Genomic DNA, 57671 nt, shown 5'->3' on the forward strand with positions numbered 1-57671 from the left:
GAACCTTTTGCAGCGTTCTTCACGCGGTTGGGTGAAGAATTCTTTTGCCGGTGCATACTCAACAATCTGCCCTTGATCCATGAATACCATGGTGTCAGCTACTTCGCGGGCAAAACCCATTTCGTGGGTAACGCAGATCATGGTCATGCCTTGGTCTGCAAGTTCGCGCAGTACGTCGAGAACTTCTTTGATCATTTCAGGATCAAGTGCGGATGTCGGTTCGTCAAAAAGCATGATTTTCGGTTGCATGGCAAGCGCGCGAGCGATTGCAACGCGTTGTTGCTGTCCACCGGAAAGCTGCCCGGGGAATTTGAGTGCCTGTTCGCCGATACCTACGCGCTCAAGGAATGTGTATGCTATTTCTTCTGCTTGCTTACGAGGGATCTTGCGTACCCATATCGGGCCGATAGTGACGTTGTCGAGAATAGACAGGTGCGGGAACAGGTTGAACTGTTGGAAAACCATACCCACTTCACGGCGAATCAGTTCAATATTTTTTGTATCGTTTGTCAGGGTAGTTCCATCAATAATGATATTGCCTTCCTGATGTTCCTCAAGACGGTTTAATGTTCTGATGAGGGTGGATTTTCCCGAACCGGAAGGCCCGCAAATAACTACTTTTTCCTGTTGACGAACTTGGAGGTTGATATCTTTTAATACATGGAACAGACCGTACCATTTGTTTACGCCGTCCATCTCAATAATGACTGGGGTATTGGCAAGATTGGGTGCTGTATATATCTGACTCATAATTATTCCTTGCTAATCAACTTGGGCGCATATTCTTTTCGAGGAGTAGACTGTTCGGGACAGTGATTAGAAAAGAGACCAGTCTTAGAGCGTTACAACTACGCATGCTTCTTTCAATGTATATTTCCTAGCGGAAAGGTGGCGCGTAAATGAGACCGCCATTGTTCCACTGGTTGTTGTAGCCGCGTTCGAGACGAAGCGGAGTGTTCTTGCCAAGGTTACGATCAAAGATGTTGCCGTAATTTCCGACCATTTTGATGACGCGGATTGGTGCGTTGTTATCAAGACCAAGGTTTTTCCAGAGGGTACCGGTAACGCCCAGCATTCGCTGAACTTCAGGATCTTTGGTTTCTGTTGCTACCTTATCTATGTTTTCAGCTGTGATGCCCTTTTCTTCAGCAGCCATGGTAAGCCAGATTGTCCAGCGCACAATGTCTGCCCACTGGTTGTCACCTTGGCGTACGACAGGCGCAAGTGGTTCTTTGGATAGAAGCTCTGGAAGAATGATGTGATCTTCTGGTTTTTTCATAAGAGAACGTTGCGCTGCAAGGCTGGAAACGTCGGTGGTATGTACGTCACAGCGACCAGCCTCGTATGCAGTACGCACGGCTGGCTGTTTGTCGAAAGCAACTGGAGTAAATTCCATATTGTGCTTACGGAAGTAGTCAGCAACATTGAGTTCAAAGATAGAACCGGTCTGAAGACAGACAGTTGCACCGTCGAGTTCGCTTGCTTTGGTTATGCCGAGCTTTTTACGAACCATAAATCCCTGACCGTTGTACAGCGTTACAACAGTAAAATCGAGACCGAGGTTAGTGTCTCGGCTCATGGTCTGGGTCATGGTGCGGGAGAGCAAGTCAATTTCACCGGACTGCAAAGCGGGAAGGCTTTCTTTGGAAGTAAGTGGTGTGTATTTTACCTCAACGTTAATAGCCGCACCGACAGCGCGGCAGAAATCAACATCAAAGCCAATACGGTTGCCAGAGTTGTCCACTGTCGAGAAGCCCGGAGCAGCAATGTGCGTGCCGCACTTAAGATAGCCACGCGTTACTACGTCTTCAAGAGTAGACGCAAAAGCGCATGAGGCAGAAAGAACAAAAGCAAGAGCGAACATAAGAGTGCGTGCTGTGCGCATAATAAAACCTTCCATGAGAAAATCAGAGCTGACCTGATGGGCACTGTTGAACTAAAACGTGGCAGCTGACCAAAGACTGTGTGAAAGTCTGTGTCTGTAGCCATCATTATACAACCGAACTGCTTGAAGCAGAAGAGACTACCGTAGAGAATCATATTGAAGATTGAAAAGAAAAAACGCTCTTCATGGCATGTTACATAGTTACAGAAACAATATGATTTGTTTGCTGTCTAATTTGAAACAGGCTGGTTTGCAAGAAAAGGCATGGTGTCTTTGTTTAGGAGTACGGGCTATGTGTAAATCATTTTCAGCAGATATAAGTCATGTATGCTGGATGGGCAGACATGGAGGCTGAAGATGATGCGTGATGTAATGTGGGCAGTTGCGACAGTTTTTTTTCTTGTAACTGTTTTTTTTGCAGGACTTGTTGCTTTATGGCTTTTACCCTTTGTGTTGATATTTATGCTAATGACGCGTCGCTTTTAAAGCGCGAAAAGCCACAGTGTTTACTGTGGCTTTTATTTATTTAACATTGCAACTGGTGATTACTTTATTGAATGTGAATTTGGTTTTTTGCGTGTATGTGTGTTCGGGGAGAAGTACTGTTGGAGGAAAATCAGGACGGTTGGGAGAGTTTGGGAAGTGCTGTGTTTCAAAAGTAATAGCCCCGTGTCTTGGAACGATTATGTCATTCCTATACTGTGTCGTACCATCAAGATTATTTGCTGTGTATATTTGAATGCCGGGTTCAGATGTTGCGATGCTGATACTGCGCCCGGAATCAGGGTGAGTGAGCATAGCTGCCAGCCGCACTATGTTATCGTGATCTTTTGAAAGGACATAAGTGTGGTCAAATCCACCTGCAAAAACGAGCTGTGGATCTTTCTTGTTTATTTTATCTCCGATGACAGTAGGAATAGTCAGATCCATAACCGTGCCTACAACGGACTGTGGAGCATTGGCAGTAGGGATGCATTCTTCATTAATAGGAAGATAGTCTTCAGCGTGGACAGTAAGTATATGATCTGAAATGCTTGAACCGATTTTACCGGATAGATTGAAATAGGTGTGATTGGTTAAGTTAAGAACAGTTGGTGCGTCTGTGAATGCTGAATAATCAATGGTTAAGGTGTCCTGTTTGTCCAAGGTGTATGCAATCTGTACAGAAAGTGTACCTGGAAAGCCCATATCACCATCGGGTGAAATGTGTTGCATAATAACAGAAGCGCTTTCTTCATGTTCAACCATGTGTGCGTTCCACACATATTTATCAAAACCCTGTGAGCCGCCATGGATATGGTGGCTGCCGTTATTTTTGTCTAAATGATAAGTCGTCCCGCCCAACCGGAACGTTGCACCTTCAATTCTGTTTGCGTATCTACCAACAATAGAACCGAAGTGATGGTTCTTTGTCAGATAATCTTCCAAGGTATCAAACCCTATGGTTATATCACCTACATTACCCCCACAGTCTGGTGTTGCTATCTTTAAGATGGTGGCACCGTACGTCATTAACTCAACAGTTATCCCTCTGTCGTTATTAAGAGTATAACGCTCTATGACTTCTCCAGAGGGAGTAATCCCAAAAGAATCAATTGCTACCTTCATACTTCCTCCAAAAAGTACTGTCGGACTATGACTAAGAGCGTAACCAAGCTTTTGCCTACGTGTAAGGATTTTTCTCACAGAGACTAACAGAGCAGTCTGTTACATTAATTAAAACAAATTTGTGATTTTTGTAACAAAGCTTTCAGACTCTTGTCGGATAAGTAGATTATGAGGATTGACCAAAATTTTGTTTGCACTTCACTGTTTGTGAATAAAAGAACATTCAACGCGACCGTCACCTTTTTTTTTCAGTGTAAAAAGGTTCGTACTGTGAGTAAAAAAAAAAATTTGTGAGTAAAGACTCTCGTGTGTATTTATAAACTACGACACGGGTTATCTACTTCGCGGTGCGCGAAGGTAATAACAATTTTTCATACACTGATACTTTCTACGGAGATGTCTAATGGCTGTACGTGAAGAAGTGAATGGATTTTTTATTCCTAGTGTTACTTTGATAGGAATTGGTGCTCATAAAGAAATCCCAGCAAAAATTCGTGCCTTGGGTGGTAAAAAGCCTCTCTTGGTTACAGATAAAGGGATTACTGCAGTTGGTATTACTAAGCAGATCGTTGATTTGCTTGCATCAGAAAACATGGAATGCGTTGTTTATGATGAAACTATTCCTAACCCAACAGACACAAATGTTCATGACGGCGTTGATGTGTATCGTAAAGAAGGTTGTGATTCACTGATTACCCTTGGTGGTGGTAGCTCTCATGACTGTGGTAAAGGTGTCGGCCTTGTTGTTGCTAATGGCGGAAAAATTCATGATTACGAAGGGGTAGATAAGTCTACTAATCCAATGCCTCCATACGTTGCTGTTAACACAACTGCTGGTACAGCATCAGAAATGACTCGCTTCTGCATTATTACAGACACTTCCCGCAAAGTTAAAATGGCTATCGTTGACTGGCGTGTAACCCCGACTATCGCATTGGATGATCCAATGCTTATGGTAGGTATGCCTCCAGCACTTACTGCTGCAACAGGTATGGATGCTTTGACTCACGCTGTTGAAGCATACGTTTCTACTATAGCAACTCCGCTTACTGATGCATGTGCTGAAAAAGCTATCAGACTTATTGCCAAGCATCTTCGTGCCGCTGTTGCAAATGGTAAGGACCTCGAAGCCCGAAACGGCATGTGCTACGCTCAGTATCTGGCTGGTATGGCATTTAACAACGCAAGTCTTGGTCACGTTCATGCAATGGCTCACCAGCTTGGTGGCTTCTACGATCTTCCACATGGCGAATGTAATGCTATCCTTCTGCCACACGTTGAAAAATTCAACATGATTGCTAAGATGGATCGTTTTGCTGACATGGCAGTTTGGCTGGGTGAAAACATTGATGGTCTAAGCACTCGTGAAGCAGCTGAAAAATGTCTGAAAGCTATCCGTGAACTTTCCCACGACGTAGGTATTCCTAAGGGCTTGAAAGCTCTTGGCGAACGTTACGGTAAGAAAGTAAGCGTTGATGATATTGCAACCATGACTGCAAACGCACAGAAAGATGCCTGTGGTCTCACAAACCCTCGCTGTCCTACTGATCAGGATGTAATGGAAATTTACGAAGCAGCTATGTAATTAGCACGCACTATAATTCAAATGTAAAGCGGAGGGGAAACTCTCCGCTTTTTTTTTATATGACTAACGTATACATGCGCCTATAGTGAAGGCTTGTACGAAGTGTGCATCCATTATATAATTTATGTAAATCTGTGATGGCATGCAAATGCGCTAGGGAAAGGTTTTGCGAGCAGATCGGAATACAATATCCGGAGGCATTATGAAATTTGTAGCTGGAGACGTTATTCAGTTAAAGTCCGGCGGGCCGGAGATGACTGTGATCGAATTTGATGCCGCTACAGGATGGGTAAGCTGCAGCTGGTTTGTAGGCAGCGAGTTGAAGACAGCATCATTTCCTGTAGAAGCCGTAGGTGAATGTAAACTGTTCGTAGATGGTGCATATTAAAGGGAAAAGCCTTGTCGTTAGACAAGGCTTTTTGTTTAATCAGGTATAACATTAAAAACATGTGTACGTTGCCACACTGAAGAGAATAGAACACGCAAGAATTATAAGCACAATGTAACGTTCCATAAGGTTTTCTCCTTGTTGCGTTTTCGCTCATTTTATTCTTACTAGCGACTATATCATAATAATATTAGATTGTTATTATGAATTCTTACTAGGCATAAATAAGCTCTTACCGCGTTAATCAGTAAGAGCTTGGTCGTCAAAAAAGATAACTTCAGTCAATTTGAAGGAGGCAGGGGATTGTCTTTGAAAATGAAACGGGTGTAGAACCAGCTAAGCCCTAATAGGCAGAGTCCTAATCCTAAGAAGGAGAATACCCGGTACAAGCCGGTCAGTTCAGAAGCATCATACAGGAACACCTTCCCGACCGTTACAATCATGACTACAAGGGAGGTATATCGCAGCAGTTTGGCTTTTGAAATAACGCCTGCAAGCAGTAAGGTAATAGCAAGAATAAGCCATGCAACAGAGTAGGTGTAGATTTCTGTATTTGTAGTGATTCCGACCCCCAGATATTCCCCGTGGAAAAAATAGCGGACGTTCATATTGATCAAAACAAAGAGTAAGAGAAGGGCGAATCCACGAGTGGCGTTGGACCACAGTTTTCTATTTTCGAGAGGGAGTATGCTTTCAGCAATCAGTGTCCAAAGTATGGGGAGCCCATAAGGTAGTAGTAAATTGTTGCACACAAGCCATCCTTCAATTTTTTGGTGTGTCCAGAGTGGATTGTAGAATAAAAAATCATAAAATATGATTCGAAAAATGCCAATTGCGCATAAGCCTACGCCGCCTAACGTCAACGCAAATCGATCAAAGTAGTTACCGAAGAATAGCCATACGAAGCCAATTATGAATAGAATGTTAGTGAAGATGCCTCGCTGCAAAAAATCCGCTTTAGCAAAGAGTATATCGTTCAGTTCAACATAGAACGCATGGCGCGTCAGGTAATATCCCATTACAGCAGTCAAGATGATTGCTGCCAGCTCTAAAATCTGTACCCAAATGTCATCGTGATCCCGTCTCAGAAAGTAACTTGCACCAATAAACATCGCTGCTGGAACACCAAGTTGGAAGACTGGCCATTGAATAATCGGGAGGCTTACTCCTTCTACTATGCTTTGTTTCACTCCCCCTATTTTTGATATCATCAGGAGGGTCCCCAATATGTGTAGTTGGGGAAGTAACAGAATGACGAAAGCTAGTGCTAGTGCCATGCAGATAGGACGTAATGCTTTGATAGGGATCCGGCTATAGATCCATGCAATGGCAAACATTTCTGCTGTGAATGCAACGGGCAGGAAGTCGCGTTGTAATTCAATAGTGAGTGCGATGGAAATAAATGCTGCACTCGTTGCTGCAAATAATGCCAGCAAGTGATCTTGTTTTGGATGATCACGGTAGTATACTCGTATTTTATGCACTGTGTAGACAGCTATCCCTGCAAGCGTGATAGCTGTGACGCTCCAGAAAGATGGAATAGAATCGACCAGTTCAGTATGTCGTAGCTTGAAGTAAGCCAGTAGGTAAAAAGCAATACTGGTTGCTCCCGTTAATCCTGCCCAAAGTAGCGGGATCTTGGTGCGCCACAGACAAAAATATCCGGCTCCTGCAAAAGCTAATGCAAAGGCCGTAAGTATAAAAGCATACGTGGATACCTCTGCTGTATCCCACGCAATGAGCATTCCTATTGTTACGGTTACGGATACCAAAGGTACAAATCCGTATAACCGATCATTAAGGTACGCCAGACAAATGCCTCCAGCTGCTAACAAGCCAAATAACGACCATTCGAAAATGTCGAATCCGGCTTTTCCTGTGATAATTCCCAGCAGTATTAGGGCACCACTAAGCCCGATATAATTTAAGATGGACGTAAAATACGATGTCTGATTTTTATCAGTGCTTTCTTGTTCATAAGAATTTTTTGAACAGATAACGATGGTGGCACTGACTGCAATTAAAAATAATCCAAGCCAAAGTGCATCACTTTGGGCAAATACGCTGGTTGTCCAGAATACGACCCAGAAAAATGCACCAAGCAAGGTGGGGAAGGATAGTATCCACCAGTTCTTACGGCTGATGACAAGCAGCAGGCCGAAGAACAGCAGGTAAAGATAAACAAAGAATGTTAGAGAGTGTGGAGGAGTGGGGCCTAGCAAGGCAGGGGTGCAAAAACCGCCTATAAGACCAAGCAACGCAATGGGAGGGCCGTGCATTAATGAGAGAGCAACCGCCGTTGCGGTAACAATAGCCATGCCTGAGAAGCCCAGAGGATATGAGATAAGCTGATATAAATTGGTTGCAGCGAAGAGAGAGGCGTAAAGTACTGCTATTCCTGCTCCGGATAGGGATTGCGCGATACGGACACCGTTTTGAAAGTGCGTTTTTTTTCGTACCCATTCAGCACTATAAAGCAATGTTCCACCCAGTAATCCCCCTAAAACTACGCGTACTGCAGGAGTGAGCAGATTAATATCAATCGAATATTTAACTAGAAAAACTCCAGCAAGCGTAAGGGCTATACCGCCTATCCAAACAGGGAGTCGTACGCCAAATTGTTGTTCAAATCCAATATGTTTTTTTGATGCTGGTGTAGCTTCACTTGATTTTGAAGCCGGTTCTTCTTTTTCAAATGTGAATTCTGGTTCCTCATTATCCGTAACCTTGTTTTGTGATATGACTTCAGGAGCATCTTGGGGGGGCGCATGGTGTAAGGCTTTTTCGCTCTTGAGCGTTTTTGGGGGATAACTTCCTTCTATTTCAAAAATGGTCGTTAATTCTTGAACGATAGAACGAAATTGGTCTGATTCATTCTGTAATTTGTTGATAATGTGCCTATTTATCAAACAAAATATCCCAAGTCCTCCGCAAATAATGGTTACTATCGAAATGTGCAGTTGGAATAATGCTACAGAAATAAGGAAGATAACGACGCACAAAATCATCAGTTGTGTATGGAAGGGGTGCTTAATGTTATCGGCAATAGTATCAGGCGCTGTTGCACATGTCTTGAGGATAGCCTCTTTCATTTCAGGATGCTCTTTCCATTTTAGAATAACTTCGAGTTTTTTAGTAACAGTAGTCAGCTGTTCAGTTTCTGTATGCAGTTTCTTGATGCTGCTGCGATTTATCCATGGCAAAATTAAGCAGCATAACCAACCCGTTAATCCAATGAAGGCCTCCATTACCTTTCCAAGTAGTATAAATCCTGCAAACAGAAGGAGAATGCTGCCGCCCAAAACTTGCGTCTGGACTCCAAAGAGGGTTTCAGTATTGGGCTTTGTATTGTCTTCTGCTTCCGAGTTTTTTTCGGGGTGTGGTTGAGATTCAGAAGAAGCCTGTTCATTCTTAAGGTTTATGAGAACATCATTTTCGTTTTTTTCAAAAAGGAAACGCATATCCTTTATGTTAGTGGCAAGCTGAACATGCTTTATTCGTAGTTTGTTAATTCGGCTGCGGTTTATCAATGGCATGACGAGTGCTGAAATTAAGAAGAATATCCCGCTGCAGAGAATTACAATTCCAATTATGCCCATGAATACTCCCATAAAATAGGGTGCGTCCGCCATGTAGGGCATTTCCATCATTTTTTTTCCTTTTAGGTTGGGGCTGGTTTATTCAGATCATACCGTATTCTTGTCAGTGTGCACTGCATATAGATGTTGTTCGATGATAAGCAGCCGAGGGAAGTTTGATACAACTAATTTTATTGGTCGTATTTCTAGAAGGAGCTAAAATTGTTGAAGGCTGGTATCTGGTGGGGTAGTTTTGTTTTAAATTGTATAATTACATAGACATAGGGCAAGAAGAAACAGATGCCAGCAGCCACGAGTTCGATCCTTAAACTGGAAATCGAATTGGCAATTTGTTTTTCTTCTTAGCTTTCACAACCTTTTCGAGTAGGCATTTTCGGTACAGTCTGGTTGTGTTAAGTGCTTGCCGTAATCTGATATCAAGGTGGAAAAATGAATATTACACATGGAACAAAACATGATTACGAAGTTATTATTAATGTCTGGGAAGCTTCAGTAAGAGCGACCCATGCTTTTGTGCGAGAAGAGTATCTTCAGGAACTGAGGGTGCTGATATTAGATTCTGCTCTGCCTGTCGTTGATATTTATCTGATTAAAGATGAAATAGGCAATGTTATGGGATTCATGGGAATTTCTGGTGAAATGTTAGAAATGCTGTTTGTTGCTCCTGAACACTTCCGCAAAGGACTTGGCAAAGCTTTAGCTACATACGCTGTTGAAGAGTGTGGTGTTACTAAGGTTGATGTGAATGAGCAGAATCCAGAGGCACACAAATTTTATCTTGCTCAGGGATTTAAGGTTGTAAGACGGTCGGCTACAGATGGCATGGGTAAACCTTATCCAATACTTCATATGGAGCTAGATAAGGTTTGCTAACAATGCTTAAGCCAAAAGGGTAGAAAGATAGAAACAAAAAAAGCTCTAATCCTTTGAAAGGATTAGAGCTTTGTTACCTCATGGTGGAGGCGGCGAGAATCGAACTCGCGTCCGAGAATGGTCCACTCGAAGCATCTACAGGTTTAGTTCCGGATTAATTTATCTCACGTTACGCTTTGCCCCAGAACAGGCGACGTAAGGCCAGTTCGCTGTATAAGTTTCGCTCCAGCTGCAGCAAACGCCTACTGAAACTAGTCGGATGGTGTTTTGTCATTCTCTAAGTCTATCTGACGTCAACAAAGAGAACGTGGCGGTCAATTAAGCTGCCATTGCGTATTCGTAATCGTTTGCAATTACTTTAGTGCCGCTTTTTACGAGGCCAGCGGCGCCTCGACCTGCAACTCCGGTTTCTTCTATCCCCGTCGAAACCAGTGCGCCCCCAATTGGGAGTATCTGTTTGCCAGAAAAAATGGGAACTGACATCAGATGGTTTAGTATGCGTTGTAATGGTCTATTCTGCAAGCAGAATGCATTTACGCAGGCGAAAGTAACTACGCTTTTTTATATTTCCCTGCAAGCAGAAAAAGATAGTGTTTTAGTGATAGTTTTCCTTTCACACCAAATATTATAATGCGGAAAATTCACTTGTCCAGATGGCAACGCGTTTATTTCGATAAATCTTCGATAATAAGTTTTGCAGCACGGTTCGCAGCGCCGGGGGCACCTACTTTGGTGCGGAGTGTCTCTAGGTCTTTACGGATAGCCGCGAGTTTTCCGGGAGTGTTGAGCCATGCAAGCGCACGTTGCGCAACCACATCTCCGTTAGCATCTTCCTGCAAAAGTTCTGGAAATACTTCACGCCCCATGATGAGGTTTGGCAATCCCACGTATGGAACTTTGACGAACTTGGTTCCCAGAAAAAATGTCAGTTTGGAAAGCTGGTAGGTAATTAATGTCGGCGTGCCGACAAGGGCGGACTCCAGCGTTACGGTACCGGATGCCGCAATGAGCATGGTACAGCCGCGCATGAATTCGTATCTGTTTTCTGGGCTGTGAATTGTGAGAGGGACCGAGCATGTCCATAGGGCTCGTAGTTGGTCCTGCGAAATCCCCGGAGCTTGGATGCAGTGGAACTCCAGTTCGGGATTTGTTTTTGCCATAATTGAAGCAGCAAGTGCAAATTGAGGCATGAGTGCTTCAATTTCTTTTTTGCGGCTTCCTGGCAAAATACCAATGCGGTTTTTTTTGGGCTGAATATGGTCAATGGAAGGCCAATTAATTACATCAACAAGCGGGTTTCCAATGTAATCGATGTCCATGTTGAACTGCTTATAGAACTCAACTTCAAACGGTAGAATAGAAAAAAGACGGGTCACGTGCTTGGCAATAAACTTGGCTCTGCCTGTACGCCACGCCCAGAGTTTAGGGGATATGTAGTAGTAGACAGGTATACCAAGGTTATAAGCATATTTTGCTACACGGAAGTTGAACTCCGGTGCATCAATAAGAATGACTGCATCTGGGCGACGTCGCGTAAGTTCATTTTTGATCTGCTTCAGCATCTTGAAAATTTCGAACAGGTTACCAAGAACTTCCGTGAAGCCCATGACGGAAAGATCTTCGACACGCAGGACTGTATCAAGACCTTTGAAACGCATTTCCGGTCCGCCCATTCCACAGAACGTGGTGGCTGGTGCGATGGAAGAAATGGCTTCCATGAGTTTTCCACCATGTAGATCTCCGGAGGTTTCTCCGGCGTTGATCCATATATTTTTACCCATCAAAAATCCTTGTTAATCCAAATCGTTGACTGCTATGGCTGGCTCGTTTGAGTAAAAGCGCATCATGACTCCAACAAAAATTATTGCAAAAAGAAGGCGAGTCCAGAGAGTGCCGCTGATATGTGCACCAATAAGCATCATTAATAATGTGTCTTCAATTAGTGCGTGAGCGAGCCCCATAAGTGTTAATGATGCAAAGACATCACGCTTGGATAATGATCCTGATTTTATTTCATGAATAATCAAACCGCTACCATATGTAATACCTAAGGATAGACCTAGTACGGTAAGGGTTGCAGCGTCTTTGCCTATGCCGATGGCTTGAAGAATTGGCCTGAGCAGCTCGTTAAGTTTTTCTGTTATGCCATAATATGTGAGTAAACGCATTAAGGCAAAAAGGGCAAGGATGATAACGAAAATGTATGCAAGGTTATTAGCTTCGTTCAAAGCCCATGGGATAAGGCCGGGTTCAGGCAGTTGGGGTTCCAGAAGGATTTTGCTTGGTTCTGCAAAGATGCCTGTTTTTGAAAAAACAAGATGCATAAAAAAGCCGACAAAAAATGCTGAGAGTATGCGGACAATGAGTTGGCCCATCATGGAGATACCACATTTTTGTGCAACCTTGCATTCAACGGGGAGAGAGTGAGCAATGAGCATCATGGTCGCGAGCGTTGTTATTTGAGCAACACTAAGCGGTGCCATTGTCGGAACCATTGAGATATAAACGATTAATCCACTGTATAGATTGACGATCATTGACGTCGCCCAAACCAGCCCCATTTCTGCAGGAAGTCCTGCAATACCCATAATAGGTTTAAGTGGTACTGCTAAATATTGGATAAGATCCAGTTCCTGAAGCAACTTAACGATAATGATGACAGGAATCATCACTTTGTATAGATCGAAGCTGGCGGAGGCCGCATCTTTTATGAGTGTCTTACATGCATTAACGAGCTTCACAGACGTATCCTTTCAACTGTTCAGTGATGTGGTGAGTTTCTTTTTTGATTGATAAAAAGAGGGAGGTTGCGTTTTGTTACTAGCCCATGTTTGAAAAATAGAATGCTCTGGTAACGTATTTTATGGCAGCGACGCTCTTTCTCTAATATTAATCAGGCCATATGTTATGATTCGGTGTTGAGCAGTATGTAATTACTGAGTGAGTAAATACTCTTATGGTAATGCGTCAAGAGAGAATCAAACAAAGAGAAGAAGCTACTATACTGCCGAGTTGGTATGGTGGCTTGTAGAAAAGTTGCGTGAGTGGCCGGATAGAATAAGTACGCCACTGAAATTGTGCAAATGCTCATTTTCAGTGGCGGTTAGATACTAGGATGTAAGATGGAGTCTAACTATTTCCATACCATTTTTTCATAAATTCAAGGTAGGCACCTGACTGGACATCTTTTAGCCAGTCAGTATTTTTTTTGTACCAGTTCAGAGTTTCTTTAATTCCGCGTTCAAAGGAGTACTCTGGTTCATATCCAAGTTCTTTCTGGGCAAGAGAGTAATTCATTGCGTATCTACGGTCATGCCCCGGGCGGTCTTGTACAAACGTGATTAAGTCTTCTGATTTGTCAAGATCATGTAAAATAGTGCGGATAACTTCAAGGTTGGTACGTTCTGCATTACCGCCAAAGTTGTATGCTTTACCGGCTTTCCCTTTCATCAACGTCAGATGCACTCCTTTGCAGTGGTCAGATACGTGGATCCAGTCACGGATATTCATGCCGGTTCCATATACAGGTAATGGTTTATCGGCAGATGCAAGTGTGAAGATCAAAGGAATGAGCTTTTCAGGGAATTGGTATGGTCCGTAGTTATTGGAACAACGGGTGATGGAAACGTTATAGCCGTAGGTGCGGTAAAATGCGTATGCAAGCATATCCGCGGAAGCTTTAGACGCAGAGTACGGGCTACTTGGATGAAGTGGCGTTTCTTCCGTAAATGCCGGATCATCAAGAGATAGATCTCCGTAAACTTCATCAGTGGAAACATGCACAAAACGTTCAATCTTTGCATTGCGGGCCGCTGTAAGCAAGACTTGTGTGCCCATAACATTAGTAGTGATGAACGGTGACGGATCGTTAATGGAACGGTCAACATGCGATTCAGCTGCGAAGTTAACAACAGCATCGATGTCGTATTTTTCGAAGATGGAATTTACTGCGTCGGCATTCGCTATGTCAGCGTGTTCGAAAAAGTAACGTGTTCCACCGTATTTTTTTTCAATGGCCTGTAAGTTTAAAAGGTTACCCGCGTAGGTGAGCTTGTCTATATTGATGACTGTAATGTCGCTGAATGTATTGAAAATATAGTGGATATAGTTTGAGCCGATAAAACCGCAACCACCCGTAACGAGTAAATTCATAAGAAGACCTCTAGAAAGAAAAATTTGTGCTGTTGTAACGGTAGATAGAAACAAGGTCAAACAGGAAGGGCTGGGGTAAAAAATAGTAAAATATTCAGCAGATAATATGTTATTGTTCTTTGTGTTGTATAATAACAAATGTGACAGCATTCGATTTTAGAAGGAGTGTAACACATTTTGTATAGTACTCACAGAGTTGAAGAAGGAGTAATTAGGGATAACCTTGCTAATTTTGCATAGATTAGCTAATTTATTTTGTTCAAATTTACTGATTTCACTTCGTGCAGCTAGCTTCTGACAACGGCTTCCGGCTTTCATGCCCTCTATTCACCACCAGACTTATTCCAGCGTGTGTATATGAAGAAAGGTATTTTACTTGTAGCATTTGGCGCTAATAATTTGCAGGCCCATCAAACGCTCAGGCTTCTTGATGAGCGGGTGCGTATGCGTTTTGATGGAGTGAACGTGCGATTAGCGTTTACTTCTGAACTTATTCGTGACCGTCTTGCTGCACAGCGTGTCAAACGCGATTCTGTTGTTAAGGCGCTGGAAAAAATGGCTTTTGAAAAATATACGCATATTGCTGTGCAATCTTTGCATATTATTCCCGGAGTAGAGTATGAGGATCTATGTGCTCATGCACAGGCTCTTGTAACTTCGGGGCGTTTGCAGAACGTACGTGTCGGGGCGCCGTTATTGGATTCAGCAGAAGATATTGCGCAGGTCGTTTCGGCAATTGTCCGGCATATTCCTCCCGGCCGCAACTCAGAGGAAGCAGTGGTTTTCATGGGGCATGGATCATCTCATGAAGGTGATAGTTGTTATGATGCTGTATACCAAAAGCTGCAAGAAGTTGATCCGAATATTTTTCTTGGCACGATGGACGGTAATCACACGCTTGAACATATTTTGCCGGAACTTCTAAAGAGAGAGACTAAGCACGTCTGGCTGATGCCGTTTTTATCTGTGGTGGGGCGCCATGCCCGGAATGACATGGCAGGTAGCGATGCCGGTTCCTGGAAATCGCAGATCGAAGCAGCTGGCTTACGCTGCACACCTATGGTGCTCGGTCTTGCTGAGTATTCCGGTTTTGTAGATATTTGGTTGGATCATTTGGATGCTACGTTGAAGCTTTTGTAATGTGGTAGTAATTGAGAGGGTGACATGGTGAGTAAAAGAATGCTGGCAAGTGTATGTATGGCAGCATTGTTAATAGGAACTCAGGCCGCAGCAGAAAATGCGGGGGTAGATTCTGTTGCAGATAATGTTTCAAGCACGACAGCAACATCTGCTGTTAAAATGGGAAGCACGGAAGCAACGCAGATTCAACTTATTGAGCAGGCAATACGTGAAGTGGAAGCGGAGGTTCAGCATGATAAGAAGAAGATGCATGAAGCTTCCGGTAATTCTCCCGTTACGTTGAGTAAAGAAGCTTCAACGCTTCAGTATGAGGCGCAGCAGCCTGTACAGACTGCTCGAAATGAGCAGTCCACTGGAGGACATGTCGTTTCTGCCGTACCGCCGTTGTATCAAGGTGGAACTGAAATTTCAGCAGAAGTGCCGAACTCACCGTTATTTCCGAAAGATGATTTAGAACTGGAGAAGGTTACTCCATACGAACCTGGCTATATTCAGGAATACGAACATGGTGTAATCAATTGGCTTACAGGTACTGTGACAGCCAAGGGCGAAAGCCTTTTCTCAGGACTTGCGGTAAGTAGTCGTCAGGCACGTTTAAAAACAGTGCGTGCAGCGACCATTGAAGCTCGTAAAAATTTGCTTGAAATTTTGAGCAAAATTCCAGTGACAGAGAATGTTCGCGTACAAAATATTTTGCATGCAGATGAAGATGTTATGCAATTTGTGCGTGGGGATATGCAGAACTCGCGTATAACTTCAGCAACCTTCACTACAGATGGCGTTGCGACCGTTACCGTAAGTATTACGCTGCGCGGCATGTTCCTTGAGAAGCTTCTCGGTAACCATGTGCTATTTCATAGAGTAAGTGACAATCCGTATTCAGCTGCCAATGCAGTTGCAGAATCTATTGAAAAAGCTGTGTTGTCTAAGTCTCAGGATGAGGCTCCAGAGGTAGACGCTGCTTTACCGACTGCATATACCGGATTACTTATTGATGCGCGAGAACTCGGGATCAGCCCTGCGATCACGTTTACTGTTGCGGATGAAGAAGGGCATATCCTGTACAGCCCTCGCGTAGTAAACCGCGATGTAGCATTAAAAAACGGTATGGTGGAATACGCAGGTACATGGGAAGAAGCTATTGCGTCAAAGCGGACTTCCTCTAATCCGTTGGTTCTTAAGGCTGTCAGTGTTCAGGGTAAAATGCACAGTAATATTGTGATCTCTGATGAACAGGCGTTGTTGTTGAAGCAAATCAACAACGCACATAAGTTCCTCGAAGAAGGACGCGTGGTGGTGGTTTGTAAGTAGATTGGTTGCCAGTTGTGATGTGACATTAAGCGAGGGAGTGTCGTGTTCATTCGCGATCGAAAGTGCGTTTCTTGTCGCGTGCAAGCAAGAAGCCGACATGCCTGTCGGAGACAAAAAAAAATTAGAAAAAGATAGTAAAAAAGGGGTGAATCCATCGGATTCACCCCTTTTCATATTTATACTCAGATCGCTACGGAGCTACGCGAAGGATGTATGCTTTATCTACGTTAAGATATTTTTTAGCAATTTCCTGAACATCTTTCGGAGTCAGTTTTTGTACTTGTTCCACAATGTCTTTGTTGTAGCTAAGCGGCAACTGTGCTGTTGCCAGTCCTGCTGCTTCTGCACTGCGGCTGCCGAGGCTCTGGTGACCACGGTAGTACTGACCTCGCATTAAGTTCTGTCCACGTTTGATCTGTTCTTCGGAAAGCGGTTTGTCCTGAATCTCTTTAATGATTCTACGGAAACCATCCATAGCGGCTTCTTCTTTATCCGGTTCAGTACCAATATAGAAGTATGTAAAGCCGGTAATGGTGGACTGCCAGCTGGATGCTGTCACGGTGTAACCGAGGCCGTGTTTATCACGCAGGTCATTGAAGAGTAATCCACTCTGCCCAGCAAGGATTGTCTGCATAAGCTCAAGGCCTGCTGTATCCTTGTTCGTAAGCGGCACTGTTTTAAAGATCATGAAAAGATGAGCCTGATTACGATCTTTGAGGGCGATGGACTTGATGCGGTCTTTGTTCCATGTAGGCTCAAAATTTTCAGGACGTTTTTCTGTTGGCGTTGGCAGTTGTTTTGCAAATTCGATGATTGCATCACGGTCAAATTCGCCGGCAACAGATATTGTCCACGGCATTGCTTTCTGCTTTTTCCAGAAACCAGCAACGTCATCCTGAGTGAAGTTGGCAACATGTGCCGGAATACCTGCATGATAATAACTGTAGATAGAATCTGTGAACAGGAACGGGAACAGGTTGCGTGTTGCCAAGCCGAGCGGCTGGTCTTCGCGCAGTTTAATTCCTGCTACCTGATCAACTTTTTCACGATCAACTTCTTCATCAGCTATTGTAGGGGACTGTACCATCTGGGAGAAGAGTTTGAGAATATCATCTGAGAAGCGGGCAGGGTAGCGTGCACTCAGAGAGAATGTTCTTCTACTTGCAGATGCTGCAATAGATGCAGCGCGGTCAGCAAGATATTCTTCGATTGCAGGAGCATTCATTGAACCTGTGCCCTTTGTTAGGACACGAGCTGCAAGAACGGAAAGACCTTCCTGACCTTTTGTAATGAGGGAGTCACCACCCATAAAATCCATATCGATTGCAACATATGGCAATGTGTTGTCAGGAATCAGAATCAGCTGGCGACCGTTTCCGAGATCAACAACTTCTTTTTTACCGATGGCGTTTTCAGCAGTAGTCTGTTTTTTTACTGCATCCTTTGATTCCCAATTGTTGACGATTCGTGCTGTAAGTGTAGTTTCGCTTACAGAAGCTTCTTGCGGGGCAAGAACTGTCGCCTGCAGACGCTCAGGTTTAATGTAGGTATCAATGAGGTTCTGAAGCTGTTCGCGATTTACGTTTTCAACTTCATCGAGGTAGTTTTTTTCGCCCTGTTCTCCGCCAAAGAAGAACCCGAACATGCCGATCTTAGAAGTAAGACCGGAAAGCGTTTCCTTTGCACGGAAAAGAGAGTCCTCAAGGTTTAAGCGAACGCGGGCAATGTCTTCATCTTTGAATTCAGACGCCTTGAGGTTGCTTAAATCTTTCATTAATTCCGGCCAGAATTCGTCCAGCTTATCTGCATCAAGTACTGCAGTAATGTAGATAAGACCTGCGCGCTCAAAAGCGTATGCTGATGCAGAAATGGAATCAACAAGCTGTTTTTCATACTGATATTTGCGATAGAATGGGGATGTTTTATCGCCACCCATGAGCTGTGCCAGCATGTCGATACCTGTGGTGTTAACATCTTCAAATCCCGGGATAGGGAAAGAAATACCAAGGTATACTTTGTTCCACTTGCCTTTCACTACCTGAACGTTAGGGCCGGACATGTCTAACTTGTCAATGTTGACAACAGAAGGTGGAGTAACGTTAGAAGTGTTTTCTAAGCCACCGTAAAGTTTTTCTGCTTCCGCAAGTACTGTTTTTTCATCCACATCACCGCACACAACCAGCAGCATTTGCTGCGGTTGATAATGCTTTTTAATGTAGTTGGTAATATCTTCGCGTGTGAAAGAGTTGATAGTATCGCGGTAGCCGATAATAGGCCATGCGTAGGTAGTTCCTTTCATTGTCTGCTGTTGCAGTTTTTTGAAAAGAAGGCCGTACGGACTGTCTTCACCGCGTTCCAGTTCGGAAATAATAACTTTTTTTTCTGACTCAAGTTCTTTTGGATCAATGTTAGCAAAAAATGCCTGATCACGTAAAACTTTCAAGCCAGTTTTCCATGCATCCGCAGGAAGATCTGCAATATATACTGTATAATCAAAACTGGTAGCAGCGTTGAGGTAGCCACCTAATTCTTCGATACTTGCAGCGATCTGGCCTTTTGCATAGTTTTTTGTACCTTTAAAAACCATATGTTCAAGCACATGGCTGATGCCAGCTTCCCTCGGCTCTTCATAGCCGGAACCAGCATGTACATACAGTCTTGTTGAGACAAGCGGAAAGCGCTTGTCTTCATGAATCAAAACCGTAAGACCATTTTTGAGTTTAGTCACCGTTGCCGCAGATGCTGCGGTTGCAGTGCTCATCATAAGAACTCCACAAAAAAGAATAAAAAGTCGTTTGAACATTCCATGCCTCCTGTTGCCTAAGCAAACAACATGTTCAAAAGGTAGTGTACGCAATGGTTACAATTTGGCAAGGAGAACCATCGGTTGTGACATACAGGTTATAGTGGTACTTCGCAAGCTGTGTGTACATTGGACTCATAACAGGGTATGGTGCTGCAACGTATTGCATGCCAAGGGAATTTCCCCATACGGAGTGATGTTTGAATGCTGGATTCGCTTGTTGGAACAATTCTGACAGACGTACGAACTGTACTTGAAGACTTGGATCCATTCCTTTTGGAACTGGAAGTGTCTGCTGAGCGCGCAGATGCAGCTCTGCTTTCTACAATATATAATACAACCCCGTTGCTTTCTAACTGTTTTAATTTACTTGGGCTGACTGATGCAGTGGCTCTGGTTGATTTGTTGCAGCTTGTGACCGGAGCGTTCCGGAAACATGTATTATCACTTTCGTATGTACATATTCGGGAAGTTATACGTGGTTTCAGTGCATTGGTGGCGTTTCTTGAAAATGCCGATGCTGAAAAAATTTCTATTGCAATTGATGCATTGAAACAGTTGGTTGAAGAGGCTTGGCCAGCTGAGTCAAAAACAATGCTTGCAGCACATTCGTTGCGTGATCCTCTAGGTCACGTTGCTTTTTCTATTCTCGGGTATGTCTTGCAGGATGACTTCATGCATGAGTGCACATGTTTTGTGCTTGAACTGGATGACAGTGGTGTTCTTGCAGGAACTCAGTTTACTCCATTTTCCTTATTACAATTCCTTTATAAAAGTGGGCAGGTGCTGGACGTGCAGTTTGCTCCTCCAGAATCTGAAGCATACTTGCAAGTTCTGTTTGCGACTGTACTTGATGAAGAGCAGTTACAGATGGTGCTCGATATTCCTGCAGATGCTATCCATGTTGTTTCCACTTCTTCATTTGGTTCAAAGAGTCCTGCATGGGACGTTACAGCCTGGACGGATGCCTTTAGTGGCGCCGATGGTATGCACCACAACGCTATAGAAGAAGTTGATAAATCCAGTGTTGGTGCAGGGACTTCAGAGGTCGGTGATTCGGTTGATGGCTGTTTGTACGAAGATGCTAAGGGGCAAAATGTACCTGCTTCTTGTGGAGTAGTTGAAGACTCATATCAGCAGAGTGAATATGCACCACATGCTTTTTCTTCCAATTCGTCAGCAGCTGATAAATTTGCGTTGCTCGAAGCAGAGTTGGAAGGAGAATTGTTTGAGGAAGCGCTTTCGGCAGGTATTGCAGCTCAATCGTTTGATAAAGCAAAACAGGAAGTAGCGGAAAAGGCAGAAGCAACACCTTCTTGTCGTAGCGAAATTTCGTCAGATGAAAAGCAGACTCCAGCCAGAATTCCTGATGACCTTCATAGTGAGATAAGGCAGGAACCGGTTCGACAGACAAAAGAACTGCACGGCTTTGTTTATGAAAGTGATCATAACAATGTTAGTTTGTATGTCTCCAAAGTTGAGAATGCTGTGGAAGCAGAGCAATTGCGAGCAGCATTGCTTGAGTTGTTGTCATCCCACGCGGATGTTGAACTGGTGTTACGTACCCCGATTCGGGGAAATTTAGAATTGCTGCAATTGCTGTTGGCAGCGGCGATGACAGCAGGGTTACGTCGCCAGAACTTTCGAGTTTCCGGCGAAGGAAGAGAAAGTGTTGCCGAGTTGCTTGCAAGTTGCGGCATAACGTTTGATGTGCTGAAAGCGCAAGGTATTGCTGACTTCTTAGGCTAGTATATAGCGAAATAAAAAAAGGACTGCCGTTATACGTTCTGCGTCCCCCGCCGATCACGTATGTGGCAGCCCTCGGAGTGGTGTAAAAATTATGGAACGTTGCACTCACTACCTTCGCTGCAGTAATTGAAAATAAACTGCCCTATCTGTGTACCCAGATAGACGCATTCAATACCATCAATGCAGTCCTGTGCTTCTTTTTTTTCAATGTATGTCATTAATTCATGCTGGTGCTTTGAAAGTTGCGCAACCCATGCTTTTTTTTCGTCATCAAAGTGAATAGACAATTCAATGTTGTTTTTCTCTATTTCCGGATAAAACGATAATATTTTAGTACGAAGGTTTTCTGGCGTAATGATCATGTGTCAGCTCCTTTGCTTCCTGTAAGCATAGTGGACAGGGCAGGGCTGTACAACATTTGGAACACAGAATATCAAGTGCTTAACTATGAGATAGAGCGTTATCCTCTTCTAATTGTAAGTTATTTGGTGTCTCTGGGCAGGATAAAAAATAACGAAAAAAGCCGTGACCATATGGTCACGGCTTTTTCTGTTAACAGAAAGGAGTGTTCTACTTATTGGTAGATGAGAATTCATTTCGCAGAGAGTCAATAAGCTTTCTAACAGGAATGATTTCTTTAATACGGTGCACGTTCGTGCCTGAGAATGCGAATCCTCGGGAAAGGTTGCCTTTTTTAGCGTTAAGCAGTGCTGCAGCGATGCAGTACGGACTTTGTTCGTGTGCGCAATTGTGAATACACTCAAATGGGCATTTGAACGGCTTTTTAAGGCCCTTGCGGGAGTCTTCAACGAATTTGTTTTTAAGAGCGCGACCAGGAAGCCCGACAGGGCTTTTGATGACAGTTACGTCTTCTTCTGTTGCTTCAACATACGCTTGTTTAAAGCGGTCGTCAGCATCACACTCATCTGTGGCAACAAATCTGGTTCCCATCTGTACCCCTGCTGCACCCATTTCGATGAATTTTTTAATATCTTCACCGGTGTAGATGCCCCCTGCAGCGATAACAGGAATGGTTTTTCCTGATTTGGCTTCAAACTCTTTAACCGCATCGATGACTTCACTTACAACTTTTTCAAGTGCGAAGTCAGGGTCTTCGAGCTGTTCAGCTTTAAATCCAAGATGGCCGCCTGCTTTGGGTCCCTCAACCACAAAAGCGTCCGGCAGGTAATCATACTTGGATGCCCATTTTTTACAAAGAATCTTAGCAGCGCGAGCTGATGAGACGATAGGCACAAGCTTAGTGTGAGCCTTTTCCTTGTGTTCTTCGTAGTATTCTTTCAAGTACGCAGGTAAATCTAAAGGAAGTCCTGCTCCAGAGAATATTACGTCGATTTTTTCATCAAGAGATGTTTTTACGAGGTCGGCAAAGTTTGTAAGAGCAACCATAATGTTTACTCCGAGTACGCCTTTGGTCATCTCTTTTGCTTTACGAATTTCTTTACGCATTGCACGGATGTTTGCTTCCAAAGGATTTTTGCCTACGTCAGGTTCACTCATTCCGATCATAGCTCCAGCGATAACTCCGATGCCTCCCTCATTGGCAACGGCACTAGCAAGCTTGGAAAGAGAAATTCCAACGCCCATACCTCCCTGAATAATAGGAGTATTGGCAATAATGTCGCCAATCTTCAAGGTAGGAAATGACATGATTCAGTCCTCCAAATGCGGCGCTTCAATTCCGCATTGTGATTATATGTACTGCGCGGTGTCTCGCAGTCAGAGTACAACAGTTGATTTAGACATACTGTACCCTATTATTTACTTCGTTCTACTCATTACATAGAACAGCCCGCAGTGCAAGTGCACCATTGGCAATGGCGACCCTTTCGAGGTCGAATTATGGGTGATTTTTCGATGTGTCTGAGTATGAACTGGAGAATAAGCGGGATGTGCACAGTGATAATTTCATCGTGGAGTTCGTCATCAATTTTTTCAAAGAAAAGATGTTCCTTACCGTCCTTTTTTAATTCAACCCATCCGGCGTCACAAGATGATGTGAGCTTAGGATTGTGCATCATGTACAAGTAGGCAGGCAACTGCAGGTTAAGAATTTTCTCTGCTAATTGGTCAAGCGGGTCTTCAACGCCGCCATCCCATGTACGGATTTGTGCCATCAGGAACTCATCCTGCCATAGCCCGTTGTCAGGTTTATGTATGTTGCCTGTCTTGTAGTCCAGAATAACCCGCGTATTGTCCCTGATGTCGATACGGTCAGCTATTCCTGTTATGGAGCGTTCTTTGTTGTCGACTCCAATAGTTTTAATAAGTCTTTTTTCCAGAGAGTCAATTTTTGCCATGGGCTGATTTTTTAGAAAACGGCGTAAGCGTTCTTTGCCTGCTGTTTCTAACATAACAAAGGAGTCGTAAGGCACTTCCTGCTTGATATTGGATTCATGAAGCATTTGTACAAATAGACGTTGCAGTGGCTCTGGATCAAGTTTGCTGAACTCGGTTTCTTTGTGCAGATATCCAGTAAAAAACTTTTCTAAAACTTTATGGAATAAGTCTCCGATGGCGGCAAAATCTTCGGCTTCATTAACCTCGTCTACCGGGCGCAAATTACCTATGCGTTCCAGATAAAATTGCATTGGGCAATTCAAATACGTGTTCAGTGCGGAAGGTGACACGGGCTTAGCTAAAAAGTCTTCAATCCTGCCATTGATGGTTGAAGTTCTTTGGATGACATGATCATCTTTTTTTATGGTGGAAACGGGGTAGCTGATGCTATGCAATGGGGCGTCTCCAGCTTTTAGCAGCTTGCCTTGTTTGCACTCTTCTTTCCACAGAAGTTCTTCTACAAAGCGTGAGCGGATGTGCTTTTCTTCAAAGATACCGCTTCGTTCTGATCCTGTCTGATAGAGCACATGGATATTCGTTGCTCCGTGAATTAGACGGTAGAAGTTGTATGCTGCGACACTCTCACGGTGGCGGGCATCCGGTAAGCCTAGCATGGAGCGCAGACTGTCCGGTAGCAATGGGTCATTTCCCGGTAAGCCCGGAAGCTTGTTTTCTGTGGCATCCAGAACGTAAACGTTTTTAAAATGCAGCAGACGGGATTCCAACATGCCAAGAACCTGTAAACCCGTAAGCGGGTCAGCTTCAAACGGAACACGTTCTCCGCGGATTATTTCTCGCAAAATGGTGAACAGCACGCTTTGTGAAAATTCTTCATGGGCAAGAGAGCATTCGCGTAAGGATGGAATAACCTTGCGCATGATGCGGTACATTGATTCGGCATCAATCGGGAATCGTTCCCACAGGTTGCCGCCATGTTCCAGAAGTACTGTACATAAGTCGGCAAGAGTATTGGCAAGCTGTGACGGAGTAGAGATTTCTTCCCATGCGGTGATGGCGTATGAGAGAACTCTGTGCAGCAGTTCCTGCATTTCTTCTTCAGATGCTGTAGCGTTATCATCACGGGTGAATGGAATAGTGAACGGGGTATTATAGCTCTTACCCCTACGCAGTTCTTTTTCCATATTATGCAGGGTTACACCGAACGGACGTTCTTCTCCGATTGTCAGCATTTTGATGTAGGGATGGCGGATAAGGGAAATAATGTCTTTCCAATAATAGCCGTCCGCACGTTTGTTTTCTTGCAGATGTAGAACTACTTCTAACAACTGGAATAAGTTGGAACGCCATAGCGGATAGCCCATGGATATGTTCACGTCTTTTCGTGGTAGATGATGGAGCACTGGCATCATCAGTCCTGTGTCCGGCAGAACCACGGCGGTGTCGCTAATGGATTCCTGTTGCAGGAGCTTTTGTTCCATTGCATCCAGCTGGGAGTGCAGGTCGAATCCTTCGTAGAGTTGCAAATCCTGTTCGCGCTCTTGTGGCGTTTCGCATAGCTCCATGCCGGCAGCCCATTCTGAAATCCATTTACGATGTTCTCGGCATGCCCAGTGAGTGTGGCCTCCCGTGGTCAGCTCCGCATCAGAATGAATCATAATGGTTGCACCATACTCTGTGTGCAAAATACGGAAGAGTTCTTTTTCTACCCCTGTGAGACCATAGAAACCTGCAATATAAATTTTCTTGTGAGAAAGGCTCATGACGGGTGTTGAGCTTTCTTTGAGTAATTGCAGAACACGGAATGCGTCATATCCCGGGGTGGTCCAGCCGCGATTTTCCAGTTTTTCTGTGTAGGCATCATGGATGCGTCCGAGTTGTCCGAGAAGGATTGCGGCAAACGGAACAACCTGACCTTCCATATGATAGTAATCTTCCGGTGTTTGGTTCTGATTGAAGAAATCTTCCAGCAATGAGTTAAGACGCATACCCCATGGGAAAAAGCGCTGCGGATCGTTAAGCGGCAAAGATTGAAGAGGACCTGAGGTGAACGTGTCCTTTTTATTAATATCCTGAATACACTCCATCAACAGACCTACGCGGTCGAGCACTTCGATCACGTGAGGCGGAGTTGGTTCCAGTTCGCTACGGAGCATTTGGAAAACATCGCTTACCTGAAAGATTTGGGGCATAAGAAACGGCTTCGGCAGTCCTTCATTAAAGCGTAGGCTGTCAGAGAGGTATTTGCGCGGGCGGGAGTGCGGGAAGATAATCAGCGCATCGCCTGGATTGTTATTTGTGTCTGCAAGCATCCGTTTCATTAGACCGGAGATAAAATCGTTCTGCCAAGGGATAATGACAAATGGTTGAGTATGCATGATTAGGCTCCGGTGGAAAGGGTAACGTCTACGGTTTCGCGTGAATCAAGGTAAATAATGGTGCCCAGCAGTGTGCAGTTGTCATATGCCGGCATGGCATTCAGTAAATTAAGGTAACGGCGCACCTGCTGTTTATGTGCAGGGTCGTGGCCGCCTGTTTTGTATTCAATAATAGTAATGGCGTCCGGTTCGCGCACCAGTAAGTCGGCTCTGTGCTGATTACCGTGTTCGTCCATAATGCCTTGTTCCGGTCTGCCGAAGTGTTGCCATTTGGTAAAGTCAGGCAGGGTGGTGAGCCAGAGCAGCATGTCCGTCAGTTCTTCTTCTACTTCGGCTCTGTTTTCCATTGGTAGCGGATATTCACGCATACCATGTTGAATGGCACGATGAATGTCTTCCTGTGGGGTATCTAGAACGCGTAGGTGTTCTAGACATGTATGGACGAGGATACCGCGACGGCGTTCGTCAAAGATAATTTCTTCCAGCGGGTTACGGAAAATTTTTAAACGCGGCAGCCAATGCATCGGTTTCCATGCGAGGACATCTTCGTGCTCCGGTAGCAGTTTAGTTTGCTCTGCGGTTTCAACCTGTTTTTCCGCAAGGGTGCTTTCAGGAGCTTCACCAATGGTGATGCATCCTTTTTCGTCCATCTTGTCCTGATAGTCAGCAAGCAATACGCGTAAGCTTTTAAGGAGCGGAGAAGTGCGCTCGTGTGTTGGAGTCGATGTGATGGCTGCGTGTAACTCTTCAACAGGGCGTGTCCATGCAACGTAAAGCAGGTGCAGTTGTTCGCGGCAATCTTTACCCACAGCACGGTAGTAGTCGTCCCCTAGTTCTTTACACAGAGGGACAAGAATTTCTTCTCCGTTGAATGTGAAAGTCTCCTGCCCGGAAGGACGTTGCTGCATTTGATGATGGAATGGGATGACAACTACAGGAAACTCAAGTCCCTTTGATTTATGCATGGTAAGAATGCGGATAGCGTCCAGATTTTCCGGCATAGGAACTTTTTCTTCTACACCGCCTTCCTGCCAGAAGGTGAGGAAGGCTGAAAGGGAACGTAGCCCGTTTGTTTCTGCTGTGTGTACAATCTCTAAGAAACGGCGCAGGAAAATTTCATCCTGCGGGAAACGTTTGAATACGTCGAAATGTTCGAAAGCTTCACGTACAGTGTCATAGGCACTCATTAAGCCTGCCTGAGAATAGAATGGAGCAATCCATTGTTCCCATATTTGTGGATAGTCGGCCTTAAATGCGTTGAAAAGTGTTCCCTTGCGCGGAGTAGCGAGCCAGTCATCGAGTGCAGTCCTGTCTATTCCTGCCAGATCTCCGAATAGTTCTGAACCGCTGATCACTGACCAGAACGCAACATCGTGAAGTGGATAATCAAGAAAAGTAAGCAGGTTGACCACTTGTTGAACAACTGGATGGTCTGCAATGCAGAGGCTGTTCTCAGTAATAACTGGAAAGCCCCATTCCACAAGCCAATTCGCCAGTATGTTTGCTTCACCGTTAGTGCGAACCAGCATTGCAATATCTCTTAGTTTCCGTCGGTGCTGTAAGTCATCCACAAAAAGTGTTTTTAGTTTTTTGTGAACCGACTCAAACAAGGCTTCAGTGTTCTCTGCTTCAATGTCATACAATTTTACAAGGCCGCCACTACCTTCTTTGTGTGGTGGAACTTTCTGTGCTGCACCGGAAAAGCCCGCCATAATTTCAGCCGCAAGCTCGTCCACAACCTCTGCGGAAGCTTTGCCGATCAGGTCATTGGCAATACGCTTTGCAGTGTCTTCGTCCTCAAGACGTGAGAAGATGTCGTTGTTGAAGAGAACTACATTTTCACTACTGCGCCAGTTGTTATCAAGTGTTGTTCGTTCCGGATCTTCGGCAACGGCCTGAATAGCATCCTCATTCAAAATGCCGTCAAAAAGGTCGGAATCCCCACCGCGCCAACCGTAGATAGCCTGTTTTACATCACCAACGTAAACAACAGTACCTTCTTTTGCGAGACACTCAACAGCGAGAGGCTCAATAGCTTTCCATTGTGTTTTGGATGTGTCCTGAAATTCATCAATAAGCAGGTGAGTAAGACGTGTACCCATTCGGCAGAAAGCTTCAGATGCTGCATGTTCTCCGCTAAGCACTTTTTGCGCATAGATAGGCCATTGGGAAGCAGGAATAACACCTTTTTCCCGTTGCAATGTTTCCACCTCAGCGGCGAGTGGTTCTGCAATATTGATAAACGGAACAAGCTCTAAGGCTTTGCGGAGAATAGCGCCTTGTACTTCCAGCATGGCAAAGGTGTCACACAGATCTGCATATGCTTTATGCAAGTCAGCAGATGCTTTGCCTTTAGAAGCTTTCAGCACGCAGTCATCAATTGAAGGCTTTTTCGCATACGTGGCAGAAGGCAGTTTGGATGAGAATATAGAGAGAGCAAGGCATTTATCTAAAAACTTCGTAAAGTTTGCAGCAGGTTTTATGCCTTCTTCTGCGAGAAATTTTTGTACAGCTGTTGTGCTGTGGGTAAGCTCTTCGTGAAGCAGAACAAGCCAGCTGCGTAGTGCATCCCCGTCAACATCCGGTAATGCTCCGTGCTCCAGACGGTGTTTCATCAGGGCATGAATTTTTTCACGCAGCCTGTCACCTGTTACAAATCCATTCATGTCAGTATGAAAGAGCAAAGACTCGCATGCGTCTTTCAGCAGCGCGCTTTCTTTTCCGCCCTGTGATGCCCGGACAAGCATCTGGTCATAGAGAGGATCAAAGAGGATTGTGTCGTCAAAAATTGGTTCAAAATCTGGTGGCAAGGACAGATCAAGGGCACCAAGGCGTACCAGCATGTTCAGCAGACTGTCGATGGTGCGGATATTGAGCGAAGAGTAGCGCTGTAGCAGTCTGTTTACCCAGCGGTGGGCATCGCGGGGATCCCATCCCTGTGCAGGATTAGTCGGGTCGAGTTGTAGAGCACACTCCTTAAGAGAATGGATAACACGCTCACGCATTTCTGTTGCAGCTTTGTTGGTGAAGGTAACGGCAAGAATTTCATACCAATTGAACGTTCCGTCAGTGGTTGCAATGGCACAGGCAGAATTTTTTTCTTTTTGTTCATCCTGTGCTGCTCCGGCGAGGAGTGCTAAAAATTGGCGTGTGAGAGTGTATGTCTTGCCGGAACCGGCAGCAGCTTTGATCTGTTGGAGCATGGTGAGGAGTCCAAGATGGTTATAGTGGAGGTGGCTTAAGCGGGTAATCTGTTTCTGGGTTCCGTGCGGAAAAGCGCTTATGACTGTGAACTGATATTCGTGATTATGGTACGAGTTGGTTGCGTGTTAAAAAGAGACCAAGGTCGCGGGTATGGGGAACTTCTCTTGCGGGGAGAGGGCCGAATCTTCTCCCCGCGAGAGAACATATTGAAAAAATAAATGGTTGTCTGATGTTACTTTTCATCAATCGAGCAAGGCTCGCTGATAAGGACGGTATGTTCAAAATCAAGAAGTGTTGATTGTCCTGTAGATTCCATAACTGCACGCCAGTAGTCTGAGTGAGTATTAAGTTTACGACGTTTTCGGGTTACGAGGCGTAATGGAAGATGTATGAATCTGTCCATAAGTTTCGACACAACCATTGATGTTTTTCCAGCCATGGCGGCATGCACTGCATTCTGCCCGAGGAATCCGCAATAAACTCTGTCGTTGGCGTTAGCAGGTACAGAGCGGATAATGTAGCTTGGATCAATAAGTTTCAGGGAATGAGGTATGTTGCGCTCGTTCAGATAAGCATGGATTTCCTCTTTGAGGAATCCCATGATGTCCCCCAGAACTTTGTTTCCTGAGGCATCTTTTAAGTTTGTGTCGGAAAGCAGATGCTGTCCTGCGCCTTCTGCTATAACAATAACAGCATGACGACGAGCTAGCAGGCGTTCTTCCAGATCTTTAAGCAGCCCATTTTCACCGTGCAGATAAAACTCTTTTTCTGGAATGAGCACATAGTTTACTTCTTTGAGAGATAGTGATGCATGGGCTGCTATGAAGCCGGATTCGCGTCCCATGAGTTTAACAAGGCCAATGCCGTTCATAGAGCCTTGTGCTTCCGTATGTGCACATTGGATAGCTTCTGTTGCCTTATCGACAGCAGTTTCAAATCCGAAGGTCTGTGGAATAAAATCGATATCATTATCAATGGTTTTAGGAACCCCGATAACTGAAATTTTCAGCTGACGTTTGGTTACCTCGTCGACGATTGCACATGCGGCTTTCATGGTTCCGTCGCCGCCGATCATGAACAGACAGCTAATGTTGAGGCGTTCCAATGCGTCTACAATTTCCTCAGTAGACTGTGGCCCTCGGGAAGACCCGAGGATTGTGCCTCCTAGCAGGTGGATATGGGCAATCATTTCTGGCGTAAGTTCAATAACGTCGTGTCCGTATTTAGGGATAAAGCCTTCCAGCCCGTACTTGATACCAAGGACGCTGCTTACGTGATAATTATGAAATGCCGCCATAACGATGGAGCGGATAACTTCGTTGATGCCGGGGCATAGTCCGCCACAGGTTACAATTGCACATTTTGTTTTAGGGGTATCAAAAAATACATGCTGGCGTGGGCCTGCTTTTTCAAAATGAAGCGGGATTGGCTCGCCTGTAATTTCTTCCTGCAGTTCATTGTCTAGAAAAAACTCGACACCACGTGTGTCCGTCTCGAACTTGCATGCGGATAGAGGGGATGGAATTTTTGGGCATCCTAGAGTGGGGATAGTAGTTGAAATCGTAACATCATTATATTGTGCGTGCTTTTTGGGCATTGATATGCTCCTTAGATGTAGCTGTCGGGCGTATTGTTATTTGTTATCGTAGCCCATAATATACATTGTGATTTGTTTTAGGGCAAATTTGAAGCAGAATCATGACATAATGTAGAAAAATATGTTGCTTCTGGACAGGCAGAGGGAAACCGCCTAATTTTATCCCGCATTTCAGAATGTGGCTTTGTTGTGTATAGTCCTGTTCTGAATAGTGGGACATTGTCATGTACTGACTATATACTTAATTCGAGTTTGTTATGCCAAAAAAAACGCTTCTTATTACACTTGGTGATGCAAATGGACTCGGGCCGGAGTTGGCCTGCCGTCTGTTTGGTCAAGATATCTTTATCGCGGCGAAGCGTCCGATAATAATGATCGGCTCGGCTGCCTCTTTGCTGGTGCATACCGAGCGACTCAATATGGACCCGTTTTGGGAGACGATCGAGTCTCCGCGTGAGATTATAAGTAAGGCATACGGGGTCTATCTGTATGAACCTCCTTCAATCCGCAATATTCCAGTTACAGTTGGTCAAGCAACTAAAGAAGGTGGTTTTATTGCGGGTGAGTCTTTGCAGGCCGCTTGTCAGTGCATTACCGATGGTATTGCCACAGGTATGGTGACCTTGCCCTTGCATAAAGCAATGTTGCAGGAAGCAGGGTTTGATTTTCCGGGGCATACAGAGTTTTTAGCACGATATGCGGGGCTTGGTGATGATGAAGTCTGCATGCATTTGTGTGGTGACATTTTGCGGGTAAGCCTCGTAACAACACATCCTCCGCTCCGTGATGTTGCAGATATGATTACTGAAGAGCGTTTGTTGCGAACCTTCAGGCTGACTGATGCTTTTATGAAGCAAATAGGGCACGGAGACCGGCCAATAGCTGTATGTGGTTTAAATCCGCATGCTGGTGAATCCGGCAAGATCGGTACTGAGGATCAGGAGATTGTTGAGCCAGCTGTGCGTAAAGCTCAGGAAATGGGTATGAATATTGAAGGTCCGTTTCCTGCTGATACCTTGTTCCACAAGGCTGCACGCGGTGTATATTCTTCTGTAGTGGCTATGTATCATGATCAAGGACTTGCTCCTCTGAAATTGCTCCACTTCTCAGAAGCCGTTAACGTGACTCTCGGCTTGCCGTTTGTGCGTACATCGGTCGATCATGGTACGGGCTTCGACATTGTAGGCAAAGACATTGCCCATACAAATAGTTTCAGAGAAGCCATACGCCTTGCGATTTTAATGCTGGAAGGCGATGAACTGTAATCTGCTTTTTATTTTGATATTACTGGGCAGACAATGACACATTACTTGGCATTGTCTGCCTTTTTTGCATACACTGATGATTCTACAGGTAATATAGGAGGAAACCATGCTTATTGGTATTGATGTCGGCGGCACGCATACCGACGCAGTGGCCGTTGAGAATGGGAAAGTGGTTGCCTCGGGAAAAGTGCCCACAGTGCACGATGATTTACTGTCATCGGTACTGGGTGCGCTTGAGATAGTGCTTGAGGGTGTTTCTCCAGAAGATGTAACACGCCTTAATTTATCAACGACACTTTCAACAAATGCCATAGTTGAAGGACGTACAGATGATGTTGGTGTGATTGTTTCTTCAGGCCCCGGCATTGATCCGTATAATTTTCAGACCGGCAAATTTTATTTTCCTGTCAAAGGGTCTATTGACCATAGAGGGGAAGAGGTCGCCCCTGTCGCTGAGAAAGAAGTCATGGATGCTTTTGACACGTGTGTTGCGGCGGGAGTTACCTCGTTTGCCGCTGTTAGTAAGTTTTCTACAAGAAATCCTGCGCATGAAGAACGCATTGCGGAATTAGTTGCTTCTAAAAGTGATGTGATATCGTTAGGGCATCGTTTTTCCGGTCAACTCGGTTTTCCACGTCGCATTGCAACGGCTTACTACAACGCTGCTGTCTGGCGTCTCTATAACAGGTTTGCAGATGCTGTTGAAGCTGGAGTATGGGCAAAGGGGATTACTGCTCCTGTGAACATTCTTAAAGCTGATGGCGGGACAATGCCGCTTGAACGTTCTCGTGAGCTTCCTGTTGAGTCTATACTCTCAGGGCCTGCTGCCAGTGTTATGGGCGTGTTAGCGCAGCGCTGTGTTGGGGAAAAGTGTTCAAAGTCGGACTCACTGGAAGGTGAAACACTTATTCTTGATATCGGCGGTACGACCACGGACATAGCCTTGTTGGTAGCGGCGACACCCCTTGTAGAAAAAGACGGTATTTCCGTCGGTAGTTTCCCAACCTTGGTGCATGCGTTAAAAACTCGTTCCATAGGTGTCGGTGGTGACTCCGCGTTACGCTATTCAGCCGGTGCGCTACGTGTGGGGCCGGAACGAAAAGGTGTCTGTATGGCTGAAGGCGGAAGCAGCCCTGCGCTAATGGATGCACTTATTTACTGCGGGCATGCGTCTTTTGGTGATACTTCCGCGAGTCGGCATGGAATCGAACATTTTGCAGATCAATGTGGAATGGAGCCGTCAGCACTGGCAATGTCCGCAATTACCCTTGCGGTGAAAACAATATCACGGGCAGTGCATGAGTTTATCGAGGAAGTGAACAGCACTCCTGTATATACTATTCGAGAAATTTTGAGCGGGGATGAACTGACACCGACTCAGGTAAGCATTATGGGAGGGCCGGCAAAAGCTTTTCAGACATTACTTGCCGAAGAATTGCATGTGCCGGTGTATACTGTTCCACAGTACTCTGTGGCTAATGCCATTGGTGCTGCAATGACAAAGCCGACTTTTGAGCTGGAACTGTTTGCAGATACGGAAGCACAGACCCTTTTTATTCCTGTAGTAGGGGAGCGCCGCAGTGTTTCTTCAAATTATAAGTTGATTGATGCTGTACTGGATGCAAAAGAAGCTATGGTCGAGTACTTCTCGCAACGTAATATCATTATAAGTGCTGACGAGATAGAAGTGACTGAGCAGCAATCTTTCAATATGATTGGCGATTATGGCACGGTTGGAAGAAATATCCGTGTTAAATGTCAGATAACACCAGGAGTTGAAATATAGGATGCCTAAGATTCTAGCATACTGCGTATTACTTATCCTGCTTGCAACGCAAAGTTTTGCTATGCAGGCAACGGAACTCCAATCTCCCGAAGTTTCTCTTAAAACTATGATTGGTCAAATGATCATGGTGGGATTTCGTGGAGAGGGCGCCACTACCGCACGCGTTTTGTTGCGGGACATAAAGGAACATCAGATAGGTGGTGTTATTTTATTTGATAAAGATTGTCTTAGACCTCAGGCAGTGCGGAATATCATCAGTAAAGAGCAAGTACATGATCTTATTTCTGCATTGCAGGACGTTTCAACAATTCCCTTGTTTGTTGCTATAGATCAGGAAGGAGGACGTGTTTCACGGTTTAAGCCGAGTCATGGTTTTGCCGGAACGCCTTCTGCGCAAAAATTAGGCGAATTGCCTGTAAGTGAAACATTTGCAGCAGGGGAACATACTGGAGCATATCTTGAGTCGGTTGGCGTGAATATGAACTTTGCGCCAGTGCTGGATGTAAATGTAAATCCAGAATCTCCAGTTATAGGTGCCATAGAGCGTAGTTACAGTGCTGATCCTTCTAAGGTTGCTACGTACGGGCATGCTTTTGCTCAGGGCATGGCACGCCATGGTATCATTTCAGGATATAAACATTTCCCCGGGCACGGAAGTTCTCTTTCAGATTCCCATAAGGGTTTGCCTGACGTAACAAAGACGTGGTCAAAGGATGAACTTATTCCTTATGCTGAACTGTTAGGAAAAGAACCGTTGCATGTCCTTATGGTAGGACACCTGTATAACCGTAAACTTGATGCGGATACGCCGACGTCATTATCATATCCCGTTATAACAGAAGTGCTTCGTGACCAGCTTGGATACGACGGTGTTGTTGTGACTGATGATCTCCAGATGAAGGCCATAACAAATGAGTATCCTATAGATGAAGCCGCAGTGAAAGCCGTACAGGCTGGGAGTGATATTCTGCTTGCAGGGAATAATTTGGTATATGATCCACAAATAGTCTGTAAGCTTGTGACCGCTCTTACATGGGCAGTGCATAATGGGGAACTACCGATTGAACGGATTCGTCAGTCTTATGAACGAATTATGAAGCTTAAACGTGAATCGGGGCTGTTTGTGGAAGAGGCTTTGAAAGAATAGCGATCTGCATAATAACGATTTTGAACAAGCTGTTATACAATAAAAGGGTGGAGATTCAACTCCACCCTTTTATTTTTATGTACGGTGCTGACGGTCAACTTATTTAGTAGCGTGAAGAAAGCTATGTTTCTTGCAGGGAGATGTGTTGTTGACGAAGGACGTTTTTTGCTACGTTATGTTTCAAGTTAGCGATGCATTCTGTTTTAGTAAAATCTTGCAGGAATGCAAGGTGCGGTAGGAGCAATGTGACAACACAGAGAAGTACCTTTTTTGGGATACAGACCTTGGTGTTACGCGTCTTGTTCCAATTGCGAAGAAAGATACCGATATTTTTTATACAACCGCACTCCAAGTGCTGAGGAAAGGATAAAGAGCACTGCACTGACGCTTGTGCGAAGAACCGGCTCAACGGTGATACCGCTTCCTAAGAGAGAGAATATAATAGTTTGCGGCATATACCCTAGAGAAGAACCGGCGACAAAAGGTAGGGGCCGGATATTGCTTACTCCGGCAATAACGTTTGTAGCCAGATTGCTGCCGACTGGAAGCATGCGGACAATCATTGCTGTCTGAAAGGGTGAGTTCTGCAGGAAACTATTAATACCTTGGAGATGGTTCGGAAATTTGCGGTTGATTGTTTCTTGACCGAGAAAACGGGCTATCCAGAAGCAGCATGTGCATCCCAGTGTAACTGCGGTAATTGCGGCTAAGAATCCGTGGGCAGCACCAAATGCATATCCCGCACAAAAAGCAGAGAGTTGTCTTGGAATACCCATTCCCGTAAGTAGAGCGGCAAGTCCTACAAAAAGAAGAACTCCCTGTATCCCTGTAGCTCTAATATGTGTATCTACCCATTCGGGTTCTAAAAATTCAGCGATACCGAGTTTTCGAAGGGTAAGTACTACTGCAACAAGCAATCCAATGACTGCAAGGTTGATAAAAACTTTTTTTTGATTTGAAGACATAATTTCCCCTGCATTGATGGAAAAAAATCACCAAGCAGTTGGTCTACGGATACTGTGTATAGCGTATTGTAATGTATACGTTTAAAAATATGGCTTATAAGTTCCGGTCTTTAATAGAGTAACGGAAATGACGGCTCTGCATCCAGCGAATAGCTAGTAAGTCAAGGAAGGTAGCTTTGGCTCGATCGAGGATGCCATACTTGGATTCCCCATGCTGACGATGTCTATGGTTCACAGGTACTTCAGAAACCGTGGCACCCTGCATTTTCATGAGTGTAGGGAGAAATCTATGCATGCCGGTAAGCATTGGGATTTTCTGAACCATTTTGGTATCCATAACCTTAAGAGAGCAACCGGTATCTTTAACGGTTTCGCGGCTTAATTTGTTACGGATTGCGTTACCAATTTTTGAAGCAACTTTTTTTTGTAATGTGTCCTGACGCTTCTGGCGCCAGCCTATAACCATGGTGTAACCTCGTTCGTATTCACGAAGAAGGGCAGGAATGTCAGCAGGGTCATTTTGTAAATCTGCATCAATTGTAATGACCACATCAGTTGTTGCCGCATCAAAACCTGCTTTGAATGCAGCAGACTGGCCGCAGTTTTCTGCAAAAGCAATATATTTCACTTCAGGATGCTCTTCGCCCATGGAGCGAATGACCTGTAGACTGTTATCAGAACTTCCATCATCAACAAAAATCACTTGCCATTCTTTGTCGAGCGAGGAGAGTGCCTTATTGATTTCACCGAAGAGAAGTGGAAGGTTATCTTCTTCGTTGAATACAGGGACAACTATAGATAGGGAGTTAATATTTGTCATGCGCATGGTATAAAGCGATTGGTGCGGCTTGTAAATACGGATTAGTATATTCCATTGAGCGTGCCGACATCAGTTAGTAATTGTGCAAAAAATAAAATTAATTGCTTAGTGTTGTTGACAGGGGAGACGAATCGGCATAGAAGCTCTCTCACGATGACGCGGGGTGGAGCAGCTCGGTAGCTCGTCGGGCTCATAACCCGAAGGCCGCAGGTTCAAATCCTGTCCCCGCTACCAAAAGAAAATGATTCAGGGGTGTAGTTCCAACGGCTAGAACGCCGGTCTCCAAAACCGGATGTTGGGAGTTCGAATCTCTCCACCCCTGCCATTAACTACTTTTCGGGATATTCCTGATTTGGTGCTTAATGGATCAAATATAAGATTTCAGATTCAGCTTTTTTGTCTGAATCTTTTTTTATGACTTTAAAATGGCATAACTCGTTAGAACGGGCTGCCAGTTGCGAAGTGCATATACGGTGACGCGGGGTGGAGCAGCTCGGTAGCTCGTCGGGCTCATAACCCGAAGGCCGCAGGTTCAAATCCTGTCCCCGCTACCAAAAAAATGATTCAGGGGTGTAGTTCCAACGGCTAGAACGCCGGTCTCCAAAACCGGATGTTGGGAGTTCGAATCTCTCCACCCCTGCCATTAACTTCTTTTCGGGATATTCCGGATTTGATGTTTAATGGATTGAATATAATATATTAAGATTCAGGGCACTGACCTGAATTTTTTATGACTTCAAACTAGCATTTGTTATTAGAACGAATGGGTTGTAGCGAAGTGCATATATGATGGCGCGGGGTGGAGCAGCTCGGTAGCTCGTCGGGCTCATAACCCGAAGGCCGCAGGTTCAAATCCTGTCCCCGCTACCAAAAATATACGAGACTCAGAAGTGATACTGGGTCTTTTTTTCTTTTTATTACGCCCCCACAGAAATAATTTTTTTGTTTCTTGTTGACGGGCGATCTGGAAGGGCATAGATACCTTCTCACGATGACGCGGGGTGGAGCAGCTCGGTAGCTCGTCGGGCTCATAACCCGAAGGCCGCAGGTTCAAATCCTGTCCCCGCTACCATGAATATATGAGATTCAGAAATGATTCTGAGTCTCTTTTTCTTTTTATTACGCCTTACAGAAATAAAATTTTTGTTTCTTGTTGACGGGCGATCTGGAAGGGCATAGGTACCTTCTCACGATGACGCGGGGTGGAGCAGCTCGGTAGCTCGTCGGGCTCATAACCCGAAGGTCGCAGGTTCAAATCCTGTCCCCGCTACCATGAATAGTTAAGGTTCAGAAGTAATTCTGAACCTTTTTTTTGTGTCTATTGCATGAGGGTAAGGCTGTTTGTCTGCTCAATGTGTTAAATTTACTGAATAAAGTTTATACGTGTTGACAGAGGTGAAGCATCTGGTTATCAAAAGTAATAACAACTTTGTAAAACTCGGAAGAACATATGTACAACGCAACCACGATAGCATTCCCAATTGTAGCTAGTAGCACCCTACTAGTCTCCGTCATCGTGGTCGTCGTCAACGTCGTGAGAAACGTCGTCGCGTTGTAACGGGTTTTCATACTAAGTAAAAATGACTCCGCCAGCGCTTCGGCCCGGCGGATTTTTTTATGATCCAGAACCTCCGCCGGTAATAAGTACTTGGATCGCAGCAGGAAAAACGAATGCGAGAAATGACCGGTGCAGAATGTACGGTTCGTCTTTTAGAGCGGCAGGGCATTACTATTATTTCAGGTATCCCGGGTGGGGCTAACCTGCCATTGTACGATGCATTGTCGCGTAGTAAACAAATTAAGCATATTCTTGCTCGACATGAGCAGGGAGCTGGTTTTATTGCGCAGGGAATGGCACGCACAACGGGTAAACCTGCGGTGTGTCTTGCTACCTCCGGCCCCGGTGCAACAAATATTGTAACTGCCATTGCAGATGCTAAATTAGATTCCGTTCCGCTTGTCTGTATCACAGGGCAGGTACCTACTCCGCTCATTGGTACTGATGCATTTCAAGAAGTAGATACCTACGGGATGTCTATTCCCATCACGAAACATAATTTTCTTGTACGTTCCGCTCAGGAACTCCTTACCGTAATTCCAGAAGCATTCCGACTTGCCGCCTCAGGTCGTCCGGGGCCTGTTCTGGTTGATATCCCTCGGGATGTTCAGCTTGAGCATATTGCAGTTGATGATTTGCCGGCACCGGCTGTAGCAGATGCACCGCCGGTTGTGTCTGATACTGACATAGCGACTGCAGCAGAGATGATTAACCGAGCAGCGCGCCCTGTTTTGTGGGTTGGGGGCGGTGTAGTTGCCGCACAGGCGGATGCCATATGTAAGAATCTCGCAGAGACAGCTTCAATGCCTGTAACTATGACCCTGATGGGGCTTAGCGTTATCCCTCGTGATCACGAACTGAATATCGGTATGTTGGGAATGCATGCAGAGCGCTACACCAATATGGCGATGGAAGGGTGCGATTTAATTGTTGCTGCGGGCGTTCGTTTTGATGATCGCGCAACAGGCAAGGTAAACGAGTTTTGCCCAAACGCAAAAGTTATCCATATTGATATTGACCATTGTGAACTTGATAAACTTCGCTCTGTGAGTCTTGGTATTTTGGGAGACATCCATGATGTGTTTTCAAAATTACTTCCAAAAATTGAGACTAAACCACGAAAAGAATGGATTGGATATATTTCTGCCCTTAAAAGCGCTTTCCCTCCCCATTCTCCTTCAGAGAGCGGTTTTGAGTCTCCACAGAAATTTATTCGTCTTGTCGGTGAACTTTCGGACAATTCTACCATTGTCACAACAGACGTTGGAAAGCATCAGATGTGGACTGCACAGAGTTATCCTTTTACGGGTGGCCGTCAGTGGCTTACTTCCGGTGGGCTGGGAACAATGGGCTTTGGCTTGCCTGTAGCAATCGGAGCTGCACTTGCTGCTCCGGATAAAAAAGTTATTTGTTTTAGCGGTGACGGAAGTATTTTGATGAACATGCAGGAGCTTGCAACTGCCGTAGAGCATAACGTTGATGTGACAGTTGTTCTGTTTAATAACCAGTGTCTCGGGTTAGTGCATCAGCAGCAGGAATTATTCTTCGAAGGTAACTGTTTTTCTTCAGAATATCCTATTGCTTTGGATTACGTCGCCATTCTGCGAGGGTTCGGCTGGCATGTATGCGATCTGGCAGAAAATTGCAGCGAAGAGATTGTAAAGCAGGCGTTAGCGACTGAGGGGCCGTGTCTTATCCATATGCCGGTCAGCAGAGAAGAAAAAGTTTTGCCAATGGTTCCTCCCGGAGCAGCGAATCGGGTAATGATTGGAGGTGATACAAATGGCTAATCATGCACATACTGTTTTGGATATACTGGTAAATAACCATCCGGGTGTTATGGCACACGTGACAGGGTTGTTTTCCCGAAGAGCGTTCAACGTTGAAGCCATCTTGTGTCTTCCTGTTGCGGACACCAGTACAAGCCGTATCTGGTTGTTGGTGAATGAGGATGGAAGACTTGATCAGATGATGAGACAGATGCGGAAGCTTCAGGATGTGTATGAAGTGACAGCGTCGGCTGAGCACACAAAAGTCTTTGCCGATTTAGCTTCTGTCATGAGTTCGGAATCGAATCAAAGTATGGCTGGTTAACAGTCCTTTTCTATTGTCCAAATGCTGCACCCAAAGGCATTTGAACACTAAAATCCCGTGTGCGAGAACCATCGTACGCGGGATTTTATTTTTATTTTTGTCCAGAATGGCTGAAACCTTCTGTTTGCCGAAGCTAGAGAACTTGGTTACATATCTTGCGATGCATTTTTATCTTCGGAGTATTTCATGCGAATAGGATTCAAGCTGGTCACCGGATACGTATTGTTGTTAGGGCTCATGGGAGCTCTAGTTTTTTTTGGAATAGACGGTGAACAGCGGTTGTCGAAAAATTACGATCTGCTTGCCAGGCTTTCTCATTTGGAAAGCAGCATTGCAATGGTACATAAGGCTTCTCTGTTAGGAGCTGGGCATGATGCATTGCTTGGCCTTAGCGCTGAGCTATCAAAAGAGCTTAATGAGTTTGATTCAACAAAAAATTCAAATCAGGCAGCAGTGATACGCCGTGCACAGCTTGCCAATTCTGGGTATAAAGAAAAGCTGGAAGCAATCAAGGCACTATCTTCTGGTATTAATCGCTATCTTGAGCTTTCTAAAGAAAATGTAAAAAATATTGCAGATGATGCGGAGCGTATTGAAGGGCTCATTGCTGATCAACGTGTATCGTTGCTCAGTGCATCCGCGCAGGATGCACAGCGTAAGCGTAATCAACGGCTGAAGTCTATGCAGGAGAGTCTTCAGAATTTGCAAGTCACATTGCGGTTAATGGAAGCAACAAACAAGAAGAGTGATTATGACATAGCTAAGGATAATGCAGAATCCTTACTGGAAAGCTGTACTGCGTTGCGAACCAGTATGAGCTCTATGGATTTGCTTGTGCTTGACCGTGCTATCGTTGCTGCTAAAAACTTGAATACAGATTTTATCCAGCTGGGGCAGCTGTATAATAGACTAGTGGACGTTGACTCGGATGTCGGCTCAGGTCTTTCCAATGTGAATGTTGCTATCAGGCAGCTTGCGGACTCACAGCGTGATACTCTGGCGTTTGTGCGGGAGTCTTCTATTTTGCCGGGCGTTGCAATTATTGCGTGCGCCGTCATTGTTACACTTATTTTTTACTTGCTGATTTTAAAAACTTCAGGGCTTTTTGTCTCTCGGGTCGAGCAGGCAGTAGCTGGATTGACCTCGGGAGAAAATCCTCCCCCTTCTTCCAAGAAGCCTCAAGAAATGTCTCAACTGGAAACCGCACTTTGGGCTGCGTGGAGTAAGGTTGCAGAGCAGACAAGAGCGTTGGAGCAAATTGCAGAAGGTAAGCCTGTTGCAGACATAGAAAATCGTCTTGGTCTTGATGCATTAAGTCGTGCTATTGGTGATGTTGATGCAACTCGTCGCGAAGTGGAGCAAAGTTTGCGACAATGTCTTGAATCCGTAAACATGCCGGCAACAGGAACTGCTTCAGATATGTTACAGTCCCTGAAGACCTGTGTATATGACGCTTCAACGTCCCTAGCCTCTGTGACCGAAAAAATACAGGGCTTTCGTCAGTCAGGTCTGAAGCTTGAAAAAAGGCTTACACAGGCTGCAGAACAAAGCGAACAAGCCTTCGCTACCCTACATGGTGTCAACAATTTTAGCGAATTGGCGTCAGCTGTCTCTTCTTCATTGGGGGGATATACAAAGTCTGGTGGGGGAGCGGCTGCTTCAGTCTTGGAACTGAAGTCACAGTTTGCTGAAATTGAACGGGCAATGAAAGTTATGGGGTGGCAGGTTGCCAGTTATGAGGATGTAGCCCGTCATCTTGAGACCTTAGCGATCAATATCAATGTCGAAGCTGCTCGTATCGGTGCAGATACTACAGCGATGGCAACTATTGTTAAAGAAATACGCGGACTATCTGATAAATGTCGCCACGCTGCAGAAGCCAGTGACAATGGTAAAACAATAGGATCCCGTGCGCTGGATAGGGTGTTCAACTTCTTGAGTAGTTTGGAAAAACAGAACGATCCAAGTCTTGCCACAGCCGATAAAGATGCTGTAAAGCGTGCTGTACAAGTATTAAGCCAGTTAGAAAATGTTGAGTTGGCGTTATCTGCTATTTTCACAAAAGCTGGCGTTGCTTGCACCCAATTTGTTTCTGAAGCCGAGGCACTTGTTTCTGTTGTAGAAAATGCTTCTGCCACGTCTGCAAAGCTTTTAATTGAACAGACCGAACGTGCTGCGGGAGAAGCGGAAACGTCATTAGGGAAACAGCCTATTGAGTTAACAGAGCAGATTGTCTCGTTTGAGGATGGTTCATTTTCGCTACCTAAGCTTGATTTATAAAATCTTCTGGTTAGTTAGAGCATGGCTTCTAGCAGAACGATACTATATAGAGTGGATATATGAGTGTACCTAATGACTGGTTAGTCGTGCGTTTAAGCGCACTTGGTGATGTCGTTCTTACTACTGGAGTGCTCTCTTATCTGTATAAGAAATATGGTTGGCGTTTTACGTTCCTTACGTTGGCACCTTGGTCTTCTGTTCTAGAAGGGCATCCTGCCATTGACCGTATTATTTCTATCAATAAAGAAGAACTGCGTTCCAGTAGCGGATATACTTTTTTTAAGCAGTTGGCTGAGGAGCATGAGGGTAAGGGGCTGCTCGACCTGCATGGAACAATGCGTTCAAGATTTTTGGCATTGTGCTGGAAAGGGGCGGTTCGCAGGTATCCGAAATTTTCTTTGCAGCGAAGATTATTTCTTCAGACAGAGGGCAAACTTGGTGGCGAAAAGCTTCTGCGTTTTAATGTGCCTCAACGTTATGCTCTCGCCGTTGAAGAAGTCGCTCCATCGCGTCTGGAATTACTTCCACGGATTTTTTTGTCAGAAAAAGAAATTCAGTATGGAAAGAGCGTGTGTGAGCGTGTTGCAGGACGCAAATCTATTATCGCATTGCATCCGTTTTCTACACATCCCAATAAGGCATGGTTTAGCGATTACTGGCGAATGTTAGCTGAAAAATTGGCTGAGGCCGGGATGCATGTTGTTATTATTGGTGTTGGCAATTCTCCTGTTCCAGAAGGGGATAATGTCACCGATCTTACAGGAAAAACAACTCTCCGAGAGACTTGCGCTCTTCTTTCCTGTGCGCAGGCGCTTGTTACAGGGGATTCTGGTCCGATGCATCTGGCAAGCGGTGTGCAGACCCCTGTGGTCGCATTGTTTGGGCCAACTCATCGTGCGTGGGGATTCTATCCGGAAGGGCTCTCTGATATTGTGCTTGAGGCAGATGAAGACTGCCGTCCTTGTTCGTTGCATGGCAAGAAAGTATGCGAAAAAGGGCAGAGCTGCATGCGATCAATCGAGCCGGATAGAGTGCTGAGAAGTGTGCTTTCTTTGTTTTCCTAACAAATTTTTTGCGTTCCGTGGCATATCTTTTTAGGCGCAGCTAATTTATGTGGTTAATTGTCATAATATATTAAATAAATAATGATGACTGTCGATTAATACACTCGTGCTGTTAAAATATAAAACGGTCTCCTGTGTCGCAATGTGTGGTGCCTGTACGGTTGGGGCGCTTTTATGGAAGTAATGAATAATAGGGAATGTTTCATGGCAGCCACAGCCAATACAAAAAATTGTATTTTAGTATTAGAGCATGATGCGGAAGCTATGCTGTGTAGTGCTGAAAAGTTGAACCAGCAGGAATACATTGTCTGTAAGTGTGGCGGTTCTATTGAACAGGTTCGTTCTGCATATAGGCAATACCCTCATTCCGTACTTATTGCTGATGTTGATAATGATATTACCGTGGCATTATTGAATGAGCTTGTTTTATGTCCTGAATCTTCCCAATTGCCTGTAATTTGTTGTTCTGATGTGTTGGACGATGCTGCATTTAGCCGGGTGGGAAGTTTTCAGCCGTTCGCTTGGCTGCCTAGTTCTTGTCCTATCAATATGGTTGATTGCACAGTCTGTTCTGCATGTTCATACAGCAGGATGGGGGCTCATTCCACGGCTGCTATTGAGCAGTGTCAGCTTATTGCGCATAATATTCCTGAATGTGTTGTCATACTGGATGAGGCATGGCGAGTTTACTTTGCCAACGAACATCTGGGGCAGTTAGTTGGGGCTTCAGATCCTCTTGAGGGGTGTCATGTTAATACATTGCTTGATGCAGAAACTTTGGTGCGGCTTCAAGCTGTTTGCAGTACACTTAGCGTAAATTCAAAACAAAGTTTTCAGGGGTATATTGTTACATTTCAGGACGAGATGGTTCCAGTATGGTTGTCGGTAAGCAAAGTGGCTTCAAATAATAATCTGCTCTGCGTTATGACAAACCTTGAAGAGAATTTGCAGGCTGAGGCAGCACTGCGTGAGGCTGAAGCCAAGTATAGAGCGTTGTATCTGAATGCAGCGGAAGGTATGTTCCGCATTGAAGAATCCGGTCATATTATTGAAGCTAACCCTGCCTTTAATCGAATTTTGGGTTTTGAAGTACTTGATTGGGCTTCAAACTCTACCAGCCATAATTTTTCAGATCAGTTTGTCACCACAGATGACTTTTTAACGTTAATGAAACAGGTACAGACTGTCGGGCGTCAGTCCAAGTTTAATGCACAGCTTGTACGGAGAGATGGAGCTCTGATTTGGGGCGAAATTTCTGCTCATTGGAGCATCGATCCCAAGAACCAGATTCCGTATGTTGAAGGCATATTGTCGGACGTAACAGAACGTAGACGAGTAGAGCTTGATTTACAGCGGAGAGCCACTCGAGACTGCCTTACCGGTGTGTTCAGTAGGGGGTCGTTCTACGAAAAGTTGAGCAGTATTCTTGCAACAGCGCGGTATGAGAACAGTATATTTGCAGTGCTGTATCTTGATTTGAATGATTTTAAGAATGTGAATGATACCCACGGGCATCATTGCGGTGATATTGTAATTAAAGAGCTTGTTGGACGAATTAGTGCCCAGATACGAGAGCGTGATGTCTTTGGACGAATCGGAGGCGATGAGTTTTGTATTGTGCTGGAAAATGTTCGCGCAGCATGCGACGTGGATGCCGTTATTCGTAAAATTCATAGCGTAGTAGATGCGCCTATCCGAATTAATGACGAGAAGCTGGTAAGTGTTGGGTTGAGTGTTGGAGTAGCAATGTACCCTGAAGATGGCGATACGCCGGAAGTCTTGTTGCAGCGAGCCGACCATGCCATGTATTTGGAAAAAAGAAGTTAGTACGTTTTCTGAAGGTACTATTTTCCAATTAGTTGCATTTTCTTTCATCACTCCAGCATGCAGTAATAACATCTGCATAATCTGTCATAATTTTATGGACACTGTCCGGAACTAAGTATGAAATGTCACGATCCTGCATCCAACGTTCCCGAATAAGCGTTGCTGAGACATCAATTCGGGGCTGTGGCAGGAAGTATATACTATGGGTACCAAGCGAATAGGCTGCTGCAACATTTCCTGCTGCTGGAAGCAGTTCTAAGTTTGGCCAGTATTGCGGGCATAGTCTGTTAAACTCTTCTACATCAGAATCAGAGCGCGCCAGAACAATAATATTTGCGAGCTCAATAAGTTCCAAGCCTTTATGCCAGTCCCCCAACGTCGCTAAGTCAATTGATCCCATAATAAAAAAGAGTTCACATTCCTCTTCAGTTTCTTTGTAGTGCTGAAGGGTATCATATGTATACGACGGGCCGGAACGTTCAGCTTCCAGTTCGTTCACTGTAAAATTAGGGTACCGGTTGATTGCAGCCCTTATCATACGGTTTCGTAGTTCAAAAGAAAGAAGTCCGTTTTTCGTCTTGTGTGGTGGTGTCGCGCAGGGAACAAAGTCGACGCGATCAAGTTCGAAGGCTTCTTCAACTTCAACCGCTGGACGAATATGCATGATGTGGGTGGGGTTGAATGTTCCCCCAAGAATTCCAATACGTTTCATAACACACTTATCTCTTTTAAATTGTCAGGATTGTACGCACAAACTAGCAGTACCATATCATGCGATAGTATACCGTGCCAAAGAAAAAAAATACAAATTCAGACTGGTACAAGTCTCGGCCTTTGTGCGGAATATTACGCGTTATGCTGTTTTGCAGCAGAGAACATGGACGACGTGGACTATGTTTTTTTTGTAAAAAAAGGATGAAGCGAAGGCGCTCCATCCTTTTGGGAAGGCAAGTAGTGTGGCGCTGGGCTATTTTCGAACCTGTCCTTGACCAAAAATAACAAACTTTGTGGTGGTCAGTTCTTTTACACCCATTGGGCCGTAAGAATGAAGTTTAGATGTGCTGATGCCGATTTCTGCTCCAAGTCCAAGTTGGCCCCCATCGTTAAAGCGGGTGGACGCGTTGACGGATACACAGGAAGCATCAACTTCGCGCATAAATTTTAATGCACGGTTATAATCTTGAGTGCAGATGATCTCAGTATGATTTGAGCCGTTTTCTGCGATATAATCCTGAGCTTCCTGCATAGAGTCTATGGTTTTTACCAGTAGAATCAGATCATGGTACTCGGTTCCCGGATCCGATTCGTTCATAGCAACAGCAGTCTTGCCGAGTAGCGGTAAAGATCGCGCGCAGGCGCGGAATTCAACGTCACGTTCTGTTCCCAGTTCTTTTGCAACCATTGGCAAAAATTTATCTGCGATATCTTTATGTACAAGCAGCCCTTCAAGAGCGTTGCAGACACCGGGGCGCTGGGTTTTACCATTGATAATGATGTTGAGCGCTTCTTCAAGATTAGCGCTTTTGTCGATGAATGCATGACACACACCTTTATAATGTTTGAGGACAGGCATGGTAGCCATGTCAACAACAGTACGGATGAGTGTTTCACCGCCGCGAGGAATGATAACGTCGATGTGCTCTTCAAGTTTGCACATTGCGGTAATTGCTTCGCGGTCAGTGGTTGGCACAACCTGAACACATTCTTTAGGCAGGCCTGCATATTCCAGTGCTTCGTGTAGCAGCTTTGCAAGTGCAAGGTTAGAATTAATTGCTTCAGAGCCGCCACGTAGAATAATGGCGTTGCCAGCCTTAAGACAAAGGATTCCGGAGTCGATAGTAACATTAGGACGTGATTCATAGATCATTGCGATCACGCCGAGTGGAATTCGCATTTTACCGACAAGCAGCCCGTTGGGACGCTGCCATTGAGTTTCAATGGCACCGACAGGGTCATCCATTTCGGCAATGAATGTACAGGCGTTGGCCATTTCGGCAATAGTTTCCGGAGTTAGACGTAGACGGTTAAGACGAGGAGCATCAATTCCTTTTTCTTCTGCTTTTGCTAAATCAATGGCGTTTGCAGCAGTAATCTCGTCCTGTTTTTCTATGATAAGCTCAGAAAGGCGCAACAGTGTTTTTTCTTTGAGTTCAGGTGTTGCAGCAGCGAGCTTTCGAGCGGCGGCAGATGCTTTTTGTCCCATATCTTTCAACAGTTGATGAGTATCCATATGTCCTCCGGCTATGTATCGGAAAGAGCCTGTGCAAGGTTGGCTCACCGAGTGATATGTGATTCTTGCACGTTTATGTGCATGAGTACTTGTCTGTTTCCAATGCTCGTAAGGCCGTGCCTCTTCGGGTAATTGGCATTGGTTTGTAGCAACGTAATTAAATACCTTTTTGGTGATGAAACTGCAAGAGATGTGCTGTGCTGGCAAAGATAGGGCGATGTTTTTTTAGAATTAGTTGAGCCTATTATGGTGACTGAGAATATGATAGGACGTTATAAAAAACAATATATTTTGACAATTTCGTCATATTGGATTATAAAAAAAGTGTTTTTAAATATGGATACTGAGAACAGTTTAGGAGCGAATATGGTTGAGCAAAATGAATCTCATTCCCCGTTATTGGTAGACTCTCTGCAACATAGTGTTTCCAAGGAAGCTGCGCCGTTACTGAATTTTGTTCTGAAGCATATCAAAGCTATTACGTTAGGCTTAGTCTTGCTGATTAGTGTAATAGTTGGTGCCGGTATCTATAATTATATACATGAGCAGAATATTCTTGAAGCGCAGGAGATGTTGATGACGCTTTCCACAGGTGCGTCAACAGAATCACAGCTTAATGATTTAAGAACATTCGCTGGAACCGCTCCTGAGCAGATTCGCCCTGCAGCATTGCTTGCCCTTGCTAAGGCTTCGTTGCGTGTTAAGGATTATGCCGGGGCTGCAAACGCATGGGGTAAGTTGCAGGAACTGGGCGTGGAAAGTCTGCGTGATCTCGCTGGATTAGGCAGGGCAGACGCATACGCTCGTATGGATGAATACAAAAAAGCTCAGACTGTGTTGACCCAGATGCTTCCGACAGCATCAGAAGCCTACAAGTTGCCGGTAAAACATCAGCTTGCAATAATGGCCGAAAAGAGCGGAGATGTGGACACCTCTATAGTGTTATATAAAGAAATTGAAGAGAGTGTGCCGGAAGCGAATAAGGCATTCTATGCCCATAAGATAGCTGCATTGAATCAAAAAATTAAAAAATAGCGCTAATATTGAATAAATAAACAGTGTTGCACAGGGTTGAAATTTTTATTCATTTTAACTCTTTGAAATAAAAGTGTATTTTTCAAGATGTTATTTGTGGTGTGGAATGTATTTCTATTCTTGAGGCTCTGTTAGCTGTACCTGATTACCCTGTCGGGGTTGACCTTGCTTGGGGTGCTGAGTAAGAGATTCAGGCGTTCATTGTGTGGCTGATTACCCCAATAGTTATAAAAAATGCTTTGAACGCAGCTATAAGATTACTCTATAGAAAAGCAATACAATAAATAAAATTTTCGACGATACGTTTTATCTGACTATATTTGCAAGAATAGTATGGCTTAATTGTATACATACTGCACCGTTTGCGATGTACCTCGCTATAATAGTGTGGTGTTTATTGCACAATAAAGGAAGATGCTTGTAGATAATATCACGTAGAAGGGTATCGTCGGTTCATATGCGCGAACAAAATGCGCCACCATGCGTGTTTTGTGTTGAAGCAGATGTTACCTCTATCTGCTAAGCTATACGATAATTGCTGAACCCGTTCCGGACTGCTGTGTTATACATGACAGCTAGGCATGACCGGAGCTTAGGAATCAAATTACATGAGTGTTACTACGTTACAAGACGACAACTTGCAGCCTTATATGGGAACCCTTCAGTGCATTGTTTCTGAGCTCGGTTCACAAAAACCGTTTCAGTCTACGCTGAAGTCCCTGCTGCAAACTTTGTCAGAGAATCACAATTTTAGAAGACCACATATCGTGATCTTTGATCCGGAAACCCGCACCCTTAAACTGACTCTCGCACATGGTCTCGATTCTGTAGAATCTGTTGAATACGAGCCGGGTGTTGGCGTAACAGGGCAGGTGTTTGCCACCGGTGCTCCTGTTATTGTTCCGAGAATGAAGGAGCATCCTGCATTTTTGAACAAAGCGTTTGGTCGTACGGATGAAGAATTGGCTGAATTGGCATTTATTTGTGTGCCTATTACCGTTCCTGGGATGGAAGGCTCTGACGGTGAAGTAATTGGCACATTGAGTGTCGACTTGCCAAGTAATACCACTGAAAGTCTTGAAGGGCAGAGGCGTTTTCTGGAAGTTGTGGCGGGTATGGTTGCAAACCATGCGACATATTTGCAGGAAGAGATTGCGCGTCAGAATTACATGATGGCCCAAGGTGTTGCCAGTGGTGATTTGGTTGATGCTAACGCTGCCCCTGCCAATATTATTGTTGCCTCCAAATCTATGAAACTTGTGTTGAACCAAATTTCACAAGTTGGCCCGAGTCGCGCCACTGCATTGCTCCGTGGTGAGTCCGGTACTGGTAAAGAGTTACTCGCTGAAGCTATCCATCAGTCAAGTCCTCGGCGCGAGAAGTCACTTATTAAGCTGAACTGTGCTGCGTTACCGTCTGAACTTGTTGAAAGTGAGCTCTTCGGCTACCAGAAGGGTGCCTTTACTGGTGCTGTGCAGGATAAGAAGGGTTTATTTGAACTTGCAGACAATGGTACTTTGTTCCTTGATGAGGTAGGGGAATTAAGCCCTACTGCACAGGCAAAAGTATTGCGTGCAATTCAGGAGCAGGAAATTCAGCGTCTAGGCAGTGAAAAAACATTGTCTGTAGATGTACGCCTTATTTGCGCAACACACCGCCCGTTGGAAGAGCTTGTTGAAAAAGGTGAGTTTCGCGAAGACTTGTACTATCGTATTAATGTCTTCCCTGTGTTTATTCCACCGCTTCGTGAGCGCCGTGAAGATATCTTACCGCTTTCTGAGCATTTTCTTTCTTCCTATGCAGACGAATATGAACGAAACATTAAACGAATTTCTACTCCGGCTATCGATCTGCTGATGCAGTATCACTGGCCTGGAAATATTCGTGAATTGAAGAACTGCATTGAACGTGCTGTTCTGGTTTGTGATGAGCAGGTAATCCGTACCTACCATCTTCCCCCTTCTTTACAGACTGCGGAAAGTACTGCAACGGATTCAAACCTTTCCTTTTGCGAGGCTGTGGCTAAATTTGAACAGGAGCTTCTTGTTGATGCTCTTAAAAAAGCCAGAGGCAATATGCTTCAAGCAGCTCGTGATTTGCGCGTGAGTTACCGTATTGTTAACTACAAGGTTAAAAAATATGGAATTGATGCCAAGAAGTTTGCGGTTACTCGAGGTCGAGTCCGTTAATATATCCCAACTGTTATAAATAGTAGCTAAAAGAGTCGCAGAAATGCGGCTCTTTTTTTTGTGTCTAATGTATTGAATTTAAAGAAATCTTGTTTTGTTAAAAGCATTGTTAACAAAACTTTAGCTAACTTAATAAACTGTTAATGGATGATGTGGACTTCTAGACCCGTACCTATAGGTGAACATGCCAAGAAGTAAGGAGTATTCAATATGAAATCGAAAAAATCTTCAAGCTGGCTTGAACTGGTCTACGGCGGAACAATTGAGGAAGGGCTTTCAACAAGCAAGGAAGCTTGTCCCGGACACAATGATGTTGCCGCATATATTGATAAGAAACTTTCGATTGCTCGTAGAAAAGAAGTGGAAGGGCATATGGCTTCCTGTCGTGAATGCCGTTCCGAAGTTTTAGAGCTTAGAAAAATTCTTTCATCCTGTTAACCGCACGTCACTAATCTCAAGGAGGAGAAGACACATGCAAGTATCAACAACACAATATTTGAACTCAACGTATTCAAAGGACCTTTCAGCCAAAGAGCCAAAATCATCGCTCGGCAAAGATGATTTTATGAAATTATTGACGGCGCAAATGTCTAATCAGGATCCGTTGAAACCTACTGATGACACTCAGATGCTTGCACAGTTGGCTCAGTTCTCCTCTCTTGAACAGCTTACTGCATTGAACACTACTGCTGAAAATTCAAACGCAGCTCTTAGCGCAATTAACGTTACCAATGCCGTTGGTTACATTGGGAAAGCTGTTGTTGCCGGTGGTGCTAATGTTCACAAAGGCAGTGAGGGATGTAGCCCTGTATACTACACTGTCCCTGAGGGTGTTGACACTATTAAGGCTCATGTTTACGACGCATCCAAAAAAATTGTTGATACAGTTGTTCTCTCTGGGACAGGTGAAGGTGAGCATACCTTTACTTGGAATGGCACAAATACACAGGGTAATTTACCTGAGGGGCAATACTCTGTCGGTTTCGAAGCACGCGATAAAAACGGTAAACTTGTTCAAGTTGGCTCGAAAGTTGCTGGTAAGGTTACAGGCGTTACTTCGCAAGACGGAAAAACTGTTCTCGAACTTGAAGGCGGCCGAACTGTGAATCTCGTTGATATTACTAGAGTAGAGCAGCCTTCAACTGAAAATAATGAAGAAGACGAGAGTGATAACAGTTAAGTCCTGCGATAAGCATCAAGCTAATATTATTAAGACGACGGAATTTTTTACCCTGTCGTCTTAATAAAAATGAATAAAATTATAGGCAAAATTTACCCACATATTTACTGCTTCCAGGGAGGCGATTATGAGCGTTATGGGATCAATGTACACAGGTATTTCTGGACTTACCACTCACGCAGAGCGCATGTCTGTACTTGGTAACAACCTCGCCAACACCAGTACTGTTGGCTTTAAGAGCGGCAGCGTTCAGTTTGAAGATCTTTTTTACTCCAGCCGTACTCTTGGTGCATCCGTAGGCCAGGTTGGTCACGGTTCCCGTGTATCGTCCATCTATCAGGATTTTTCACAGGGCGCTTACGAAAACACTGGTTCAGTTACAGACTTAGCAATCGGTGGTCGTGGCTTCTTTATGGTTAAGGACTCTGTAAATGGCACTGAATATGTTACCCGCGCTGGTAACTTCAATTTCAATAAAGAGGGGTTCCTTGTTAACCCTCAGGGACTGCGAGTTCAGGGTTGGAAGGCTGGAGTTACAGAAGCTTCTCTAACTCAGGGGCCAATTGGTGATCTTCAGTTGGATACCTTCCAGTCAGAACCTAAAGAAACCAGTATCATGTCACTTTCTCTCAACTTGTCTAATAAAGCTGTGGACAAGACAACGCCAGCAGTTCCACCTGCGGCTGGTGTGGGAACAGACTATTTTGCTCTCTTCACTAAGTGGGATGCAAACACCTCACCAAAAGAACCGATTGGCGATGATACTTATTCTTACCAGAAGACGATGAATGTCTTCGATAAATCCGGCTCTGCTCATGAAGTTACGGTGTATTTTGATAAAGCAAGAGACGAAACAGGCAGGGTTACATGGGAATACGTTGTAGCCGCAGACCCGAGTGAGGATGGACGCCCAGCCTTTGCCAGTGCAGATAAAAAAGGTGTGTTGATGGCAGGTACTATGAGTTTTAATAGCGCTGGTGCCATGGAAAACATGTCTGCTTATACATACCGAAATTCAGCAGTTGCACCAGCTGTTTCTAACCCGGATCTTAAAGCAAGCTGGCTCCCTGCTGAGTTTGATGAAAATGGTTTTCCAATTTTTACTGCCAACTTTTCCGGTTTGGCTGACGTAAACGATACGAATGATGTGTCTGCTACTGGTGAGAAGCCGGAACGCATTGCTCTTGATTTCGGTATGAGTTCAAAAAGTGCGGGAATGGCGTATGTAAACGCTACTCAGACCATGGCAAACACTGAAACTGCCGATACCAACATCGCCAGTATTGCAGCTGCTGATATAAATAAAACCAAAAAAGCTGCTACCTCATACGACATAGCTTCAACTACTAACAGTATGAACCAAGATGGTTACACTGCAGGCTTTTTGCAGGAAATTACGGTAGATAGAAACGGCGTTGTGTCTGGTCGTTACTCAAATGGTCGTAAGGAAGAGTTGTTTGTTCTTGGAATTTCAGATTTTGCAAACGAACAAGGTCTTAATCTTGTAGGTGGCAACCTATATACCGCAAGCTCTTCTTCCGGGCAGGCAAATGTCTCAACAGCGAATACAGGCCGTGTAGGCAATGTGTCCTCAAATACATTGGAATTATCTAACGTAGATATGTCGCGCCAGATGGTTAAGCTTATTACCACTCAGCGTGGATATCAGTCTAACTCTAAGGTTATTACAACATCTGATGAAATGCTTCAGGAAGCAATTAACCTTAAGCGATAGTATTGATTTGATGTGCCGCTACTGAAAAGTAGTAGCGGCTTTAGAATGTAGCGGCACACCCAGTTTGTTAAGAGGAGCACACAGAATGTCTATTTATGATCTTATGTCTATCGGTAACAATGCGTTAATGAACGCCAAACTTGGCACCAGTGTTACCAGTAATAATATCGCTAATGCTGATGTAAAAGGATATACACGTACTACAGTAAATTATGCTTCACGAGCACCAATCACACGCAATGGCATGCAGTTTGGAACTGGTGCAGATGCAGTGAATCTTGATCGTCATTACAATTACTTTGTTGAGCAGCAGTACTTGGCTTCAAATGGTCAACAACAGTTTTGGAATGCAAAAGCGGAAACATTGTACAGTGTTGAATCCTTGTTTAAGCAGGGCGATAAAGGTTATGGACTTTCTGCTGCGCTTGATAAGTACTTTTCAAGCTGGAACGCGCTTACTCAGGATGCGGATAGTTCTGCATACCGTATGGAACTTTCAGAGTATTCGAACACTTTGGCAACAATGCTGCATACTATGAGTGATTCGTTAAAGCAGGAACAGCAGGCAACCAATAAAGCTATCGAGCTTGGCGTTGGAGATGCAAATGCTTTAATGAAGGATATTGCCGAGTTAAATAGAAGCATTATGGCGCAGCCTGAAAACCTTGTATTACACGACGAACGAGATCGTAAAGTTCGTGAGTTGGGTGTGTTGCTTCCTGTAAAATCCATTCAACAGACAGATGGTTCTTTTACAATAATCACTCAGGCCGGACAAACTCTTGTGGATGGGATCGATGCTTTTGAACTGGTTCAAAAAGGTCCTGAAGCTACTACTAATTTAGCATCCGGGTCAGCTTTTGAAGGTGCAATTAAGTTTGAAGGTCAGAGCTCACAAGAACTTAAGGTTGAAATGATTAACGCCGGCGCAGTAGGTACCGCAGAATTCAGAGTATCAACTGATGGCGGAAAAACTTGGCTTACAGATGAAGATGGTGTTGAACGTACGTTTACATCGGGTGATGTTGATAACAAGGTCGTTGTGAATGGTGTTTCAATTTGGTTTGAAGATTCAGCTCCGGCCACTGCGTTATCAAAATCTGATTCATTCAACATTGTTGCGAAGGACGCAGTCTACTGGAAAAAAACTTCTGCACACCTTGTAAATATAACGCCACTTGGCGGTTATGGTAATGAAGCCGGCCGTCTTAGCGGTGGTCGCTTAGGTGGGTTGTTAGCTGCCCGTGATAGCGGAATTGTTAGCTATCAAGAAAGAATGGATGCATTCGCGAAAGAACTCATTTGGCAGACAAACTATCAGCATTCACAAGGCGCAGGACTTGAGCATTATAAAGAAACTGTAAGTACTAATGCTGTACTCGACCCCAATGTAGCATTTGATATGTCTAACTTGGTGTACGGCAATAAGATTACTGACGGTACGTTGAGTTTCCAGACGTATACACCGCAGGGTGCTCCGGACGGTGATCGCGTTGAAATAGCTGTAACTCCGGGAATGACCCTGCAGCAGCTTGTTGATGAAATTAACGATACTCCGACAGGAGCACCAAAGATGGAAGCAACCATTGAAGGTGGTCGACTGAAATTGAAGTCTAGAACCGTAGACGGAAGTTTTGAATTTGCCGGAGACACCTCAGGTGTTCTTGCAGCTATGGGGCTTAACACCTTCTTTAGTGGCTCAAGCTGTGCTGATATAGCTCTTGAAGCACGTATTGCAAACGACCCTAAGCGTATTAACGCAGCTGTTGTTAATGGACTTGGACTTGTTAACAGTGGGGACAACACTAATGCGACAGCTTTACATAAACTGATGGACAAGTCTGTTACCTTAGACTCTATCCACACAAACACTTCAACAACGTTTTCAAAGCATTTAAGCTCTCTGACAGCGCTTGTTGGTGCCGATATGGATGGCGCGTCACGAAACAAGGTTTATAACGAAACTGTGACTAAAGATCTTGAAAGTCGTCAGCAGTCCGAGGCTGGTGTGAACATGGATGAAGAGCTTTCAAACTTATCTAAATTCCAGAATAGTTTTGATGCAGCTTCTAAATTAATCACCACTGCAAATGAAATGTTTGACACCATCCTTAGACTGAAGTCTTAGCGTAGGAGAAGTATAATGCGTATTGCTCGTAGTATGATATACACCCAGTCCCTTAACGGAATGAACAGTTCAATGTCTGAAATTCTTCGTTTAGGGGAACAGGCCGCAAGTCAAAAGCGTATCAACCGTCCTTCTGATGACCCAAGTGGTGCTGCTCTTGTGCTTGATTTGCAAAGTCACATCAATTCATTGGCTCAGTACAATGAAAATATAACCAGTGCTAAGGGTTGGCTTGATACTGCGAACGAGCAGATGGGCACTATCAGCAAAACAATTATCCGTATGCAGGAGCTGGCAGAACAGGGCGCAACCGGTACTGTCACAACAAAACAGCGAGATTTGATAGCAACAGAGCTTCGCGAACTTCAGGTTCAGCTTGTTGGGCTTACAAATGGTGATTACGCAGGCAACTCATTATTTGCAGGTGCAGCTATTGATAAGCCAGCGTATCAGGTTGGGCTGGGGGCGACTGTCGAGAATGCTAATCAGACTCTTGTACACAGCATTAATGGCGATGCTGAAAAAAGTATTGCAATCAAATTTCCGGTACCGACAGCAACTCAGAATGTTGGCGTAGCAGCTATTCCATTTACGTACTCAGAAGATGGAGGAACTACATGGAAGAATGCGACAATCCCAGCGGGTGGACCAGGTACTATTCCAGTGCAGCTTGGCGGGGTTGAAGTCAATTTTGAGGCAGGCGAACAAATTACTCAAGACACTTCTATGGTTATCCGGCCTGCTGCCATTTACACAGGATCAATTGATGGTGAAGCAGATGCAAGATATTATGGAGCTAATGCGACAATCAATCCAGTAGCAAGCGGGGTTTTCAAAAGCCCAATAGCTGTGCGTATTGAGAATGATCCCTCTGTAACCATTGGCGCTGCGACTCCCGTTGAGTTTTCCTATAGCTTGGACAATGGCGAATCATGGATTCGTTCGACCGGCTCAACTGATGAATTTTTGAATATTCCGGGTGGTCAGCTCGATTTAGGCGGAACCGGTGTTCTGAACAAGGGTGAGCAGTTTTTAGTTAATCCGGTAGACTCCGCGATCCGTATAGAAATTAGTGAAGGCAACAGTGTACAAGTTAACAGTGTAGGCTCAAATTTCTTTGGCGGTATATATGCAGACAAAGCAACCGGTGCCACTGCAGCTGTTGATGGACTTCCTTCAGAAAAAAATATCTTTGAAGTTGTAGGAAATCTTATAGCTTCTTTAGAAATGGACGATCAGGATGGTGTGAAGAAGTGTTTAGGTGATCTTAAGATTGCTAATGAACATATCACCACCGAAACAGGCGTATTAGGCGGAAGGCAAAACCGTTTAGAATTTGCGCTCGATGCACATGGAAAAAGTAAAATTTCCACTGAATCACGAATTTCTGTGATTCAGGACATTGATGTTGCAAAAGTGTCAACTGAATCTGACCGGGCAAACTACATTTATAAATCAGTGCTCTCTACGAGCGCAAAAATAATGAATTTGAGCTTGCTCGATTATTTGAAGTAGGAGTGAGTCATGTCTGATTATTGGTCATCCAAAACAATTTTTGCAGGCTGGGCAACAAAAACGGATTTTAACTCCATTATTGATGCGACAGTTAAAACGGAAAAATTCCGTTATAATCAGCTTTCCAAAGAAGAAGCTGAAACAAGTTTTAAGAAAGAACAGATCGAGGGCTTGAATAACACTCTTATGACATACAAGAAACAGCTCGAATCAATGGATACCGTTGATGAGTTTCTTGTAAAAAAAGTGACCTCTTCCAAGAGTG

Annotated in this window: 40 protein-coding genes, 7 tRNA genes and 1 other RNA gene (2 of these 48 only partly in view); 30 read left to right on the forward strand and 18 right to left on the reverse strand. The window is 44.5% G+C overall.

Annotated elements, in window-relative coordinates:
* Together F461_RS0112340 and F461_RS0112345 are read right to left on the reverse strand one after the other, a co-directional pair.
* A protein-coding gene (locus tag F461_RS0112340) for an amino acid ABC transporter ATP-binding protein (protein ID WP_020001477.1) crosses the window boundary here: on the reverse strand, positions 1-750 show its 5' portion. 24 nt of this gene lie to the left of the window's left edge; 750 of the gene's 774 nt are visible here — the first part of the coding sequence; its start codon is at positions 748-750; its stop codon lies beyond the left edge, outside the window.
* A 127-nt stretch (positions 751-877) separates the two neighbouring features.
* The gene (locus tag F461_RS0112345) at positions 878-1885 is read right to left on the reverse strand and encodes an amino acid ABC transporter substrate-binding protein (RefSeq protein ID WP_020001478.1); all 1008 of its coding nucleotides are present in this window, start codon (positions 1883-1885) and stop codon (positions 878-880) included.
* A 357-nt stretch (positions 1886-2242) separates the two neighbouring features.
* On the opposite strand from F461_RS0112345, the gene F461_RS19585 reads away from it, so the two are divergent.
* The gene (locus F461_RS19585; RefSeq protein ID WP_020001479.1) at positions 2243-2371 is read left to right on the forward strand and encodes a hypothetical protein; all 129 of its coding nucleotides are present in this window, start codon (positions 2243-2245) and stop codon (positions 2369-2371) included.
* Between the two features lie 36 nt (positions 2372-2407).
* Here the strand turns inward: F461_RS19585 and F461_RS0112355 are convergent, their stop codons facing one another.
* Positions 2408-3493 carry an aldose epimerase family protein gene (locus F461_RS0112355; protein ID WP_020001480.1) on the reverse strand — a complete coding sequence of 362 codons (1086 nt, stop codon included), beginning with the start codon at positions 3491-3493 and terminating at the stop codon, positions 2408-2410.
* A 403-nt stretch (positions 3494-3896) separates the two neighbouring features.
* On the opposite strand from F461_RS0112355, the gene F461_RS0112360 reads away from it, so the two are divergent.
* Both F461_RS0112360 and F461_RS17845 read left to right on the forward strand, forming a co-directional pair.
* Positions 3897-5078 carry an iron-containing alcohol dehydrogenase gene (locus F461_RS0112360; RefSeq protein ID WP_020001481.1) on the forward strand — a complete coding sequence of 394 codons (1182 nt, stop codon included), beginning with the start codon at positions 3897-3899 and terminating at the stop codon, positions 5076-5078.
* 202 nt (positions 5079-5280) lie between these two features.
* Positions 5281-5466: a YodC family protein gene (locus tag F461_RS17845; RefSeq protein ID WP_020001482.1), complete on the forward strand. Its 186-nt coding sequence runs from the start codon at positions 5281-5283 to the stop codon at positions 5464-5466.
* A 281-nt stretch (positions 5467-5747) separates the two neighbouring features.
* Here F461_RS17845 and F461_RS0112370 read toward each other — a convergent pair whose 3' ends face one another.
* Entirely contained in the window at positions 5748-9116 is a 3369-nt protein-coding gene (locus F461_RS0112370; RefSeq protein ID WP_020001483.1) for a DUF2339 domain-containing protein, read from the reverse strand.
* Between the two features lie 378 nt (positions 9117-9494).
* Between F461_RS0112370 and F461_RS0112375 the strand changes: the two genes are divergently transcribed.
* Positions 9495-9938 (forward strand): GNAT family N-acetyltransferase, encoded by a 444-nt coding sequence (locus tag F461_RS0112375; protein WP_020001484.1) that lies wholly within the window; start codon positions 9495-9497, stop codon positions 9936-9938.
* An 81-nt stretch (positions 9939-10019) separates the two neighbouring features.
* Here the strand turns inward: F461_RS0112375 and ssrA are convergent.
* From ssrA to rfbB, 4 genes are all read right to left on the reverse strand, one after another.
* Positions 10020-10379: a transfer-messenger RNA gene (gene ssrA, locus F461_RS18935) on the reverse strand.
* A 224-nt stretch (positions 10380-10603) separates the two neighbouring features.
* A complete protein-coding gene (gene lpxB, locus F461_RS0112385; RefSeq protein WP_020001486.1) occupies positions 10604-11719 on the reverse strand; it encodes a lipid-A-disaccharide synthase in 1116 nt (371 codons plus the stop codon).
* A gap of 12 nt (positions 11720-11731) precedes the next feature.
* The gene (locus F461_RS0112390; protein ID WP_020001487.1) at positions 11732-12679 is read right to left on the reverse strand and encodes a nucleoside recognition domain-containing protein; all 948 of its coding nucleotides are present in this window, start codon (positions 12677-12679) and stop codon (positions 11732-11734) included.
* A 388-nt stretch (positions 12680-13067) separates the two neighbouring features.
* On the reverse strand, positions 13068-14090 hold the full coding sequence (rfbB, locus tag F461_RS0112395) for a dTDP-glucose 4,6-dehydratase (RefSeq protein ID WP_020001488.1): 1023 nt from the start codon (positions 14088-14090) through the stop codon (positions 13068-13070).
* A gap of 357 nt (positions 14091-14447) precedes the next feature.
* Here rfbB and F461_RS0112400 point away from each other — a divergent pair, with 357 nt between their 5' ends.
* A complete protein-coding gene (locus F461_RS0112400; protein WP_020001489.1) occupies positions 14448-15230 on the forward strand; it encodes a sirohydrochlorin cobaltochelatase in 783 nt (260 codons plus the stop codon).
* Between the two features lie 24 nt (positions 15231-15254).
* On the forward strand, positions 15255-16541 hold the full coding sequence (locus tag F461_RS0112405; protein ID WP_020001490.1) for a hypothetical protein: 1287 nt from the start codon (positions 15255-15257) through the stop codon (positions 16539-16541).
* Positions 16542-16731: 190 nt separating this feature from the next.
* On the opposite strand, the gene F461_RS0112410 is transcribed toward F461_RS0112405, so the two are convergent.
* Positions 16732-19344: a M16 family metallopeptidase gene (locus F461_RS0112410; protein WP_020001491.1), complete on the reverse strand. Its 2613-nt coding sequence runs from the start codon at positions 19342-19344 to the stop codon at positions 16732-16734.
* A gap of 204 nt (positions 19345-19548) precedes the next feature.
* On the opposite strand from F461_RS0112410, the gene F461_RS0112415 reads away from it, so the two are divergent.
* On the forward strand, positions 19549-21093 hold the full coding sequence (locus F461_RS0112415; RefSeq protein ID WP_020001492.1) for a hypothetical protein: 1545 nt from the start codon (positions 19549-19551) through the stop codon (positions 21091-21093).
* Positions 21094-21182: 89 nt separating this feature from the next.
* Here the strand turns inward: F461_RS0112415 and F461_RS0112420 are convergent, their stop codons facing one another.
* The 5 genes from F461_RS0112420 to F461_RS0112445 all read right to left on the reverse strand — a co-directional run bounded on the left by F461_RS0112420 (position 21183) and on the right by F461_RS0112445 (position 30588).
* A complete protein-coding gene (locus tag F461_RS0112420; protein WP_020001493.1) occupies positions 21183-21455 on the reverse strand; it encodes a hypothetical protein in 273 nt (90 codons plus the stop codon).
* A gap of 208 nt (positions 21456-21663) precedes the next feature.
* Positions 21664-22761: an NAD(P)H-dependent flavin oxidoreductase gene (locus F461_RS0112425; RefSeq protein ID WP_020001494.1), complete on the reverse strand. Its 1098-nt coding sequence runs from the start codon at positions 22759-22761 to the stop codon at positions 21664-21666.
* Between the two features lie 128 nt (positions 22762-22889).
* Positions 22890-25787: a PD-(D/E)XK nuclease family protein gene (locus F461_RS0112435; RefSeq protein ID WP_020001496.1), complete on the reverse strand. Its 2898-nt coding sequence runs from the start codon at positions 25785-25787 to the stop codon at positions 22890-22892.
* A gap of 2 nt (positions 25788-25789) precedes the next feature.
* Positions 25790-28990 carry a UvrD-helicase domain-containing protein gene (locus tag F461_RS0112440; protein ID WP_020001497.1) on the reverse strand — a complete coding sequence of 1067 codons (3201 nt, stop codon included), beginning with the start codon at positions 28988-28990 and terminating at the stop codon, positions 25790-25792.
* Positions 28991-29223: 233 nt separating this feature from the next.
* Positions 29224-30588, reverse strand: coding sequence for an ATP-dependent 6-phosphofructokinase (locus F461_RS0112445; RefSeq protein ID WP_020001498.1), 1365 nt, complete (start codon positions 30586-30588; stop codon positions 29224-29226).
* Between the two features lie 257 nt (positions 30589-30845).
* On the opposite strand from F461_RS0112445, the gene pdxA reads away from it, so the two are divergent.
* The 3 genes from pdxA (at position 30846) to F461_RS0112460 (ending at position 34786) form a co-directional block, all read left to right on the forward strand.
* Complete coding sequence (gene pdxA, locus F461_RS0112450; protein ID WP_020001499.1) at positions 30846-31853, forward strand: 4-hydroxythreonine-4-phosphate dehydrogenase PdxA; 1008 nt, start codon at positions 30846-30848, stop codon at positions 31851-31853.
* 106 nt (positions 31854-31959) lie between these two features.
* Entirely contained in the window at positions 31960-33639 is a 1680-nt protein-coding gene (locus F461_RS0112455) for a hydantoinase/oxoprolinase family protein (RefSeq protein ID WP_020001500.1), read from the forward strand.
* A gap of 1 nt (position 33640) precedes the next feature.
* On the forward strand, positions 33641-34786 hold the full coding sequence (locus F461_RS0112460; protein WP_020001501.1) for a glycoside hydrolase family 3 protein: 1146 nt from the start codon (positions 33641-33643) through the stop codon (positions 34784-34786).
* A 290-nt stretch (positions 34787-35076) separates the two neighbouring features.
* Here the strand turns inward: F461_RS0112460 and F461_RS0112465 are convergent, their stop codons facing one another.
* Both F461_RS0112465 and F461_RS0112470 read right to left on the reverse strand, forming a co-directional pair.
* Positions 35077-35751 (reverse strand): TVP38/TMEM64 family protein, encoded by a 675-nt coding sequence (locus F461_RS0112465; protein ID WP_020001502.1) that lies wholly within the window; start codon positions 35749-35751, stop codon positions 35077-35079.
* Positions 35752-35845: 94 nt separating this feature from the next.
* Positions 35846-36577 (reverse strand): glycosyltransferase family 2 protein, encoded by a 732-nt coding sequence (locus tag F461_RS0112470; protein WP_020001503.1) that lies wholly within the window; start codon positions 36575-36577, stop codon positions 35846-35848.
* Positions 36578-36728: 151 nt separating this feature from the next.
* On the opposite strand from F461_RS0112470, the gene F461_RS0112475 reads away from it, so the two are divergent.
* The 12 genes from F461_RS0112475 (at position 36729) to F461_RS0112530 (ending at position 45394) form a co-directional block, all read left to right on the forward strand.
* Positions 36729-36805, forward strand: a tRNA-Met gene (locus F461_RS0112475).
* Positions 36806-36819: 14 nt separating this feature from the next.
* A tRNA-Trp gene (locus F461_RS0112480) sits at positions 36820-36896 on the forward strand.
* 152 nt (positions 36897-37048) lie between these two features.
* A tRNA-Met gene (locus F461_RS0112485) sits at positions 37049-37125 on the forward strand.
* Between the two features lie 12 nt (positions 37126-37137).
* Positions 37138-37214 (forward strand) — tRNA-Trp (locus F461_RS0112490).
* A gap of 150 nt (positions 37215-37364) precedes the next feature.
* Positions 37365-37441, forward strand: a tRNA-Met gene (locus tag F461_RS0112495).
* A gap of 125 nt (positions 37442-37566) precedes the next feature.
* A tRNA-Met gene (locus F461_RS0112500) sits at positions 37567-37643 on the forward strand.
* A 124-nt stretch (positions 37644-37767) separates the two neighbouring features.
* Positions 37768-37844, forward strand: a tRNA-Met gene (locus tag F461_RS0112505).
* Positions 37845-38242: 398 nt separating this feature from the next.
* Positions 38243-39919 (forward strand): acetolactate synthase large subunit, encoded by a 1677-nt coding sequence (gene ilvB, locus F461_RS0112510; RefSeq protein WP_020001504.1) that lies wholly within the window; start codon positions 38243-38245, stop codon positions 39917-39919.
* Positions 39912-40223, forward strand: a complete 312-nt coding sequence (gene ilvN, locus F461_RS17850; protein ID WP_020001505.1) for an acetolactate synthase small subunit — start codon at positions 39912-39914, stop codon at positions 40221-40223. Before ilvB ends, ilvN begins: the two co-directional genes overlap by 8 nt.
* A 186-nt stretch (positions 40224-40409) precedes the next feature.
* Entirely contained in the window at positions 40410-42503 is a 2094-nt protein-coding gene (locus F461_RS0112520; RefSeq protein ID WP_020001506.1) for a hypothetical protein, read from the forward strand.
* Between the two features lie 59 nt (positions 42504-42562).
* The gene (locus tag F461_RS0112525) at positions 42563-43567 is read left to right on the forward strand and encodes a glycosyltransferase family 9 protein (RefSeq protein ID WP_020001507.1); all 1005 of its coding nucleotides are present in this window, start codon (positions 42563-42565) and stop codon (positions 43565-43567) included.
* Positions 43568-43771: 204 nt separating this feature from the next.
* Positions 43772-45394, forward strand: a complete 1623-nt coding sequence (locus tag F461_RS0112530) for a sensor domain-containing diguanylate cyclase (RefSeq protein ID WP_020001508.1) — start codon at positions 43772-43774, stop codon at positions 45392-45394.
* 28 nt (positions 45395-45422) lie between these two features.
* Here F461_RS0112530 and nadD read toward each other — a convergent pair whose 3' ends face one another.
* A complete protein-coding gene (gene nadD, locus F461_RS0112535; RefSeq protein ID WP_020001509.1) occupies positions 45423-46106 on the reverse strand; it encodes a nicotinate-nucleotide adenylyltransferase in 684 nt (227 codons plus the stop codon).
* Between the two features lie 255 nt (positions 46107-46361).
* The gene (locus F461_RS0112540; protein WP_268874344.1) at positions 46362-47639 is read right to left on the reverse strand and encodes a glutamate-5-semialdehyde dehydrogenase; all 1278 of its coding nucleotides are present in this window, start codon (positions 47637-47639) and stop codon (positions 46362-46364) included.
* Between the two features lie 351 nt (positions 47640-47990).
* Between F461_RS0112540 and F461_RS0112545 the strand changes: the two genes are divergently transcribed.
* From F461_RS0112545 to fliD, 8 genes are all read left to right on the forward strand, one after another.
* Positions 47991-48659, forward strand: a complete 669-nt coding sequence (locus F461_RS0112545; RefSeq protein WP_020001511.1) for a tetratricopeptide repeat protein — start codon at positions 47991-47993, stop codon at positions 48657-48659.
* A 608-nt stretch (positions 48660-49267) separates the two neighbouring features.
* The gene (locus F461_RS0112550; protein WP_020001512.1) at positions 49268-50848 is read left to right on the forward strand and encodes a sigma-54-dependent Fis family transcriptional regulator; all 1581 of its coding nucleotides are present in this window, start codon (positions 49268-49270) and stop codon (positions 50846-50848) included.
* 210 nt (positions 50849-51058) lie between these two features.
* Entirely contained in the window at positions 51059-51286 is a 228-nt protein-coding gene (locus F461_RS17855) for an anti-sigma factor family protein (RefSeq protein ID WP_020001513.1), read from the forward strand.
* A gap of 34 nt (positions 51287-51320) precedes the next feature.
* The gene (locus tag F461_RS0112560) at positions 51321-52028 is read left to right on the forward strand and encodes a flagellar hook assembly protein FlgD (protein WP_020001514.1); all 708 of its coding nucleotides are present in this window, start codon (positions 51321-51323) and stop codon (positions 52026-52028) included.
* Between the two features lie 127 nt (positions 52029-52155).
* Complete coding sequence (locus F461_RS0112565; protein WP_020001515.1) at positions 52156-53763, forward strand: flagellar hook protein FlgE; 1608 nt, start codon at positions 52156-52158, stop codon at positions 53761-53763.
* Positions 53764-53848: 85 nt separating this feature from the next.
* Positions 53849-55891 carry a flagellar hook-associated protein FlgK gene (locus F461_RS0112570; RefSeq protein WP_020001516.1) on the forward strand — a complete coding sequence of 681 codons (2043 nt, stop codon included), beginning with the start codon at positions 53849-53851 and terminating at the stop codon, positions 55889-55891.
* Positions 55892-55906: 15 nt separating this feature from the next.
* Entirely contained in the window at positions 55907-57406 is a 1500-nt protein-coding gene (locus F461_RS0112575; protein WP_020001517.1) for a flagellin N-terminal helical domain-containing protein, read from the forward strand.
* 9 nt (positions 57407-57415) lie between these two features.
* Positions 57416-57671, forward strand: the start of a protein-coding gene (gene fliD / locus F461_RS0112580; protein ID WP_020001518.1) for a flagellar filament capping protein FliD. It continues 1508 nt past the right edge of the window; the window shows 256 of its 1764 coding nt (coding positions 1-256); the start codon lies at positions 57416-57418; its stop codon lies off the right edge, out of view.

The sequence above is a fragment of the Halodesulfovibrio aestuarii DSM 17919 = ATCC 29578 genome (genome assembly GCF_000384815.1).
GTDB classification, from domain to species: Bacteria; Desulfobacterota; Desulfovibrionia; order Desulfovibrionales; family Desulfovibrionaceae; genus Halodesulfovibrio; species Halodesulfovibrio aestuarii.

Excerpts from the sequence above, each read along its gene's own strand:
- F461_RS0112345 (WP_020001478.1), bottom strand. The coding sequence starts at position 1,885 with ATGCGCACAGCACGCACTCTTATGTTCGCTCTTGCTTTTGTTCTTTCT.
- F461_RS19585 (WP_020001479.1), top strand. The coding sequence starts at position 2,243 with ATGATGCGTGATGTAATGTGGGCAGTTGCGACAGTTTTTTTTCTTGTA.
- F461_RS0112355 (WP_020001480.1), bottom strand. The coding sequence starts at position 3,493 with ATGAAGGTAGCAATTGATTCTTTTGGGATTACTCCCTCTGGAGAAGTC.
- F461_RS0112360 (WP_020001481.1), top strand. The coding sequence starts at position 3,897 with ATGGCTGTACGTGAAGAAGTGAATGGATTTTTTATTCCTAGTGTTACT.
- F461_RS17845 (WP_020001482.1), top strand. The coding sequence starts at position 5,281 with ATGAAATTTGTAGCTGGAGACGTTATTCAGTTAAAGTCCGGCGGGCCG.
- F461_RS0112370 (WP_020001483.1), bottom strand. The coding sequence starts at position 9,116 with ATGATGGAAATGCCCTACATGGCGGACGCACCCTATTTTATGGGAGTA.
- F461_RS0112375 (WP_020001484.1), top strand. The coding sequence starts at position 9,495 with ATGAATATTACACATGGAACAAAACATGATTACGAAGTTATTATTAAT.
- lpxB (WP_020001486.1), bottom strand. The coding sequence starts at position 11,719 with ATGGGTAAAAATATATGGATCAACGCCGGAGAAACCTCCGGAGATCTA.
- rfbB (WP_020001488.1), bottom strand. The coding sequence starts at position 14,090 with ATGAATTTACTCGTTACGGGTGGTTGCGGTTTTATCGGCTCAAACTAT.
- F461_RS0112400 (WP_020001489.1), top strand. The coding sequence starts at position 14,448 with ATGAAGAAAGGTATTTTACTTGTAGCATTTGGCGCTAATAATTTGCAG.
- F461_RS0112405 (WP_020001490.1), top strand. The coding sequence starts at position 15,255 with ATGGTGAGTAAAAGAATGCTGGCAAGTGTATGTATGGCAGCATTGTTA.
- F461_RS0112410 (WP_020001491.1), bottom strand. The coding sequence starts at position 19,344 with ATGTTCAAACGACTTTTTATTCTTTTTTGTGGAGTTCTTATGATGAGC.
- F461_RS0112415 (WP_020001492.1), top strand. The coding sequence starts at position 19,549 with ATGCTGGATTCGCTTGTTGGAACAATTCTGACAGACGTACGAACTGTA.
- F461_RS0112420 (WP_020001493.1), bottom strand. The coding sequence starts at position 21,455 with ATGATCATTACGCCAGAAAACCTTCGTACTAAAATATTATCGTTTTAT.
- F461_RS0112425 (WP_020001494.1), bottom strand. The coding sequence starts at position 22,761 with ATGTCATTTCCTACCTTGAAGATTGGCGACATTATTGCCAATACTCCT.
- F461_RS0112435 (WP_020001496.1), bottom strand. The coding sequence starts at position 25,787 with ATGCATACTCAACCATTTGTCATTATCCCTTGGCAGAACGATTTTATC.
- F461_RS0112440 (WP_020001497.1), bottom strand. The coding sequence starts at position 28,990 with ATGCTCCAACAGATCAAAGCTGCTGCCGGTTCCGGCAAGACATACACT.
- F461_RS0112445 (WP_020001498.1), bottom strand. The coding sequence starts at position 30,588 with ATGCCCAAAAAGCACGCACAATATAATGATGTTACGATTTCAACTACT.
- pdxA (WP_020001499.1), top strand. The coding sequence starts at position 30,846 with ATGCCAAAAAAAACGCTTCTTATTACACTTGGTGATGCAAATGGACTC.
- F461_RS0112455 (WP_020001500.1), top strand. The coding sequence starts at position 31,960 with ATGCTTATTGGTATTGATGTCGGCGGCACGCATACCGACGCAGTGGCC.
- F461_RS0112460 (WP_020001501.1), top strand. The coding sequence starts at position 33,641 with ATGCCTAAGATTCTAGCATACTGCGTATTACTTATCCTGCTTGCAACG.
- F461_RS0112465 (WP_020001502.1), bottom strand. The coding sequence starts at position 35,751 with ATGTCTTCAAATCAAAAAAAAGTTTTTATCAACCTTGCAGTCATTGGA.
- F461_RS0112470 (WP_020001503.1), bottom strand. The coding sequence starts at position 36,577 with ATGCGCATGACAAATATTAACTCCCTATCTATAGTTGTCCCTGTATTC.
- ilvB (WP_020001504.1), top strand. The coding sequence starts at position 38,243 with ATGCGAGAAATGACCGGTGCAGAATGTACGGTTCGTCTTTTAGAGCGG.
- ilvN (WP_020001505.1), top strand. The coding sequence starts at position 39,912 with ATGGCTAATCATGCACATACTGTTTTGGATATACTGGTAAATAACCAT.
- F461_RS0112520 (WP_020001506.1), top strand. The coding sequence starts at position 40,410 with ATGCGAATAGGATTCAAGCTGGTCACCGGATACGTATTGTTGTTAGGG.
- F461_RS0112525 (WP_020001507.1), top strand. The coding sequence starts at position 42,563 with ATGAGTGTACCTAATGACTGGTTAGTCGTGCGTTTAAGCGCACTTGGT.
- F461_RS0112530 (WP_020001508.1), top strand. The coding sequence starts at position 43,772 with ATGGCAGCCACAGCCAATACAAAAAATTGTATTTTAGTATTAGAGCAT.
- nadD (WP_020001509.1), bottom strand. The coding sequence starts at position 46,106 with ATGAAACGTATTGGAATTCTTGGGGGAACATTCAACCCCACCCACATC.
- F461_RS0112545 (WP_020001511.1), top strand. The coding sequence starts at position 47,991 with ATGGTTGAGCAAAATGAATCTCATTCCCCGTTATTGGTAGACTCTCTG.
- F461_RS0112550 (WP_020001512.1), top strand. The coding sequence starts at position 49,268 with ATGAGTGTTACTACGTTACAAGACGACAACTTGCAGCCTTATATGGGA.
- F461_RS17855 (WP_020001513.1), top strand. The coding sequence starts at position 51,059 with ATGAAATCGAAAAAATCTTCAAGCTGGCTTGAACTGGTCTACGGCGGA.
- F461_RS0112560 (WP_020001514.1), top strand. The coding sequence starts at position 51,321 with ATGCAAGTATCAACAACACAATATTTGAACTCAACGTATTCAAAGGAC.
- F461_RS0112565 (WP_020001515.1), top strand. The coding sequence starts at position 52,156 with ATGAGCGTTATGGGATCAATGTACACAGGTATTTCTGGACTTACCACT.
- F461_RS0112570 (WP_020001516.1), top strand. The coding sequence starts at position 53,849 with ATGTCTATTTATGATCTTATGTCTATCGGTAACAATGCGTTAATGAAC.
- F461_RS0112575 (WP_020001517.1), top strand. The coding sequence starts at position 55,907 with ATGCGTATTGCTCGTAGTATGATATACACCCAGTCCCTTAACGGAATG.